The following is a 57,671-nucleotide window of genomic DNA, read 5'->3' on the forward strand; positions in this document are numbered from 1 at the left end:
CAGTCGCCGCATCTAGACCTGATCGCACGAGCTGGACGTAGTGTGTCCGAAGCTTTTCCTCTTCTGCATCCAGCGCAGGTGTTTCCAGCCAAGGAGCGATGCCAACAAGCGTACGGGCAAAAGCCTCCAGATGCGAGTATTGGCGCTGCTCTTCTTTTTTATTCTCAACAGGCATGGTTGCCCGCAGTTTTTTATCCGCCAATGCCGTAAGAACGGGATCCGCAATGCGAAGCATCGTTTGTACCCAGTAAGACCGGGTACTGCTGGCTGCCGATTGATTATTCATACCAGTAACCTTTGATTCCTTTCTCCATGCGCACAAGCGCTTCCAAATAGTAGTAATCTCCCCAGATCATGAAGTCGTCCGGCGCGTTTCCGCCGCGAACGCTATAGGAGCCGCGCTCAATGAAACCTTGTGCATCCGGCTTGCCGATTGTTGCATACGATTTCACGAGTCCAGCCATGGAGCGCCCAATCGCATTTTCCAAATAAGCACGGTCTGCATCATCCCCAGCCAAATGCTCCAACAACTCAAGCGCTCCTGCAGAAGCAATCGCGGAAGCGGAGCTATCACGTTTCGTTTCTGCGTTCACAGGCGCATTGAAATCCCAGTACACAACGTCATCCTGCGGTAAGCGGTCAAAGAAGTAACGAGCCAAACGTTTCGCCGTTTCCAGGTAAAGCGGATTTTTCGTATAGTGGTAAGAAAGCGCGAATCCATAAATCCCCCATGCTTGGCCGCGAGTCCATGTTGAACCATCGCTATATCCTTGTGCCGTTCCACCATGCAGTGGCTCGCCGTTTTCTTGGTCAAAATAGAACGTGTGGAAAGAGGAATCATCACCACGCACCAAATAACGGCGGCTTAAATCGGCATGAATGACAGCAACTTCTTTGTATTTCGCGTCGCCTGTTTGTTCGTAAGCCCAGTACAAAAGCGGCAGATTCATCATGCAGTCAATGATAATGCGGCCACCGTTATGCACATCGCCTTCCGGGCCCCAAGCTTGAATATACTGGCCTTTTGGTCTCCAGCGCTTCATCAATACGTCAGCAGCCTGAAGTGTAAGCTGTTTGGCATTCTCATCTTTTTCAATGATCCACTGCGCTTTGGAGGAAAGGGAATATAAAAAGCCGATATCATGGTGATCTAGAGCGACATTGTCTTCCAATCTTTTCTTAAAGCTTGCCACCGTTTTCTGTGCAGCCTCTTGAAATGCTTTGTCACCGCTGTATTGGTAGCCCAGCCACAAAATACCGGACCAGAAGCCGTCCGTCCAATCCGTATTCGGATTCAAGTGATACACATCATTTTCGCTGACATGAGGAAATAAATCCCCAAAACGTTCAATGTTCACTTTCGTTTTCTGTAAAGCATCTTCAATGGCTTGTTTCCACATACAATGATTCACTCCGTTTACTGTAGTTTGGTTGTTCCTCGTTCTATAAAAGTAAGCGGGACCTCGATTTCGCGGTCTTCGCCTGACTCCGCTTTGTTGCCAATCTTGTGCATCAGCTTGTTTATCGCCATTTGCGCTTGATCGATATAAGGAATGTCCCAGCTTGAAATGCCAGGATAGCTTTCTTTCGCAATATAATCGTTATTAATTCCAATTAATTTTAGGCGGCCCGGAATATCAATGTGCAGCTTATTAGCCGCAGATAACACTCTCAATGCCACATGATCGTCGAAAGCGACAATGCCAACAGGCTTTGCTTGACGCTGCATAAGATCACGCAAATAGGCCTCGATATCCAAGCCCATCGTATCCACGATTTCTTGGGACACACCCCCACCGAATTGCGCCATCCCGGCATTAAAACCGATGAGCCGCTGTTCATCGATGACTTTCGAGCGTTTGCTGCCTAAGTAGCAGATCGCTTCGCAGCCATGATCTGCGAGCACCTTGACGGACTGCAAGCAAGCTCCTGCAAATCCAAGATTCACAGCTCCTGTCGCGATGTCCTCCGGCCAGCCCCACCCATTGATCAGCACCAAAGGTGTTCCGCTGTTGACGATAGAGCGCGTCGTTTCAAAGCCCATGGCTAAACCATGGCAAATTAACCCGTCAACTCTTCGCTGCTGCAAAACTTCCAAGTGCCTGCGTTCAATATCCGGGTCAAAACCTCCCGAAGAGAAAACGGATAAGTGGTATCCCGCATGATGCGCTTCAATCTGTAAATGTTCGGCAAGCTGTCCATAGTAGCCGGCCATCGCTGGAATAATGAGACCGATTTCATAAGTTTTGTTACGGCTTAGACCTGCTGCCATCGTGTTACGCCGATACCCCAGTTGTTCAGCAGCCAATTCGACTTTGCGAATGGTCTCTTTCGATGAGCGAATACCACCTCGATTCAACACATTGGAGACGGTGGCAATCGACACACCTGCTGCTTCGGCCACTTCTACAATGGTGACTTGTTTGGGCTTGGTCATCCCTGTTTCAACTCCGTTTTGTTAAACGTTTAACATACTCTATTAGCTTAATGTGAAACGTTTAACCTGTCAAGAGAAAAAAAGACCGGTTCCCTCACTTCAAGGGAATTCCGGCCTCTCGTTTTGACGAAGAGCTACTTCGCTTTATTTTTTTCCAACACAGCGTTAGCATCTTTGCGGAATTTCGCAGCAGCATCTTCTATGCTCGTTTTCTTGTACAAGATTTGCTCGCTGGCAGCTTTGAGCAATTTCTCGACTTCGATGGAACCAACCGGGTTCGGAGGATCCATTTGGGAGCTGTTTTGTTCAGCCCATGCCACATAATCAAAGATTTTCACTTCGTTCGGGGACAACAGCGGTTTGAGCGCATCTTTCACTTTAGAGGAAACAGGCACACCGCGGTCGCCTTTAATCAATTTGTTGGCTTCAATATCGTTCACGAAGAAAGAGATGAACTTCGCTGCTTCTTCTTTTTGCTTGGAGCTGTTCGCAATGGAGAAGTACATACTTGGTTTCAAGAACAACCCTTTATTGCCGTTGCGTCCAGGAAGCGGGAGCAATTCAAGCGGACGATCTTTCACCAAGTTGGCAACAGCCAAAAATTGATTGGACCAACCATTGCCCGTTACCGCGTTGTTCAGCAAAATTTCGTCTTCCTCAGCTACACCTTTCTTCTGTGACTCTTTATCAAGGGAAAGGATATTGCCGGCTTCGTACCATTTTTGGTAACGTTTGAAGTAGTCAATGAACGGTTTATCGTCAGTGTAACCAAGCGCCGTACCGTCTGCGTTATACATTTTTTGATCGACAGTACGCAGGTAGTACGGGAAGAAGACTTCATGGTGAAGCGCAAAGCCGCCGATTTGTTTGCCGCCAGCTTTCGCTTTTGCCGCAACCGCATCATAATCCTCCCAAGTCCAATCTTTGGTTGGTGTTGGAATGCCTAAGCTCTTGAACGTATTCACATCAACTGTCGTCGCCAGCGCGTTCACGCCTAAGTTCATCGCGACTAACTTACCGCCTACTTCACCGCCGGAAATATTATTCGGGGAGATGGAGGAAACGTCGATCAGGCCATTTTTCGTGTAAGGGGTCAAATCAGCCAACTGATTTTTCCCGCCGTATTGGGTCAAGTACGAGATATCCATCTGGATAACATCCGGCAGCTGATTGGCTGAGGCTTGCGGAGCAAGCTTTTTCCAATAGTCGTCGAATGGCGCGTATTCCGCTTCAATTTTGACGTTCGGGTTCTGTTTCTCATACATCTCGATCACTTTTAACGTGTAATCGTGACGCGCTTGCCCACCCCACCAAGCAACGCGAAGCTTAACTGGATCTTTGCTAGGTGCTGTTGTAGCCGCTGCTGCTTTGGATGGTTCCGCGCTTGCCGCAGGTGCTGCTGGCGTATTCGTACCTGACGAGCATGCTGCCGCAGTAAACATGATGGATAACGACAGAGCTAAAGTGAACACTTTTTTCATCTCTATTCCTCCCCTAAGTGAGCCGATCAAATTTGGATAACGCTTACATGTTTATTATCCAACTTTCTAGGGGAAAGTTTAATCCAGAAAGTAGAGGTATTTGTTTAAAAAACAGTGTTAAAAAAATATTAAAAAAAAATAAAACCAACGCGCTACTTTTTACGTAGTACTGTTCATGCATGACATTCTTTCAGGGTTAGGGAGGTTTCTTGCTTATGACATTGACTCTCAGGTACTACCAAACCGCTTCAATCCGGGACGCCATTTCCATGTTAGTCTGGTATTTACGTAAAAAACGCCGCGCGTAACATGACTTATAGGGTTCGCAAATAAGCAAGGATAAACGATTTCGTCATCCTTTTAGGACGAACGCGTTTGTTAAAGTAGATGCGAAGCAAAAGTATAAAACTTATACTTTCTTATCTACTAATAAAGGCTGCTCTCTCGTAGATGATCTACAAGAGATGCAGCCTTTTTGCTATTAAGAAATGATCGAGCTTATTAACTCATAGGAACGCATTCGCCGTTCATAATCTGCAATCGGAGTGACCAGAAGAAATTCATCGACCTCACAGTCGCGTGCGATCCGCCCCAACTGCTCATGCACGGCAGCAACTGTGCCGATGAGCATTCTGCGCTGGGGCTGCTGGGACTCTGCACCTTGCAGCAAAGGCATACCAGCTGCTAATGTCAGCGCCTCCTCCTCCGAATCGGCGCAGACCACACCTACCGCGATGATGACCCGGGGGGCTTGCCCTTGAGCGGATGGCACAAAGTTCTCCCGGTAGCCACGCACAACTTCAACAGCATCGCTGTCGCTCATAAATTGGCCGAATACGTAGCCAGTTCCATGTTCAGCCGCTAATGCTGCGCTTTTGATATTGGTGCCGAGCATCCACACTTCCGGCGCAACAGGTGGCAACGGCCTTGCCGTTACCGGTTGGCCTTCGCACTCAAACCGGCCTTCCAGCAAGGCCATTAACGACTTCAACGTTTCCGGCAGCTGCCTAACGTTTTCCAGGAAGTTGCCGCTTAGCGCAATGGCGGCATTGGCAGAACCGCCGGGCGCTCGCCCGATGCCAAGATCTATTCTGCCCGGATAGAGGGCAGCAAGCATATGAAAGCTTTCTGCCACTTTCATCGGTTTATAATGCGGCAGCAGCAGCGCGCCTGAACCGATGCGAATGCGTTCCGTCCTCGCGCCGACATGCGCCAAGAAAACCTCCGGCGCTGTACAAGCCAATGCAGGCATGTCGTGGTGTTCAGCGACCCAGTAGCGCGAGTAACCCCATTTTTCAGCTTGCCTTGCGAGCATAACAGCTTGCTCGTAAGCCGCGCCGGCGTCTGCCGGGGCTATGACGGGAACAAGATCTAACACACTAAGCTTCATTCCAATGAGTCCTCCATAACCAGAACCGATACAAGTTTACAAAGCTTCGCCTTTGCCGCCATCAATATTGACCGAAGTCCCCGTTACGTACGAAGCTGCTTGCGAGGACAAGAAGACGATCACGTTCGCCGCTTCCTCTGCTTGTCCGATGCGGCCTAGCGGGATGGCGTGTCTTGCATCACGTGCATACTCATCCCAAGTGAGCTCAGGCGCCTCACGCTTCCAAGCTTTTTCCAGCTGATCACTGCGAATCTTTCCGATACACACGGTGTTCACGCGAATGCCATCCCCGGCAAGATCCTTGCTCATCGCGTTAGTCAAGGCCAGTCCGGCTGCGCGGCTGACACTTGTGGGCAAGGAGGAAGCCGGCGGTGTCTTGGCCGCAGACGTCGTCAGATTCACAATGGAGCCGCCACCAGCTAGCTTCATATAGGGAATCGCATAACGGGAGCAATGAATCGCTCCGAACAACTTCAGTTCCAAATCCTGCCGCCAAACCTCCGTTCCCACCTGTTCAAAAGGTTTCGCCGCAGAAGTCCCGGCATTATTAACCAAAATATCAATGCCTCCAAAAGCTTCAACCGTTAGCTCGACAGCGCGTTTGCAATCTTCTTCTGACATAACATCCGCTTGAATCGTTAGTACTCGGCTTTCCGTCAAGCCGGCAATATGTTTGGCAGCTTCTTGCAGCTGCTCCTCATTTCTAGCACAAATAGCAACCTTCGCCCCTTCGCGGGACATCGTGATGGCAGTCGCCAAACCAATTCCTTTGCTTCCGCCTGTAATTAAGGCAACTTTTCCCTTCAAGCCCAAATCCATCCTTACATCCATCCTTTCCTAGACACCAGAGTAGTTCTAGCATACTCTTTTTGGCAGCATTTTTTCAAATGTTGGCAAAAAAAGAGAGAGGCGCGAGCCCCTCTCTTCTACTTTCTAGTTATTCAAGTATACAGCTTTACCTGTGCGTGCCGATTCATAAATAGCTTCCAAAATTTGCGATACAACATAGGCTTGCTCAGGAGTCACGACAGGTTCAGCATCCGTTTCAATCGCTTTGATCCAAGTGCGCATTTCCAGATCCGCATCACTTTCTTTGGCTCCATCATAAAAAGCAACTCCGCCGGCTTTCAGATCAACTTCCGTTGTATACAAACGGCTGTGTTTTTCGCCATTGATACGAAGTCCGCCTTTCATGTCTGCGCCGCCTTCAGTTCCGCTCAGCGAGCACTTCGCCTCGTCAACTTCCAGCGTGTTCAGCGCCCAGCTGGATTCCAGCATAATAGTCGCTCCGTTTTCCATCACGATCATCCCGAATGCGGAATCTTCCACTGTAAACTTGCTTGGATCCCACGGGCCCCATGCGTTAGCGGCATTTTCTTTTTGAGACAGTTCGTGGTAGGACGTACCGAGAACAACTTTCGGTTTGTAGTTGTCCATCATCCAAAGCGTCAAGTCCAAAGCGTGCGTTCCGATATCGATCAACGGGCCTCCGCCCTGTTTTTCTTCATCGAGGAATACGCCCCATGTCGGAACAGCACGACGACGAATCGCATGCGCTTTAGCGAAGTAAATTTCCCCAAGCTCGCCTTGCTCACAAACGCGTTTCAAATGCTGGCTGTCCGCACGGAAACGGTTGTTGTAGCCAATTGTCAGCTTTTTGCCTGTACGTTTAGCTGTCTCAGCCATACGTTTCGCATCTGCTGCCGTTTTCGCCATCGGTTTCTCACACATGACATGTTTGCCAGCTTCCATTGCTGCAATAGCAATTTCTGCATGCGAATCATTCGGAGTAAGAACATGCACGATATCAATCGTAGCATCTGCTAGTAATTCTTTATAATCTTCATAAACGGTAGCGCCCTCTGCGCCGTATTTGTCAGCCGCCTTCTCTGCGCGCTCGCTAACGATATCACAGAATGCGACAATTTCAATATTTTTCAGCTTGCTCAAGCTTGGCAAATGCTTACCGTTTGCAATTCCACCACAACCAATGATACCAATACGGAAAATACGTGACATAAGATTACCTCCAAAGTAAGTTGAATTTTATTGTGAATTAATTAGGAAGTTCAATGGTGACTTCGCGTTTCAGAAGCGAGGAGCGAATAATACCATCAATTATCGCTTGATTGCGGACGATTTGCTCACCAGGAATTGGTGCAGGCTTGCCGTCGCGAACCGCCTCAACAAAATCGCGAACTTTTTCGTTAAACAAATTTTTATTATGATCGATGATCGGAATTTGACTTTCGGTATGGTGTCCAAGAACATCATGGAAGTACGTGATAGATCCAACAGATCCATCAAACACGCCGCTCCATGGGCCTTTACCGGCAGGCGTCACTTTAAGTCCGCCATCGGTTCCAAGGAACAGAGTCGGCCCTAATGTGTCCATGTGCATCGCCCATGAGATTTTGAAATTCAGCACGAGATCCCCTTCAAATCGGATCATCGCAACACCGAAGTCTTCTACATCGAAGCGCGCTGCTTCTTTATGATACAAAGGGTTTGTACCAAAATAGTTAGAACTGTAAGCGGATACGGTAAGCGGTTTCGGATATCCCATCGCATTAAGCGCCATATCGAGCGAGTAGCAGCCGATATCGGCCATTGCACCGGCACCTGCGATTTCCTTGGAGATAAATGTGCCGCCAGGCATCCCTCTACGACGTCCGCCGCCAGTCTCTACGTAGTACACTTTGCCAAGTTGACCGGACTGAACCACATCTTGAATGGTTTTCATGTTCGGATCATACCTCGGTTGGAAGCCAACATTGAGCATGAAGCCTGTCTTTTTCGCCGTTTGCGCCATTTCTACCGCTTCATCCAACGTAACGGACATCGGCTTTTCCAGCATGACGTTTTTGCCTGCCAGCAAGGCATCTACCGTAGTGCGGTGGTGAGCCACATTTGGCGTGCAAATACTTACTCCATCAAGGTCCAACTCCAACAGCTGTCGGTAATCGTCAAAGGCTTGCGCCGATGTAAGCTGCCAGAAATCAATAAATTGCGCCGCTTTGCCAGGTACAGCATCTGCAACCGCTACAATCTCTACATCAGCCAGCTCCCGGTAGGCCTTTACATGCGCGCCAGCAATACCGCCGCCGCCAATAATGCCGATTTTCAATGTTTTGCTCATCTCATTACCTCATCGCTACATGTAATATTAAGACATCCTACATAAATGTAGCATAGGAATAATAGGATTTTTAGTCTAACATTAGGACAAAAAAGATAAGAAATTGCGACATGGTTGATTTGGAGAGAAAAACGGCTTATCTTCTTGGTCTCGTTGGGTGGCCCCAGACCATCAATAGTCATGCACAAAATTTAATAATAAATGAAACATTTTCCATATAAGGTCGTCTAATTAGTTGGAGGTGGTCAATTTGAAAATAGGAATTATTCTATTAGCTTTAGCAACTCTTTTAGGATGTAGTGAAAGTACTAATCAATTGGAAGATAAAAACCGAAGAAGTCTCCCTTCCGATTCTGTGACAATGCCCAACACATCCATTGAAAATGAATCATTGTTTGCTGTAAATATGAATACACCAGACTCTCTAATTGCAGGTGAAGAATTCATAACAAAAGCATCACTTACAAACATAACTAATGAAAATTATCAACTTGAATATGGAAATAAAATCTTTAACTTCTTTGTGTATGATGAAACAGGAAAACAAATAAACACTATTAAGAAACCAGCTATACTTAACGAAAAAGACTTCAAATCTAAGGAGACCATGGTCGAGCAGTTCAGCTATCGTTTTGATCGACCAGGAATTTACTACTTAGAAGCATTTGCTGAATTTAAAATCAAAGAGGGGGATAAATTTCAACTCAATTTAGGAAAACACAAATTAATTGTTTCGCAACAGTGAAACATAAAAGCCCTCAATTCGTTAGTTATCCATTTATGCGTCACTTCGTAGTGTAATTCATCACCCTTCAGCATAAAAAAGGGTCGCCCTAGTAGATAACTCTACTGAGACAGCCCCCCACTTATTCTGCTGTTCCTGCGATCCTCTTGCTTAAACAGCTATTCCACCATCCGTCCACTCACGCGCCGCCTTCGCCGCCCACCTTCTTCTTCGCATCCTCCAGAAGGCTCCGGTAAGCCGGTTCATCCGGATGATCGCGCACTAAATCCTCATAGTAGCGGCTGACTCGTTGGAAATAATAAGGATGAACGTCCTGCGTCGGAACAAGCCGGTATGGATCCCAGCGGTACGTCTGCACTTGGTACGCTTGATTCTGCTCTTTCACCCAAAGCGCGAGCTCGCATAGGCCGTCTTTCCCGTCTCGGGTCGGCATATCCTCAATCTCCAAATGATCGTACGTCGTCCCCGGCGGAATCATCCGCTGAAAGCCGCTTGACGTCCATTGAATAATGTCAAGCTCAGAGCCTGAACCTGAGCTAGTGCCCTCCTGCCGCCAGCCAATAAGGATATCCCAGCCCTGTCTGCGTGAAACAGGCGCGGCCGCAAAATCCGTCACTTCCCTGACTCCTCCCGTAGCTGCAGATGCAATAGGAAACCAGTTTCCGGAATAGTCTTTGATCGAGAACAGGTACTGGTTGTCTAAGAATCTATACATAGCCGTGATTTCGGGAGTGCCGTCACCATCAACGTCCGCATACAAGATTGCCGCGGGATTCCCCTGCTGCTGCAGCTGCACGATCTCAGCTTCTTGAGGTATGCAGCTCCGGACGACGGCAAGGAAATCAATATTGTTCATGCTCATGGTTATCCCTCTTTTCGCATCATTCTCAGCTAAAGTATATGCGACTGTGGACTTGGCCCATGAATACTAATGGCAAGAATAACAAAAGACCATGTATCTCAACCCAAGTTGACATACATGGTCTTCCTTACGCCTTAGGCACTCCCAAGATACACCTGTGTCTGATGGACGCAATGAATGAAACGCACGGTTTGCGTTTCAGCTCTCATGACGACCGAGTGAGTCTCGGCGCGGCCGCCGAATTGATACTTCACTCCGCTCAAGAAGTCCCCGGTCGTAACGCCTGTCGCTGCAAAATAAATATCGGATTCTCCGACGAGATCACGCATGCTCAACACTTTGGAGGGATCCGTGATCCCCATAGCCAGGCAGCGAGCGATCTCCGCATCATCCTCCGGAAGAAGCCGCCCCTGGAACTCGCCGCCCATACAGCGCAGCGCGGCCGCGGCGAGCACACCTTCCGGCGCGCCTCCCGAACCCACGTGCAGGTCGATGCCCGTTTCGGGAAATGCGGTCGCCATCGCTCCCGCCACATCGCCATCACTGAGCAAATGAATTTTAACGCCTAGCGTGCGAAGAACTAAAATTTTGTCGGCATGCCGTTTGCGATCCAAAATTGAGACGGTTAGCTCCGTTACATCCTTTTGCAGCAGCTCCGCAGCTTTGCATACGGTCACATCGAGCGGATCCTCTAACCGGAGATGACCGGCCAGTCGGGGACCGACGGCGAGCTTTTCCATATACATATCTGGAGCATGCAGCAGATTCCCTTTCTCCGCAATGGCTACAACGGAAAGCGCATTGTTTCTGCCGCTTGCTACGATATCCGTACCTTCCAGCGGATCTACAGCCACATCATATTCAGGACCAACACCGCTGCCCACTGGTTCGCCAATATAGAGCATGGGTGCTTCGTCCATCTCACCTTCTCCGATGACAACAGTTCCCCGAAATGGAATGGAGCTAAAAATAGAACGCATGGCAGATGTTGCCGCTTCGTCAGCGCTATGTTTATTCCCTTTTCCAGTCCACCGAGCGGACGCCAAAGCAGCATATTCTGTAACCCGTACAATTTCCAGTGACAAATCTCTTTGCATACATCCATTCACCCTTTCTACTTTGGAATTGTTTTGTGCGTTTACGTTCTGTCGGCTAAAATAAGTCCTGCTGTCTCTTCGATCGCCTTCTCACTCACATCGATGATGCGGCAGCCGAGGTCTCGATACAATTTCATCGCAAAAGCCAACTCTTCTTTGACCCGCTCCCCGGTCGCATATTTGGCGCCAAAGGGAAGCCCTACTGCTTTCAAGCGTTCTGTTCGAATGCGTACCAGATGATCAGGATTCATCGTTAAACCAATTAATTTCTTAGGATCTAATTCATATATAATGGCGGGTGGCTTTACCTCGGGAACAAGCGGGTAATTGGCCACCTTATTTCCTTTATGCGCCAAATAAATGCTAAGCGGCGTTTTGGAGGTGCGGGAAGGCCCGAGCAGGACAATATGGGCGTGTCTCATTGCGCTGGGATCTTTGCCATCGTCACTATTTACCGTGAACTCAACCGCTTCAACCCGCTGGTAATACTGCTCATCCATCTGATAGAGCAAGCCTACTTTGCGCTTCGGCGAATCTTTGAACGTATCAATGAATGCCTGCATCATAGGTCCCATAATGTCAATCGCATTGACGCTAAGTCGAATCGCTTCCTGCCGCATCATCTCCCTAAGTTCGGGAAGAACAAGGGTGTAGGCGATAAAACCGTTTACTTTCGATGCTTCTTCCACTAAGGAGCGCACTTCATCTTCGGTTCGGATGGATCCGAAGCGTTTGACCTGCACTTGGCTTGCATTAAATTGGCGGATTGTTGCTTGTACGACGGTATTCGCCGTTTCCCCCACAGAATCCGAACAAACGAAAATCGTATGCATCTTTTCTCCCACTTGCACTCCTCCTGATTTAAATCCCCAGCGCTACTTCAAGCAGCAGTTTGGTCATCGTCGTTTTCGTAATTCGGCCAATTACTTCTTCATATTCCTGATCAGGCGCTGCCGGCTTAACGACGGGCAATCCGTCGACTTGATGATGAATCATTTTCCTGGCGGCTTCTAATACGCTATCTTCCGGGTGTACCGTAACAATGTTCGGATGTCTGGTCATGACGAGCGAAACAGGCATTGTGTTAGCGGCGGACTGCCCTAATGTCACCTTCAGCAGATCCTTTCGTGAGACGATACCTACTAAAGCCCCCTGTTGATTTACAATCATTAAACTTCCTACGTTTTCGAGAAAAAGTGTCACGACAGCATCGCTGACCGTAACGGTCTCCCTGAGCACAACGGGAATGCCCATAACTTCTTTGACCTTCATCGCCTCAATATGCTTAAATGGTGAATTCACTTCAAGCGCAGCTTTTCCAAGAAAATAGCCGACTTTCGGTTTGGCATCAATATGCCCAAGCATCACCAAAACAGCCAAGTCCGAACGAATCGTCGGGCGGCTAATTCCCAAAAGCTCAGCGATGCGTTCACCCGTAATCGGGGCATGCTTGCCCACAAGATCAATAATTTCCAACTGGCGGGATGTCAGCTCGATGATGTTTCCCTCCTAAACAATTCAAAACCACCTATATAGTGTGTTCTATTTATTATATATTGTATATTATATAGCATAAAAAAGGAAAATAACATTGTTTTATAGCACATAAAATAATTTCTTATCATTTTTGGACACGCTCCGTTCACTTTTTATCATATAAAAAAGCCCCCTTTCTAATTCCCGGAGGAATAAAAGAGAGCTTTTCAATACAGCTATTGGAAAAAGACGATGCCCATAATGCCCGCGCCTACAATGATAATAAATGGATGCAGCTTATATTTGACAATCCCCATGAAAGCACCGATGGAAATTAAAATCGTAGCGATCTGCTGCCAGGTAACCGGCAGTTTCGCTTCCCCCCAGCCTGCCATGCCGAAGTGTATCGCCGCAAAAATAATTAAACCGGTGACGACAGGTTTCAAGCCATAGAAAGAAGATTTAAACCACTTATTATGATGCCATTTATACAAGAAAGCCGCTAATAAAATAATTAATAAAAGAGATGGAAGCACCATGCCTAGCGTTGCCGCAATAGCCCCCATCACGCCAGCCGTCTGAAAGCCAATTAGTGTGGCACAATTCGTCGCAATCGGTCCTGGGCCTGACCCCGCCAAAGACACCACTTGGTTAAAAGCTTCATCTGAAAGCCAATTGTTCTTGCTCACCTCGTGCTGGATGACCGGCATCATCGCATATCCGCCGCCGAAGGAGATAAATCCAATCTTAAAAAAAGTAAGAAATAAACTGAATAACACGCTTTTTCACCTTCCCTCATATCCCGTCAGCAATGAAATAATCTGCGGCCCGGTTGGTCATTGGCGCTTGCGATTTCGTTTCTTTGCTTGCGAATGGATCTTTCATTCCCCATTTTTGTTTTAAGAAAACGACAGCAATTCCGACCACAAAACCGGAGCCAATCACTAAGATCGGTGATATCGGGATGAAAAGCAGGACGAGCACGGTCGCTATGGCTGTAAAAAGTGTCATTTTATCGATAATCGATGACTTCGCCATTTTGTAGGCAGCTGCTGCGATCAGTCCGACAATTGCAGCATGAATCCCCTCCATGATAGCTTGCATTTTCGGATAACTTTGGAGAATTGCGTAAACCATACTAAGGAGCATTACAATGATAAACGTAGGAAGCGTAATGCCGATGACGGCTGCTACGGCTCCTCGAATTCCTGCCAAATGATAACCGACTAAGGCCGAAACATTCACGCCTACGCCGCCCGGAGCTGCTCCGGAAATGGCAAGAAGTTCTGTCATCTCATCATCTGACATCCACCCGTTCGTCTCAACCACTTCCCGGTGAATAGCAGGCAGCATAGCATAACCGCCGCCAAATGTAAGTGGGCTGATCCGCAGAAATGTCCAGAAGATGCTTATTAATTTACGAAAGTTGTTTGTTGGCATGTTGGTTGACCTCCCCTGCACTTAATTCTATTTTGAACTAAAGAACGAAGAATGTCCAATCATTTTTACTAATCCGCTCTCTAAATCCCCCTTATAATGCAGGACGGACGTTTATTTCAATCCCGATCATCCCGATTAAAAATGTAAGTTTAATTTATTTTGGTATAAAGGTCAGGTTTCAGAATAATTGGGGTAAGCCTAACATAAGAACACCTAATCCAATTGAAAGGAAGGATGAATCATGAGCCGAATCATTCAAGCGTATTTTCACACGGAAAATCAAGCGGAGGATGCAAAAGTATTGCTGATGAAATACAATCCGGAAATGCTCGAGGTTGGATCCCTGGAGGGCGGATATAACGGCAGCGGACGGCTGCTGCTTCCCATCTTGGATGGTGGTGGTTTGGTAAGCGAAGCCAACATGAACAACAGTTATGCGATGGTTGGTACGCTGCCGACTGCAGCTGCCAACTCGTCCGATTATGCGAGCGACCGGGACGCCACTGCACTTCATTATGTGCTCACAGCCAAAGTCGCGTATGCCGATTACTCAGGTGCCGCTGAAATCATTCGCCGGAACCATGGGCATCTGGAGGAATTAGATGAGTAGGTATAGAGTTCCCTCCATCCAGAGAGGGCGCATGCATTAATGAAAAAAGAGCTTGCCGACATCAACATCGGCGAGCTCTTTTTTATGCAGCATTCGTCTGCCGCTTTTTCATGGCATAATTCGTGATATAGACCCCGGCCACGATAAGTATCGCTCCCAATAAATGATACACTCTCAGTGATTCGCCGGTAAAAGCCGTTGCAAATATCGCGCTGAACATCGGGATAAAGTTCAGAAAACCCGCACAGCGCTGAGGCCCCAGGATTTCGATGGCTCGATTCCAGCTAAGGAAAGCTATGATAGATGCGAATAATCCGATATAGATAAGTCCTGAGATAAGCGCTGAATTCCAAGCAATCTGCGGGGATTTCAACGCCACTTCCGTTATTGAAAGCGGAACTAACAAGAGCAAAGCGACGACAACCTGCGCCAGCAGCAAGGGGCTGGAAGGAAATCGTCCCGCTACTTTTTTCATGCCTACAGAATAAAGGGCCCAACATAGAACAGCCGTTAGCATCAGCAAATCGCCTTTATTAAAAGACAGGTGAAGCAGCGCTGACAGACTCCCTCGGCTAATGATCCAACTCACGCCGGCCATTGAAATAAGAATCCCCGGCAACGCCGACCAGGCTAATTTTTCTCGCATAACCAACCATGTCAGGATCACCACAAGTATCGGTGTCGCAGAGTTCATGAGTGAAGCGTTAATGGAACCTGTATATTGAACCGCGACATAAGTCAATGTGTTAAATCCGGCAACGCCCGTTGCTGACAAGAATAAGAGCATTTTCCAATTCCGTAGAAATTCAGTCCTAAGTCGCCAAGTTTGCTTGCCATAGAAAGGTAGAAGCAGCAGAAAAGCAATGCCCCAGCGCAATGCTGCTAACGTTATGGGCGGAATATGCTCGACGAGCGCTTTACCGGCCACAAAGTTGCCTCCCCATATGCAAGTGGCGAGCACTAAAAGTATGTAGGGGGATTGTCGTATCATGCGGGATCAAACTCCTTTGTAAATCCATCATCGGGTCATGCCCTTATACATGATAACATATGACGCGCGCCTAGGGACGATGTCCCCCATAATATCGAATAACTAATTGGCGGAAGATACATACATACTAACGTATGGAAATATTGTGAAATGACTAAAGGAGATCTACACGGATGAGCAGCGAAGAGATAACGGAGATCAACCTGCTAGAGCAAACTCTGCAAATACTCTGCGATTGTTCTGACTTGACGAATCAACATTTCCCGCTTCATCAGGTTGATTTGGTTTATTTCAGTCATCTTGTCAGTTCTGAAGCTCTAAGGAATGATGTCTTGAATATGCTCAATGAACATGACGACAATATGGTAGTGATGTTGAGCAAGTCTTCCTTCAAGCAGAAACTTCAAGCGAATGAAATCGTTCATGATATTCTGAACGGCAGTATCGCAATTTTTTACAATCATAGAGCCTATTTGTACGAAGCGTACGCGCCTGAATCGCGATCGATAGAAAGTTCAGAGACGGAAAGTGTCATTAGTGGTCCAATGGACTCTTTCACCGAATCACTTAGCACAAATCTGTCTTTAATTCGCAGACGCATCAAGGATCCGTCACTCAAAGTGCTTGCCTTCACAATTGGCAGCAAAACAGGCACATCGTTAAATCTCCTTTATTTGGACGGTCTTGCAGATTCGTCTCACGTGCAGCAGTCACTTAATGCGTAGCTTTCAAATCGCTAATCTCCTTACAACCGCTAGCTATATTTTAGTTAGCTTTATTTCCTTTGGCTTTTTCAGCTTGCATCAACTTCAACATATGAAGTTTCCTGTGTTGAATTTGCTATCCTACGTGGAGCTTCCCTTTGTGAAACGAGTGGACGATCTCGTATTCAATCTCTCCCTTTTACGAGTTATTGTTTCGAATGCCATGTTCGCCTGGGCGTCCGCTGAAACGCTCAGACGGCTCTTTCCGGCAGCGAAATTCCGTTCAATCCCCTATGTTGTCTTAGTTATTTTCGCAGCAGCTACCTTCTTTGCCATACCAACAACACTCGAAGAAACAGAGCCGTGGATATTCAGATTTGGAGTTGCAGAAGCAGCGGTTGCCGTCATTCTTCCCATTGTATTACTTACTATCCTTCTTATTAACAAGCGAAGAGGACAAAATTATGCGTAGTTTGTTTATTCTAGTCATACTATTCAGTCTCACAGGTTGTGCCCAGCAGCAACGGATTGAGAAATTAGGCATGTCCGATGCCGTAGCTTTAGATCCTGATTATGATGAAAATGGAAAACCATCCAATACGCAATTATCAATTGCTATATCGGTCCCACGAGCAGGAAAAACGAACTCCGCACAATTAAATATTTTGCAGACAAAAGCTTCTACACCCAAAGAAGGAAGGAGTAACTTCTCCTGCAAAATTGATAAAGTCATAGTTTCAGGTCAATTGAGAAGTATGCTTTTCGGGAAGGATCTAGCTAAACAAGGCATATGGAAAGCCTTAGACTCCTACCGCCGTGATTATACGGTTGGGGAGCGGTTAAAAATCGTCGTTGTGAACGGTAGCGCTGTCGACATGTTAACCCATTCCTATGCTCAAATCAGTTCAGTCGGAAGTCACATTGACCAGCTTCTAACCCAAGAGGCCAAAATTCATGATGTCCCTGAAGTTACACTCTATAGCTTCGCACGCGATTATTTTGACGATGGAATTGATCCCATTGCACCTCTGGTCATGATAAAAAATGATAATGTGGAAATAGATGGAGTCGCCTTGTTCAAAAAAGATCGTTACATGGGAAAGATCAGTCAAGACGACACGGTGATGTTTGCTATTCTGCATCATAACCTTACTAATGCCGAATTCACTATCAGATTTATGGATCAATTGTCTGGTCAAAAAGAAGGAGCGATGATTAGCTCCATTGTTTCCAAACGAAAAATGTCTGTTATGAAACAAGCTGGAGGCGCTCCTCCAAAAATTGTTATACAAATTCGATTAAGCGGTATTATTTTGGAGTATACAGGGCCTTCGACCTTTAAACAGGCAGATGAGCAAAAAACCTTAAATCAAGATTTGTCCAAAGCCATCCGTGAACAAATGCAAGCAGTTCTTAACCAAGTACAGCGCATAGGAGCGGACAACTTGGGAATTGGCACTTATGTCCGAAACAGTATGAGTTACGACGAATGGAAGCAGCTGAATTGGGAAGCCCTCTATCCAAATGCGGATATCCGCGTGGATGTAGACACCAAGATTCGTGACTACGGGATGATACGGTAAACAACTTTTCATGTTACGTTGACACGCTGCTTTCATTTCTATTACGATGGCTAAGTAATTGTCCATAGGTTGGTTCAGACAACTGACTACTTCCACATTTGAACGTTTAGGAGACTTGAGCCATGAAGCATAGTTATGTATCTCATCTTTTTTGCCCGAAATGTGACACGCGTTATACGGCCCAGGACAAACATCAGCTGTGCAGCTGCGGCTCACCGCTTTTAGTCGCATATGACATGGAAGGCATTGCCAAGCACTTGACTCCTGCCATGCTTCGTGACCGCGAACCAAGCCTTTGGCGTTATCGCGAACTGCTGCCAGTCATTCAGCCGGAGCATGTCGTTACACTTGGCGAAGGCTTTACCCCGCTGCTTCCAATGCGCAGTATCGGCGCAGATATGCAGATCCCCGGTCTGCTCATGAAAGACGAAGGCCTGCTGCCTACCGGCTCTTTCAAAGCCAGAGGCGCAGCTGTCGGTATCTCCAAAGCGAAGGAGCTGGGCGTGACGGAACTTGCCATGCCGACCAATGGCAACGCAGGCGCAGCGTGGGCTTTATATGCTGCAAGAGCGAAAATGAAATCAACGATCATCATGCCCGTCGATGCTCCGCTCATTACTCGTAATGAATGTGCGATTTCCGGGTCCAATCTGTATCTGGTCAACGGTCTCATCAGCGATGCCGGGCGGATTGTCGCCGATCTCGTCAAATCCTACAGCCTCTACGATGCTTCTACGCTCAAAGAACCGTACCGCATCGAAGGCAAGAAGACGATGGGACTTGAAATCGCCGAGCAGCTGGGCTGGAAGCTTCCTGATGTTATTTTGTACCCGACTGGCGGAGGCGTTGGATTGATCGGGATATATAAAGCGCTGCAGGAACTGCAAGCCTTGGGTTGGGTGCAAGGGAAATTGCCGCGGCTTGTCTCTGTGCAAGCAGAGGGTTGCGCGCCTATCGTCAAAGCTTGGGAGAATCAAGCCAAAGCCTCGGAATTTTGGCAGGAATCCAAGACAGTCGCCTTCGGCATTAATGTTCCAAAAGCGCTTGGCGATTTCTTAGTTTTGGAAGCCATCTATGCGACCGGCGGATGCGCGATTTCCATTCATGACGAGGAGCTGCTGAAAGAACAACAGCGAATCGCTGAGCTTGAGGGAGCATTCGTGTGCCCAGAGGGAGCGGCTACGTTCGCAGCCGCAAGAAAGCTGAAACAATCCGGCTGGATCGCCGAAGATGAATGCGTTATTGCGCTTAACACGGGGGCTGGCATTAAATATCCGGATACCGTAAACGTCCAGGTTCCTGTCTTGCAGCCAGAGGAACGGATCACGAGATAAGGACGCGCCAGGGGTGAACAACGAATTGAACAAAACACTGATAACGGACATGCAATTATTTGCGGCGGCACTCTCACAAGCGAATGTTGCCGTGATCCAATGCACGGCGGATGATATTCCGGTTTTTCTCGCTGTTGGCAAAATTAGAAAATACACGCCGTTCGAGGTACAAATCGGTGAAATCTCATATCTGCGGGAAGAAAGCGAATTTCGCATTAAAGAAGATTGACAATGAAGCTTTTAATAAAAAGTCACTTCGCAATAAGATCCCAATGGAATAATTTCATTTAAATAGTTGTACATAGCTTCCTTCTCACGATTCTGAAGATGTCGGTCGGCATGAAAATCAAAATAAATCAAGCTCTCAGCGGCATCATAGTGGACAAACGTTAAATGACCGCAGGGAAATAGCCGATTAATGGCCTCAATAATGCCATATTGGTTTAAATTCCTGCGTTTCGCCGTTTGAACAACAGCTTCCGGAATGTCCTGCGGCAGCGGGACTTTATCCGTTTGCACCAAGTTATAAGCTTTCACTTGATAACTAACATAAGGATACAAGTAAGCGCTTGCATAACGTTGCAGGTTCTCAGCATCCTTTTGGGATAAGTTCAAATCTTCGTTCCAGGCATAGATCGTCGCTTTATGCTTTTCCGGCGTATGAATTCGTACATATCTCAAATGCGGAAAACGCTTTTTCACCAACTGCTCCGATAATAAACGAGTTCCCACCTTCATCACCTCTTCGAATTATCTCTTATTATCTTATTCGGATATCTATCATCCTAGACCCGCTCTGATACGCGTAAAAAAGCCTGGCAGGAAGATCATAGATCCCCACCAGGCCTTTCTTATAGCTATTTTAAAATGTAGCTGGCCACTTCACTTAAATCCAGAATATCAATGATACCGTCCACATGGACGTCCGCTTTGCTATTCCAGTTAGGATCGGTGTTTCTTAATCCATAATGAGCGGCAATAAAGGCTAAGTCGCCGATGCTCACTTGACCGGAGTTATTCACATCGTATCCATGACTTGTGTGCACGGAAGCTTGGAACGCTGTCAGCGCGGCATTCAGTTCAGCAATGGCTTGCGTAATTTCAGCCTGTGTAACATTCGGATTCGCTTGAACGGCTTTGGCCTTCGTAATGGCAGCCAGAAGATCAGCTTTCGATCCAGCTGGATACTCCCCTTGGCCAATTCCTTCTACCGCCTGTGCGTATGTCGTCTCAGCCGTGCTAATAAGTGTATTCAACGCGGACAAGTCGGCATAACGGATCGTAATCGGTTTCTCTACGCCTTGGAAAACAGTTTCCACCCCTGCTGCATTCGCCACCTCAGCCGAGCTGTAAACGTTGGTGACAACCGTACTTCCAACCGACTTGGCTCTGAGCTGTAGCGAGATCAGCTCGCTATTGCCCGTCACGCCGTAGTCAGTTCCCAAACTAACTAAGATAACTCGCACCTTGCCAGGTGTACTGTACACATTGCCTACAACACTCACACCATCTTGCAATTCTTTGGTTGATACATATTCGAAGTAATCCGGATTATAGGTAAAGCTCACGTTTTGGGCGATGATGGGCTCCGTAATACCGCTTAGACCGTATGTCAGCGTGAGCGTCTCCCCAGGTTTTAATGTGCTTCCCCCGCCTAACATAATGCCCGGCTCTTGCGGCTCACCTGCTGGCACCGTAATGCTCGGCATCGGCGGTTGGGTCATCCCTCCACCGAGATAGTAACTCACATGAGGAGGCTGGTTGTAGCCGGTATTTTCACGAGCCACACCTAATCGGTATACAGGATCATGCATTAACGTATAGAAGCGGTAATCTGTTACATCCGTTGTCATATAGATGCGCAGCGCACTGCTGTCTTCAAGCCGCCACATCGCTTCTTCACGCCAGTCACCGAATAGATCGGCTTGCAGGCCCGGGTTCCCTTTTGTTCCATTATTGGAGAACGTACCTTCTGCTGAAAGCAGGGTCTTCACTTGTGAATTCTCATAATCCCATTTCAAAATATTACCTACACCGGTCAGCGTCGTATCATTGTAGGTATGGTCGAGCAGCTCACGCTGGAGATCTCCATCCCACCAAATCGCGAAGTTCGCAGGCGGAATATGCGTGGAAATCTCATTGCCCTTCACATCGTACATACCCCCGGAGGTACTGTTCCAGCCTCCCGCATCAATGGCCCAAGATTCAGCCCCTTTGTACCGTGGGTCGATATCGGCGGACACACCACGGCCTACATCATAGGTCGTAGGTTTCCCCCAGATGAGCTCGCCTGTTTTCGCATCGCGGAATTCCAAGCCTGCACGGCTCGGCTTTTCCTCATGCACCTGAAAAACCTCATACCCAGGGCGATCCGGGTCCAAGTCACTTAAATGCATGGCATCTCCATGTCCCAAGCCCGTTGTATAAAGTCCTGTACCATCGTCGTCAACCGCCATTGCGCCATACACAATTTCATCTTTGCCGTCCCCGTCAACGTCCGCAACGCTTAAGTTGTGATTTCCTTGACCTGCATAGCTGCCATTTCCGGGCGTGTTTGAATCAAAGGTCCACACCTTCGTTAACTGTCCGTCTTTCCAGTTGTACGCGACAAGAACTGTTCTCGTGTAGTAGCCACGTGCCATAATCAGACTTGGGTGCTCGCCATCCAGATAAGCAATTGCTGCCAGAAAACGATCGACTCGGTTACCGTACGTATCTCCCCAGTTCCCCACCGTTCCTCTTGGAGGTTCATAAGAAGTCGTATTAAGCGTTTTACCTGTGGTACCTTCAAAAATGCTCAGATATTCAGGACCGGTTAAAATGTAACCTGATGAATTGCGATAATCCGCCGCCCCGTTCCCAAGCACAGTTCCAGCTCCGTCAATGGTTCCGTCCGCCGTTTTCATGGCGACTTCCGCTTTGCCGTTCCCGTCCAGATCATACACCATAAACTGTGTGTAATGAGCTCCAGCCCGAATATTTTTCCCCAAATCAATACGCCATAATTGGGTGCCGTCAAGTTCATAGGCATCCACATAGACATTGCCAGTGTAACCGGACTGCGAATTGTCCTTGGAATTGGAAGGATCCCATTTCACCACATATTCGTATTGTCCATCGCCATCCAAATCACCGACACTAACATCGTTCGCGCTATATGTATAGGCGACCCCATCTGGAGTAGTGCCCCCTGTAGGTTTATTCAAAGGAATATCCAAATGATTCGTTTCCATGACAGAGGCGCTGCCGGAAGCCGTTTGCTCAATTCCGCTCACGATCGCTCGAACCGTATATGTTGACTGCAGCGTACCTTCCGTATCAAGGAAGTTCGTGCTTGAGGTGATCGGGGAGCTGTTGATCTTCTGGCCGTCCCGATACAAATTGAATGAAATGCTGCTTGGCTCTGTGCCCAGCAATCTCCAGCCGACATACACGCCGTTGCTCACTTTAATCGCCGTGGTGCCTCGTTCCAGACGTTCCATTTGACGTTGGAACACTTTTTTGATCGGTGATACGACAGAGGCTGTGAGATCGGATAACCCGGCCGAATTTACGGCTGCAATTTTATAAAAGTAAGGAATATTCGTTGTCACGGATTGATCAACATAGGATGAATCCGATGTTCCGGCAATTTTACTGTAAATTCCCGTCTCGCCTGCCGATCTGTAAACATAGTAGTAAACAGCTTCAGAAACGGTATCCCAGTCTAAACTAACAGAACTTTCTGTGGCATTTGTGATTTGAAAATGGCCGGGGACCGCTGGTTTTTGGCCCGTTCCATCTGCAACGGTTACCGACAGCGGGTCACTTTTCGGTGATTCATAACCACCGACTGTATTTGTTACCGCATACGTATAAGTTAAACCAAGTTCAACTGAGCTGTCTGCATACGCTGCTGCGCTCGTTGTTCCAATCTTGGTATACTCGGCTTGTCCTTCACCTTTCCTGTAAATGCTGTATTCGCTCACACCTTGTGCAGCATTCCAACTAAGCTGTACGCTTGGAGATGGAGATACGTTCACTCTGTCCACTTTGACACCGCTCATGACCACAGCCGGCGTAATTTCGATGACGTTGACACGGCCGTCATTGCCGCCAATGTCCACGTTCATCTGTCCGTCCGCAACAGTGACAACAGCCGTGACATCCTGAAAGCTGCCGCTGGCTGTATTCGTGGAACCCCGATTGATCCCCTCAATCGTTACGGCCGTCTTATTGCTTGCCGTTCCATCGCCTGCGGTAACTTTGACGAAATAATCCCCATTTTCCATGTCCACTTTAAATGAGAAGCTTTTATCAATGACAAAATCTCTTAAAATATCGCTGAAACCAGCTCCACGATCTCTACTCGCTATGGTTTTGCTGAGACCAAATCCGGTAGCGCTGCTATACAACGTAGATTCAGAAACTCGTGTATAACCGGGAGCTACAGGACTTGTCGCTGTTCCGAAATCAAAGAGGTAGGCTTGCTGAGCAGCAGAAGCTGTCTTAGGAAGTACGGCTGAGCCTGAAAATATGGCGAACGCCATCGTTGCGCTTAAAAAGAGCGGAAGTTTTCTCATTTTCATTTTCGCGTTCATCTACCTTTCATTTGCCGATTGGAAGTTATCGTAAGCTGCGAGAATTAATACAGCCGCTTCAGCTCGTGTTGCTTGATCATCTGGAACAAAATAGTTGTTGTCTCTGCCTTGAATCAATCCAGCTTTACGTGAAGCTTTGATTTCCTGCAGCGCCCAAGCCGGAATCCGATCCTCATCGGCAAAGGAAACCGCCTCATCGGAGTTTGACTCCAGACCGATTGCCCGTGCGACCATAACCGCCATCTCCGCGCGCGAAATGAGCCGATCCGCACCAAAGGAATGATCTTCGTAACCTGTTACCACGCCAGCGGATGCCGCTTCAAAAATATAAGCTTTGGCCCATTGCGGGATATCGGCGATATCGGAGAATTGCATATTTTGTGCATCCTTGCTAGTAAGCGAGATCGCACGTACCAGCATAGCTGTGAACTCCGCTCGCGTTACTTTGCCGTCCGGTTGGAATGTTCCATCGTCGTAGCCGTTTACAATACCAAGCGACGCTGCTCGCTCGACGGCTTTTTGTGCCCAATGATTGGCCATATCACTAAAAGTAATAGCCACTCCCTGCTTAGGCGTAATATCCATCGCGAGCTTGGAATCGGAAGGTACCGTAGCTGCTTGCATCGCGCTCGTCACTTCTTTGACCTGTATAAGTTTGATCTCCGCTGGTCCTTCTGACAAATTCTCAAACGTAAAGGAGGCAAGTTCCACATCCCCTGAATCCCCCGGTAATTTTCCAACTTTGGTATGGGCAAAAATAACTTGCCCTTCTTTTACGATAGCCGGAACGGAAAATCCGTTCATCGGGCTCGTTCCTTTTATAAAACGTAAATGGGTCGTGTCATAGGATAATCGAATTTCGTAGCCAAAAAGGTCTGTCACATGGATGCCTTTGACAACGACTCGCACCTGACTCCCGACTTGGGTTTGATTGCTGGTTAGGGATAAGGAGTAGCTTGGCGACTCAGCCGCCATAGCTTGTGCGGAATTGAATGAAATGCACAGAAATAAACATAATGCGAATAAAAGCCCTTTCTTTTTCAACGTAGCCTCCGTCCTCTCCGTGATGTGAATGGGTGCGGGGAGAAAAGCAGCAGCTTTCCCTGCCTTCCCACCCGCTAATTAAGGAAAATCCCGCTTAAAAGTCTTCGTTAATGATCAACTGCGCAAGTGCTGAAAGATCTTCGATATCAATCATTTTATCGTTGTTGAGGTCAAATTGTTTCCAATCGTTCCAATCTGGACTGTCGACCGATTTACCATACGCTTTAACCATAAGCGCCAAATCGCCGATACTTGCTTTGCCATCATTCGTATAGTCACCAACCACTTTTGTAACCACAGATTGACGGAAAGTTTGAAGTTTAGCGGAAAGCTCAGCAATCGCTTGATTAATAAGCTCTTGAGAGATCGTCGGATCATTCGCAGCCAGAATCGCTTTATCAATAGCTGCTTGCAAAATGGCTTTGGAGCCAGAAGGATACTCACCAACATGGCTGCCTTCAACTGCGCTGCTAATTACACCTTGTGCTTCAGCAATGAGAGCATTCAACTGCGTTTTGTCTCCAGAGCCAATTTGCACGGCGTACGAACTGCCCTGCAGCTGCCGCTCGATGCCCGCACCGTTCGCAACAGTTAACGCTGAGACGGCTGCCGTTCCTACTCCGGATTGCACGGAAGCTTTGGCCGTCAAGCCGATGGTGAATAGCGGACCGTTAGGAAGCGCTTGTTTATCGCCGAAGTGAACGCCAAGAATGCGAAGCTTGCCTGGTGTTTGCTTGTAATCCACAATCTTGAATGTGTTTTCGTCGAGCGAAACAGGAGGCGTATTATTCAGATCCAACTTATTCGTATCCACGTCAATGGTGATATCCTCAGCTACTACCTCCGAGGAAACGTGATTCAATCCGTATGTAACATTGAAAGATTGCCCGGGAGCGACGGCGTCAGGACCGCTTAAGGATGCCCCTGTTGCAAAAGGCTTCAAGTTTGGAATCGGCACCTTGGACCAATCCGTGTCAGAGGCAAAATAAAAGCTCGTATATGCCGGTTGATTGTACGCTGTGTTCTGTCTAGCGATCTCAGCCCGATATTGCGGATCATGCATTAATGTGTAAATCTTGTGATTCGTTACATCCGTACTCATATAAATCCGAATAGCGGAACTATCCGTCTTACGAACGAGCAATTCTTCTCTCCAGTCGCCAAAAATATCGGCAACAAGCGAAGGATTCCCTTTCGTGGAGTTATTGGTCGTCGTGCCTGTAGCCGTCAGCGCTCTAGCCCCGCCCCAAACATCAATCGTTGGCGTTGAACCTTCCGCGCCATTCACAATTTGCGTCGTCATGTTGCCCGCCCATTTGATGCTCATGTTTGTGCCTGGCATGGATGTTCCTAATGTGGTGCCATCGGCCATACGCAGGGCCGTAGCCCACGTTTCGATACCTCTTTTGGATGCATCGACATCACCGATCATGCCACGTCCTGTGTCTTTCCCGGTGTAGGCGCCATAAATCGTCTCACCTGTCTTCGCGTCACGGAAGGAGTAGCCGTAAGGTACGCTTGTCGCGCCTTCGTGAACCATGAAGATCTCCAAACCAGGACGATCCGGGTTAATGTCTGTAACGTGCAGAGCATCTCCATGGCCCAGCAACGCATAGTTTCCAGCATTCGGACCTGAAGCAATCGTATCGCCGGAGCTGTACAACAATTTGCCATCATGGTCAATCGTTGAGGAGCCGTATACAATTTCTTGCTTGCCGTCGCCGTCCACATCAGCGCTAGTCAAGGAGTGAGCACCTTGCGTCGTCAGTGTTGCATAAGCAGGATTAGATCCCTCTCTTCCGTGAGGGGTGTCATTGAACGGATTCGTCATTTTCACCCATCCGCTATCTACGAACCAATACTCTTGCAAATGTTTACCATTCCATCGGTACGACACGATCGTACTTCTCGTATAGTACCCTCTGGCAATGATTGCATAAGGATTCTGGCCATCCAGATACGATACCCCTGCTAAGAATCGGTCCACACGATTGGCCGGTTCAATTCTTGCAAGCGCATAATCCCCCCACATGAGTCCGTCATCTTCACGACCCGGCTTGTAGTGGATGGTTTCCAGTTCCTTGCCTGTCGCGCCTTCAAACACCGATAAATACTCAGGATCGTCTACAACAAAGCCTTCAAATTCCCGCAATTTGTTATTTGTGCTTCGACTTGGCGCATACACGTCTATAAAATAATCCGCTAAAAGCTTGGCATCCCCTTCAGACAGTGGATAGGAATATTTTTTGGCGATGCCGAAGCATTCTTCCAACGTTTTAGGCCAAGAACCGTTCAGCACCTCTGGGTGCTTATCCCAATTCATGAACATGTTCACCACATGATCGTAGTAACCTTCGGCGCTCAACCGATAATCGTCCGTATTGGCATAGCCTTTGGCAAGATCTTCGCCCGGCATCGTGATATACTTCGTGGATGTCACATTACCTTGAGCATCATATTTACTGACCTTTGTACCCGGTGCTGTTTTGAACATCATCTCTGATTTTCCGTCGCCATCGAAATCATAAACCATGAATTGCGTATAGTGCGCACCCGCTCGAATATTGACCCCAAGATCAATTCGGTACAATAACGTCCCGTCAAACTTATAGCAATCTACATATACGTTGCCTGTATAACCTTTTTGAGAGACGTCTTTGGAGTTGGACGGGTCCCATTTGACGAAATATTCATATTGACCGTCACCGTCGACATCGCCAACGCTCATGTCATTCGCTTTGTAGGTGTATGCTTCACCTTTTGGTGTAACGCCATCCGCCGGCTTTTTCAAAGGCAAATCATAGAAACCGCTGCCCCATGGCGTAACGGATGCGCTTTTATCCACTTCATCTCCGTTAGCGACCGCAGCTACGTAGTATTTCGATGAAACCGTTCCTGTGCTGTCAAAATAGTTCGTACTGTCGTCGATCGTAGCAATTTTCACGCCGTCTTTATACAAATTAAAGTTTGTCCCCGTTAATCCCGTGCTGGAGTAGCCCGTAACCTCATTGCCAAGCAGCCTCCAACTGAGAAACACGCCATTGCCTTTGACAACCGCTGTCAAGCCACGATCCAAATATTCCAATTGAATGCCCGACGTCGTTCCCTGATTGCCTGATTGTTCATCGGCTGCTGCTGTTCCGACCATACTGCTGAACATCACCATGCAGCCGGCTGTTATAGTAAGCGCTTTCTTTGCTAGGCTGAGTTTCTTGTACACCATGCTTTTCGTCACCTTCCTAATCGGAGATATGTCGCGTATTTTGTCAGAAAATGATATGTATGCGATACAAATTGTTTCTTTCTATCGACATTTGTCGAATGATGAAAGAGAGTTGAGGCTTAAGAATCAGTTCCTTGACTGGCCGAAGAGGGAAAGTCGATACACGCAATAATTAAAGATTATATTGGAAAAATATTCATAAACGTGCACATTTCCGCCAACTACCTTGAAAGCGGCTCCAATTTTTCCCCTAGATATACTGCTCAAAGTGGCTATTATTGGTTATTCGCTGCCTCCTTTCGTCTTAACTAAGTAACTTCATGTTGCTTCGTCCATGTTTCTCACTACCTCTCAAATGATACATTGTGTATATTTTATTTACCAAATAAAAAACCGTTATTTTTGTTCAAGAAACAGTTATATTCCTGAAATGGACGGAATGGTCCTTTGTGAGAGCTTGAATGAGCGGGGTTTTGCTCGTGCGATGGGTGCTCGAAAAGCGAGTCAACGAGCGCTTGCTCGAGCGATGGGTGCTCGAGATGTGAGTGATAGTCGGTCGAAGAGGGAGCGATCACCCGAGAAACGGGAGATTGTTCTTCGGCGTTGCTTTAGGGGAACTGCAGGACACTATTCCAATGAAAAGAGGCATGTTCCACTTGTTTGGGGAACTACAGGACACTATATTGCCACTTTCCCGCGATAAACATGCCATAGCGGCAAAATAAGACCCCACAGTTCCGCTCAACGTGGAAAAGGCTCGTTTTCCTCAGAATAGGGGACGCTAGTTCCCTCTAGCTGTGAACCCATAGCGGAATTCCCGCTATGCTCTTTTAAATTTGTTTTTGGCGAGTAAGGTGGAAGTTGGCTGTACGGTGAGTAGGTTGATGGGATAGTGCGGGGTTGGGAAAGTAGCTAACTGTGACCTGACGGCATTCTCAGGGAACTACAGGACTCTATTCCCCTGAAAAGAGGCATGTTCCACTTGTTGGGGGAACTACGGGACACTATATTGCCACTTTCCCACGATAAACTTGCCATAGCTGCAATATAAGACCCAACAGTTCCGCTCAACGAGGAAAAGGCACGTTTTTCTCGGAATAGAGGACGCTAGTTCCCTCTAGTGAAGCCATAGCGGAATTCCCGCTATGCTCTTTTAAATTTGTTGTTGGCGGGTAAGGTTGAAGTTGGCTGTACGGTGAGTAGGTTGATGGGATAGTGCGGGGTTGGGAAAGCAGCTAACTGAGACCTGACGGCATACCATGTTGACATTAGGCTACAATGTTTGCTCAAAAAAAAGCCTGCCTATCCTCCGGCGCAATCGCGGGAAGAAAGACAGACTTTTTCAAAAAGTACAAGCTTACATATTCCGAGCAGCCAGATAAGTCCGCATGACCTGCTCCGCTTTTTGCGTCAGCAGCTCCTCGGTCCTTTCCATCGCTTCATGCAAGGACATCGGTCCATTGACGATACTATGGATGCTCGTGATGCCATGGTTATAGAGGGACTCTACGCCGGGTCCGATGGAACCGCTCAATACAAAAACAGGAACGCCAAGTTTCTGCGCCGCTTGAGCAATCCCCATGGGAGCTTTGCCGGAAGCCGTCTGTGCGTCAGTTCGGCCTTCTCCCGTAAACACGAGAGATGCCTCCTGCAAGTGCTGGCTCAGGTCGCTTTTGTCCATGACAATCTCAACGCCGCGCTTAACGGTTGATGGGAAAAAAGCTTGGAACGCGCCGCCAAGCCCGCCCGCAGCCCCTGCACTAGGCAGATGGTGTACGGCTATGCCTGTGTGCGCCTCGATGATATCCGCCCAATGGCGGAGCGCCTCATCGAGCTCTGGCAACATCTCAGGGGTCGCCCCCTTCTGAGGGCCAAACACATAGGACGCTCCTTGCGGGCCGATGAACGGATTAACCACATCAGAGGCAATCGTAAAACTCGACTCCGCTATTCTGGCGTCCCAATCCGCAGCATCTATGCTGCGAATTTTCGCAAGACCTAGCGCACCATGAGGGACAGCTTGTCCTTCCGCATCCAGGAGCGCCAACCCAAGCGCTTGAAGCATGCCGCTTCCTCCGTCATTGGTCGCGCTGCCGCCAAGCGCCAAAATAAACTTACGATACCCATGATCCAAAGCATGTTTGATAAGCTGCCCTGTTCCGTAGGTCGTCGTCAGCCAAGGATTTCGCTGTTCCTCTGAGATCAAATAGAGCCCTGAAGCCGTAGCCATCTCGATGACACAGGTTTCATTGTCTCCAAGAACGCCGTATTCGGCTATCACATTGTCCAACAAAGGCCCGCTTACTGAAACGTTGATTTTGGTCCCCTGTGTCGAGCTAATGAGACTGTCTACGGTTCCCTCGCCGCCGTCAGCCATCGGAACAAGCACCGTATCCGATGACGGTGCAGCCTTCTGAATGCCTTTCTCTATAGCTAGAGCAGCCTCTTTCGCGCTTAAACTGCCCTTAAAAGAATCAGGTGCAATGACAATTTTCACGGTCGTCCCTCTCCCCCGAGCTTTTTCGATCAAAGCTTGCTTATTAGCTTATACAATGCATGTGTCCCGCTGTCTTCTTCCCCACTGGCCGCAAGCTGCTCATACAGCGATTTGGCCAGAGCAAGCCCTGGCAGCTTCGCATTCATTTCTTCAGCCGATTGAAGGGCAATTTTCATATCTTTAATAAAATGTTTGACATAAAAGCCAGGTGCAAAATTGCCGGCGATCATCCGCGGCGCCAAATTGCTTAAAGACCAGCTGCCTGCTGCGCCGGATTCAATGCTTTTTAGCACCGTAGCAGGATCTAATCCTGATTTCTCTGCATATACAAGCGCCTCAACCACGCCCATCATATTGCTGGCAATGGCGATTTGGTTGCACATCTTGGTATGCTGGCCCGCTCCCGCTTCCCCTTGATAGACGATATTCGTGCCAATCTTCTCAAATAACGGTAAAACCGCATCAAACGCATCGCGCGATCCGCCAACCATGATCGACAATCTCGCTTCTTTCGCTCCAACATCTCCGCCTGAAACAGGCGCATCGAGTGAGAATAACCCGCGGGAACGCGCTTCATTTTCAATTTGTTTGGCAAGTTTGGGCGAGGACGTTGTCATATCGATGACATAGCTTCCTGGCTTAGCGTTCTGCAGGATACCATTTTCGCCTAAATAAATTTCTTCCACATCACTAGGGAAACCTACCATCGTGATAATGACATCACACTGCTGAGCCAATTGTCCAGGGGAATCCTGCCAATGTGCACCCTGATCAACGAGGTCCTGTGCTTTGGATCTTGTCCGATTGTACAGATGAACTTGATACCCTGCCTTCATAAAATGACCTGCCATGCTTTTACCCATAACACCCGTGCCTACAAGTCCTACTACGGTTTGTGCTGGATTCAATGCCACGCAAAAAACCACCTTTCTAAATAAACACACAATTCCAACGGGATACTGCGCAATTTTTCCCAATACTTCTTCTAACTTATCATCCCCGTTCTGTGCGGTCAATGAAAGATGTGTATCCTCCGCAGTACTACATTGACAGATATAGTACTCTTGAATATAATGTAAAACAGGAGGTGAGGATCATCTTTGACTTAAAAATAACGTCTGAGCTTATTCGCGGGCATACCGATAGCATCATTCTTAAGCTTTTAATGTCAGGTGATAAGTATGGCTATGAAATTTCCAAGCTTGTGCAAGTAACCACAGGCGGAGAATACGAGCTCAAGGAAGCTACCATGTACGCCAGCCTCAAACGCCTTGAACAGGAAGAGAACATTACTTCTTATTGGGGAGACGAAACGCAAGGCGGCAGAAGAAAGTATTACCGGATCACCGACAAAGGGCAAGAGACATTTGATACGAACAAGCGGAATTGGGAACATGCAAAAAGCATCCTCGATTTATTCATATAAGAAAGGTGGAATCACCCATGAATACCAAGCTTTCTGCTTATTTGGACGAAGTTTTCTCTAATTACGAAGATTTAAAGCCAATTCGGGAGTTAAAAGAAGAGCTTTTTCATGACTTGCAGGAAAGATTCAGCGACTTGCAAAAGGATGGCCTTGATGAAAAAGCCGCTTTTGAGCGAACAATCGCCTCTATTGGCGAAATTTCCGAGCTCATCGGAAGCATCCATGCCAGTACGACGAAGCTGCAGCAAATCGTTGGCATTGATTTTTCGAAACAAAATTTGCAAAAGTCGGATTTAAGAGCTGTTCAGGTTCACGACGGGAAGTTTAATTACAGCAACCTGCAGGGCTCTGATTTTAGCCATTCGGATTTAACGAATGCTTCTTTTAAATGCAGCAACTTGGACAATTGCAATTTTGACGGCTCCAATTTGACCCATGCCAAGATTCAAAAGTCCAACCTCAAGGGAGCTACTTTCCGGAATTGCCAATTTAACCACACCGACTTCAGCTCTTCGGAGTTGGCGGGCGTATGTTTGGATAACCTAACTTTTACCGGAACTATTTTTCATTATACAGGGTTAAAAGAAACCTCTTTCCGCAACGCCGTTTTTCAAAACTGTTCGTTTAAAACCGATGTCAAAAAAACAATTTTTGACGGGGCTAAGATGGATAAAGGCACATATGCCGTTTTAAAAGGCTTTAAAGCAAATCTCACGCAGGTTACCATCATTTAATTAAGAAAGCGGGGAATACCACCTTCATGTCAACACAAACCAAAAATAAAGGAATAGGCATTGTAATCGCCGGGCTTCTGCTTGGCATTCTGATGGCATCCATGGATAACACCATTGTAGCAACAGCGATGGGTACCATCGTAGGGGAATTAGGAGGCTTGGACAAATTCGTGTGGGTCACTTCCGCCTATATGGTCGCCGAGATGGCCGGCATGCCGATATTTGGGAAATTGTCCGATATGTATGGACGAAAGAAGTTTTTCATCTTCGGGATTATCGTATTTATGCTAGGTTCCATCTTATGTGGAACGGCTAATTCCATTATTGAACTCAGCATTTATCGTGCGATTCAAGGGATTGGCGGCGGTGCGCTGGTACCTATTGCTTTTACCATCATGTTCGACGCCGTTCCGATAGAAAGCCGCGGTAAACTAGGCGGATTGTTCGGCGCCGTATTCGGTATGTCCAGTATTTTCGGTCCCTTGCTAGGCGCCTATATTACGGATTATGTGAATTGGAAATGGGTCTTCTACATTAACCTGCCGCTCGGTTTAATCGCGTTTATTTTTATCGCTTTCTTTTACCGCGAATCCGTTGAGCATTCGAAGCAAAGAATCGATTGGTGGGGCGCTTTGACACTTGTCGGGGCCATCGTCTCCCTTATGTTCGCGCTTGAATTAGGCGGCAAAACATATGCTTGGGATTCATCGTTTATCCTCGGATTATTGGCACTGTTCGCCGTGTTAGCGATCATCTTCATTTTCGTAGAACGCCGCGCTGCCGAGCCGATTATCTCATTTGCCATGTTCAAAAGCCGGTTGTATGCTTCCAGCAATGCCGTAGCCATTTTTAGCGGCGCCGCTTTTATTACGGCTTCTGTTTATATCCCCATCTTCGTTCAAGGTGTGCTTGGCGGAACAGCGACGAACTCCGGCCTAGTTTTACTGCCCATGATGTTAGGTTCTGTCGTCACTGCAACAGGCGGCGGTTTCTTAATGACAAAAGTGAGCTACCGCAGCATTATGATTCCTACCACTCTTATTTTGGCAGTTGGTGTTGCTCTGCTGACGACGTTATCTCCTGAGTCGCCACGCTGGCTCGTAACGATCTATATGATTATCGTTGGTTTAGGTATCGGGGCTTCCTTCTCGGTATTGAGCAATGCCGCCATTCATCTCTTTGATGCCAGACAGCGCGGATCGGCCTCTTCCACACTAAATTTCCTTCGTTCCTTAGGAATGACGCTGGGAATCACCGTGTTTGGAATTATCCAAAGCCACGCATTCACTAGAAAGCTGACGGATGCCTTTGCGGGGCAAGGCGCAATGCCTGCAGGTATGGCTACCAGCGACCCGCATACCTTGCTCGATCCAACTAAACGTTTGGACATTCCTGGTCCTATTTTAGAAAAAATCACCAGTGCTCTATCGTCTTCTATCGTTCTCACATTCGCATGGACAATTGTTCCGGCAGTGATCGCCTTCCTTTGCGCGATTGCCATGAGCAAAGAGAAACTTGATCCGACTCAAGAACAAGGCGCAGTATCACATTAACTACAAAAAGAGGGTGCCCTCATAGCCATCGAAATGGCGAGGTACACCCTCTTTTTAATTGTGTTTTACATCCTTGCTCAATGGCAGCACAGTTAGACTCCTTTAAAGCTGAACGAGTACGCATACGTGCGATTGGCGAACAACGTAAACTCCGGATGCGTTCTTGCCCCCCAGCTATCATCTCCGCCAACGCCCATCTGCTTGTAATTCACGCGCAGCACTACCTTTTCGCTGACCGGCAGCTTATAAGGATGGTCATGAGCTTCCAATTCCGAAGGCGAATACGGCAGAGCATTCAATTCCACAGTCGGCAGTCCCGTAATACGGAGTCCGCGGCCTGTGTTATCCGTTAATGTCGCCCAACGCACATCCGTTTTGTTTCCGCATTCTTGCGGACGTAAGTACGGAACGAATTGCTCCTGGACGGTTCCGCTGTGCAGGGCAAGCTTCGCTCCTGTCGCGCGATCCCAGTGATTTTCGTGTGGCCCGCGGCCGTACCAGCTTAATTGCTGGAAGGCATGGTCCAACTCGAACATCATGCCGATCTCCGGAATCTCTGGCAGGTTGGCGCCGGGAACTAGCCCCATGCGCACCTCGACCTCCCCATCCGGCGATGCCGTGTACACCAAGTTCACTGTTGAAGCCGGCGTTGTAGCAAGCTCATAATAAACATGAACTTCGGCGCGGCCATCCCTGCCAGATTTCGCTTGCAAGGATTGCAGCGTTCTTCCGCTGCCTGCTTCTTGCCATGGCGCGCAACGAATGTGATGCTTGTTGCCACGGTCGTTATCCGTGTAGGCGCGCCAGAAATTAGGCGCTGGGCCTGTCAGGAACAACTCAGTTCCTTCGTAGAGATAGGAAGTGATATTACCGGTTGCCGCTTGGAATTGAAGCGAGAAATTGCTTCCTTTCAGCGTAATCGAATCGTTCGTTGCGGCAATTTGCACAGCATCAAGCTCAGATACGGCTGCAGCAGATTCTGCGTGCGCAACGAAATCAACATGCGCCCACGCTTGACGGACAGGCATCAGGAATTGCTCCCACGCGACCTCATGCCCTTTTGGTGCCCATAAGGCATCAACTTCCAATTGAAGGCTGATCGTAAGCACGTACTCGTCACTTGGACTGGCTGCTTCGTACGCATCCAATTCGAGTTCAATTGTGGACGTTTCTCCAGGCTTCACAGTAAATTGACCGCGCTTCGCTTCACCAACAGCAACGCCATTACGCTCGATCGTCCACGTCCAATTGAACTCATTAAGATCCGTGAACAAGAATTGATTCGTCACAGCGACTTGGCCTTTTGCCAGATCAACCGGTGTAATCTTCACATTTTGATAGCACTTTTTAACTTCATAGATTTTCGGCGAAGGTGTGCGATCAGCGAAAATTAGACCGTTGCCGCAGAAATTGCCGTCATTCGGCGTATCCCCGAAATCGCCGCCATAAGCTTGATAAGTCACACCGTCAGGCGTTGTTGTACGGATGGATTGATCGATCCAATCCCATATGAAGCCGCCTTGGAGAACCGGATACTTCTCAAACAGCTCCCAATATTTAAATAAATTACCGCAGGAATTCCCCATCGCATGGCTGTATTCACATAAAATAAACGGTTTCTTCGGCTTGTTATTCGCGTACTCTTCAATTTTGTCAATCTTGGAGTACATTTGACTTTCGATATCTGAGGCCGCCTCAGAGTCCCGGCAGTGGAAAATCCCTTCGTAGTGAACGATTCTGGAAGGATCGGCCTCACGCAGGAAGTCATGCATGTTAATAAAATTATCCCCGCCCCATGACTCATTCCCGAGCGACCAAATCACAATCGAAGGATGATTTTTGTCACGTTGCATCATGGAATTCGCGCGATCCAGGACAGCCCCCGTCCATTCAGGCTTGCTGCCTGGAACCGTGTCTCCCTCTTCCTCCTGGGCGTAACTCCATGATCCGTGCGTTTCAAGATTCGTTTCATCAATGACATATAGTCCATACTGATCACATAGCTCATACCAACGTGTATTGTTCGGATAATGGGACGTTCGGACCGCGTTAATATTAAATTGTTTCATCAGCAAAATATCAGCGATCATGCTATCGTTATCGACACTGCGGCCGCGGTCTGTATCAAATTCATGGCGGTTGACGCCTTTGAATACGATGCGCTCACCGTTGATTTTCATCAAGCCATCGTGTATTTCGAACTTACGAAAACCTACTTTGCAGCTCTCCGTTTCCAGAAGGGTTCCATTCTCGTCCTTCAAGCTCAAAACCAGCGTGTAGAGGTTAGGTTTCTCCGCGCTCCATTGTGCCGGATTTTCCACCTGAACGGACAAATCCACATCCTGCTTCTGGCTGCCGCTGAGTTCAACGGCCGCGGATAAAGGAGATGACCATAACGGCTTTTGTTCACTGTCATATAAAACAGCTTCTACGCGGTGCGTTCCTGTGCCAAGAGCATCATAGTTCGTAACTTTCGCCTGAATGCGCAGTTCGGCATGTTCTAAAGCTTCGTCCAAATCCGTCAGTACCTTGAAGTCCGCAATATGTGCGACAGGTGTGGCGTAAAGGTAAACATCGCGGAAAATCCCGCTCAACCGCCAGAAATCCTGATCCTCCAACCAGCTTGCATCGCTCCACCGATAGACTTCAACAGCGAGCTTATTCTCGCCCTCAACCAGGTATGGCGTAATATCAAATTCCGCGGGTGTGAATGAGTCTTGGCTAAAACCTACGAAATCCCCGTTCACCCAAACATAAAAAGCGGATTCAACCCCCTGAAAACTCAAGTACACAGGCCGCTCTGCCCAAGATGCCGGAATCGTAAAGCTCCGGGAGTACGAGCCGACAGGATTATACTTCACAGGCGCATAAGGTGGTTTCACTTCTTCGTGACCTACCCATGGATAGATAATATTCGTATATTGCGGAAAATCAAAACCTTGCAGCTGCCAATGGGACGGCACCGCAATGTCGGACCAGCCGCTGCAATCGTAGCCGTTCTTATAGAACTCCTGAGGCCGCCCCTCAGCATTCTCTGCAAAATGAAACTTCCACGTTCCATTCAAAGATTGATAGAACTCAGAAGCTTCCCGAACTCCTGCAAGCGCTTCTGCTTCCGACCGGTAAGGCATCAACGTTGCATGCGCTTCCAAACGGTTCAGTTGAAAAATCTGCGGATTGTTATTCCATTCCGGATAACCGTTCAAAGGCGCTGTATAGACATACTTATTAGCCATGGATTAATACCTCACTTTATTGGTGTTGTATAATTTTCATCAACGATGTATTTATTGTAACTGACAATAATCTCTTTTAAAATATAAGATACTACGCATGACATATTAAAAAATGAAAGAGGTGACTATCAGATATGGCTATAGACTACAGGAAGTTTTTCGTCATCACCGAAACGGACCGCAAGCTGCCACTGATCCTGGAAACCGTCGGCTATGAGAGTCAGCAACACTATTATAAACGCGAGGAAGGTTATCCCTGCTTTCATTGGCTGCAAACAATTGAAGGTGCCGGAGAAATCATCCTCGACAATCAATCCATCAAGCTTGGCGAGAATCAAGGCATGCTGCTCGCCGCGGGCATTCCGCATGAGTACAAAGTTCTCTCCTCCAAATGGTCGACTTGGTATTTGACCTTTGACGGCGCACTCGCCGCCTCCATCGTTTATGCCTTGGAGTTCCCGTTATCCACCCAAATCAGCTGGGGGACAGAAACTCCGCTGGCTAACATACACGAATACTTTTACGAAAAATATCGTTATAGCTATGATTTCACGGGAATGAACGGCTCGCTGGAAGTTTATCAATTTCTCACTTTGCTCAAAAAACACGGAAACGTCAACAAAAGCGCCTCTTTCTCGCAGAGTCATGAGCGCTTATTGCCGCTGTTATTTCAATTGGAGCAAAACTTTGGTTCCGCAGATGTCGGACTTACCTGGATGTCTAATGAGCTCGGCGTCAGTCCGCAGCACGTCAATACGCTTTTCCGCAAAGCATTTGGCTTATCCCCTTATCAATACCTGCTGCAGCTGCGGCTTCAGAAGTCCAAAGAACTGCTCATTACCGGGCATAACTTGACGATTAAGCAGATCGCGGAAACTACGGGTTTTCTGGATGCTTCGCATTTTATTTCAACTTTTCGTAAGTCCGTAGGTTTAACCCCTGAGGTTTTCAGAAATCAATATCATAAAAATCAAATAGAAAAAGGATAGACCGAGTCGCCTCGGCTATCCTGATCGTATCCATCGCGTATTATAGATTTAATGATTTGGCACAAACTCACTATGAATTTCAATCAATGTTTGGACGAAAATCTCAAAATCATTTTTACTAGAAGAAAATTTGAAATCGGTTACACCAGTGTTGAAATCAATAACCGTGAGCGCCACGCGGTTCAAGGGATACTCTGGAATCGGCTCAGAGGCAAGAGTAATATTTTTGAAAGGGTAAATAGACGTTTCACCGTGTAAACGCAGCACAGTTAGATGATCATCTCTTAACTCCAACGAAATATGTTGATCAGAATCAGTGAAACTTTTCAGTGTACTCATCCTTTATCAATCCTCCTCTTGTCCTCTATTTTACTCTCAAATGGAAAGATAAAGAAGCCCAAAATAAAAAAAATCTTCCTATTTATTTCCTGTTTCACTCCTCACGCTAGCGGGTAAATGAATATAGGGCTGAACGCCGCTCTAACTACGCTACGGAGGTGCCGAACATGAGCACAACGATTTTACTATCTGAACGAACAGGTCCCGTGAAGAAACTGAGAGAACAAGGTCAAGTTCCCGCTGTAGTTTACAGCTCTCGTATGGATTCCGAACATGTCACCGTCCCGGAAAAAGAAATCCGAGCATCCCTGAAACGCAATCCGCATGCTATTTTGAATGTAGCTTTGCCCTCGAAATCAAAGGAATCCGTCATTATCCATCACGTCCAGAAGGATTCTCTGACTGGCCAATTGCTGCATGTCGACTTTTTGCAAATTGATATGAAAGAAAAACTGGATACCGCGATTGCCATCCAGTTTATTGGAGAAGCCAAAGGTACGAAGGAAGGCGGCATTCTCCAAGTAGAGTCGCATGAAGTCATGATACGATGTATGCCTAATAAGCTGCCAGAATCACTTGCACTTGACATTAGTACACTAAGCATTGGTGAACATCTCACCGTAGCTGATCTTAAAGTACCCAAGAACGTTGAAGTTCTCTCAGATCCTGAGACTGTTCTTGTCACCATACTTGGCACACAAAAATTGGACACGACCCCTGAGGCCGATGCACAATCTGAAGCTGCCACCGAATAAAGGTGTCTATGAAAACAGACTCTGCGCAATAGAAGCGCTAGAGTCTGTTTTTCGTTTCAATGGAGTTAGGCGTTGCCATATGCGTGCATCTGGCTGCTCATCACCTTCGAAACGATTGATTTATGTTTTTCGGCCCTAGCTACAATCACTTGCAAACTATTGCGAATTTCTACAGCTTCGTCTAAATATTCCTTATCTCCAAATATCTCATAGAGCCTAAGATAATCATTATACTCATCCAACCATTGATCGAAGTAAGAAGATGTCATAATCTATCACTCCCTTAGATCCATGATAGAGTATAAACATTAATTTTTTATTATAAATATATTAATTTTCTTCTTTTTGTTGCAAACCTGTTCCGCAAATGATGAGGATAGCTACAAATAAAAGCACCCCGAACGCATCCCACCATAGGCTTCCCGCAACGTCTGGAAGACTTCCGATAGCGATAATAAGTACAGGGCAGAACCACAGCATTTTTTCTAATATACCACGAATTGCTTTTCGTCTTTGCAAGATGTACGACCCCTATATGCTGCAGTATGTTGTTTAGACCTGACAACGTATACTCTTCGAAGTTTATACCACCTTTCTGTCCGTCCGAGATACTCAAAAGACCATCCAATTCATGGAAACTCCCCCCGATTCTTTGCTATTTACAAACCGATGGTCGGTATTTATAATAAGGTTATTGCAACGATATGAAGAAGGAGTGATTTTATTGAAACAAGAGGAGCGCAGGCAGCAAACAACGGGAGTCCTGCTGACATCAGCCAAAGAGCTCATCCGGGAAAAAGGGTGTGAGGCGATCACCATGAAAGACATTATGGACCGCTCCGGTTTGTCCAAAGGCGCTATTTTCCATTATGTGAAAAGTAAAGATGAAATCTTCGCCTGGGTGCTGCAGGAACGATTGGATGCAACCAATGAACGCTTTCAGGCTGTCGTGCAGCAAGGCGGCGCAACGTTCGAAGGACCGATGCAGAAAATCCTTGAAAATCTCCGGGCACTGGACGATGCACAGGAAGTGACCAACAAAGTGTTGATCTATTTGCTCGGTAAAGAAGATCAGCCGGCAGTTGCCGAAACGCTTAAGCTGTACTATGAACGCTCCGTGCAGGTATCTAAGGAATGGATCGTTACTGGCCAATCACACGGAGTTATTCCGGAATCGGTGGATGCCGAAAAAACAGCCGATTTGTTTGTTCTTCTTTCTCTCGGATTACGCGTCCGTTCCACAATTCCGATGGTGACTGCGGGGTTTCAACTCGAAGATTTTGCCAGTATGATGACACAATTACTGAAAAAATAGAAGGAGGACTTGCAATGATTCCTTTTTATGCCTTGATTGTCTCCTATCCGATATTTTGGGTACTCGGATTGCTTGGTGTCTCCCATTTTGAAGGCTGGCATACGCCTATGCAGAGCGCTGTCGCCGTCATGCTGCTGCTAACGGCCTCCGCTCATTGGGGAAAAAGACGGCCGGACCTCATCCGCATGGTTCCCCCGGCTTTCCCAAGACCTGGCTTGATCGTCACCGTCACGGGTTGGTTGGAAATTGCCGCTGCGATCGGCATCCTGTTTCCAGCCACATCCCGTATCGCATCCATCTGCCTGATGGTGCTGCTCGTCGCCATGTTCCCCGCCAATGTGCGGGCGGCTCGCCATAAACTAACGATTGGCGGTGAGCCCACGCCTTCGCTGCTTGTCCGCACGGTTTTGCAGCTTGTTTTTCTTGCTGCGATTTATTTGGCGGGTTGAGTGGGCAGCTCCCACGCCTCTTGTTGGCCGCGGGTCATTAGTAAGACAATCATCCAACCCTTTGTATGCAACCCACAGTGACTCAATCTTCTAACCCACCCAAGTAGCCACTGCTCTGTAACGGACCTCACAGCCGTTATTCGCACTAATTTGACCATTTCTCAACTCTAACGGACTACAATGTCGTTATTCGGCAAATCATAACCAATTTTCACGATATTAGCGTGAATAGCGGCTCTGGCGTCCGTTAGAATTTTGCGGAAGCATATTTCCTCGCAATAACGGCTGCCCGGTCCGTTAGCCGAAATTCAGGAGCTACTAAAAAAAACTTGTCGACTCGCAAACCAATCTCGTATAGTAGATGCAGTTACTGAGAACAAGGAGGCGATCTTCGTGAGCACAACGATTCCTACAACAGTCCGTAATTACGCCATTGACGACTTTACGAATCATTTTCTGGCGAATTATCCTGTGCACTGCGAGCTCCGCAAGTCGCCGCTTCATCAACAGCTGCTGCATGCCCATAATGGGTATGAGTTTTATTTTGTACTGCAGGGGACAGGCTCTTACATTGCCGGTGATCAATTATATCCCCTGCACGCCGGCACACTGACAGTCATCCAACCAGGCGTCATTCATCGTCCCTATCATGTGCTGGATCAGGATTTCCACAGATATGTCCTTTCCATCGATGAATCTTATATGGAGGGCATTCACGCGCTTTGTCAAACGACAGACTTGTCGATCTCCGGATTCTTAAAAGCGATGCATCCCGAGTCAAGCCATCACTTTTTGTCCGTTCAACAGCTGGACCAACTGCATATGCTGCTAGCCGAGCTGGAACAAACGCTAAAAGACAAGAAGCCGCACTTCGAGCTAAATGTGCTAAAATGCCTGGCAGAATTTTTTCTCCTGCTGCTTGGTTTACATCATGATGTTGCAAGCTCCAATAGGTCGGAAGATCAACAGTTGATCGGTAATGTGCTCTCTTACTTGATTGCGCATTATCAAGAGGATTTGCATGTTGAAGACCTGCTGGTGCTTTTTCCCGTTTCGCGCTCCAGGTTGTTTAACTTGTTCAAAGAAACCACAGGCAGCACAATGAAACAGTTCCTCTCCGACTATCGATTGAATAAGGCAAAACGACTGCTTGCTGAAACGGATTTACCTGTCACCGAGGTCGCGGCGGCCACGGGGTTCGGCGATATTTCGCATTTTTTTAGCGTGTTCAAAAAAAGTACTTCCCTGACTCCCAAACAGTATCGCAAGGAAACAGTAAGTGGTACCCGAACTTGAAATTGAATATACAACTTCAAATAAAACAAGCCAGAAAGTCTGAATAGACCTTCTGGCTTGTTTACTTACTTTACTCTCCCGAATCCCGGCAAGTATCGGCTAGCAACATGAGCGCAAGTCCTTGCCCATACAAAGTCGGATACTGCGGAATCTCTTGATAAGCTGCGATGCTTTTCATGACCGGAGTACCTCCAGAGACGCCAGACACGACGCCATCCTCCGAAATGGAGGAAAGCACTGCGGCCAAAGCCCGATCAGCAGCTGACTGATGCCGGTCATTACGTTCGATGAGGCAGATCTCCATCGCTTTTCGAATGCCATAGCCGATCCCCGCACTACCGGATACCTCCCGGTAAAAGTCAGGATGATCCATCACTGTGCTCCACAAACCGTCCTCTTGTTGATAAGAAATAAGACCGGAGATTAAGCGCTCATATCGTTCTTTAAGTTCAGCAGGAACAGGAATGAGCTGTCCGATCTCCTTCACGATCAATGGAACACCTGCCGCAACCCACGCATTGGCCCGTGTCCACCGTGCAGCGGACATATGATCCGCGGAGTCGCAGTTCCATCCGTGAAACAAAACACCGCTGCTCTCATCTTGCAGCACGCTGAGATGAATGAGCACCTGCTGCAGCGCCTCCTCGGCATATTTCGTGCTGCCAACAAGAGACGCGGTCCGAGCCAGGAACAATACGGCCATAAATAGGGTATCTGCCCACACCTGCTCGGAGAATACCGCATTTTCCGTTACCGTATGTTCAAAAGCCATCTCCCTCGTACGAGGCGCCTCCGCGATCATCCACTCCGCGATCCGAACGGCCTCATCCCGGAACCATTCGTCTTCCTCAAGCCGGTACAGGGCAGGAAAAATCGCAAATGGGGCAACCGAATTAATCACCTTCGTCCCTTTCGCCTTCTCCTTATTCCGCTCGATCCACTGCTTCAGATAAGACAGAACTTCAGGCTTACCTATAGCTTCATAATAGTCAAGCATCGCGATCAACCCAACGCCCGGCACCCAATCCCAATGCTCAATGTCCATGCCCCAATTTCCGGTGTGATCTTGCATCATTTCCTGCCAAACCTTTTGCGCAGCGTTTGATAATGTCAAGAAAATTCAGCTCCTTTTTATATACACAAGCCCATAAGATTTAATTGTTTATAGAACCACTTTACCATCTATTCACTTCTAAACGCTTGGGCTTCCGTCTAAAAAAAGTGGGGAAAAGTCCAGATCTGAACATAAAAAAAGACCGAGGATAACATCATATCCTCAGTCCCGCTTTTATCATTGGTATTTCCGTATAAATGCAATAGCGCTGGCAATATCCTTCTCCGGCTGCTCGCCAACTTCACGTTCAATCGTCAAGTAGCCTTTGTAGCCAATGTCACGCAGCGTTTGGAAGTATCGCGCGAAATCAACATGCCCTTCGCCCAGCGCAAGCTCTCGGTAATACAGCCCGGACGTTGCATCCTCGGCGATTTGCTCATGGCTCATCGGCTTGTATCCCAGAGAGCCGTACACTTCTCGCGGGTCAACCTGGCGCAAGCGAACGCCGTCTTTTACATGCGTATGGACGATATAATCTTTCAGCGTGATAATGCCTTGAACAGGATCATCGCCTGTTACCATAACCATATTCGCAGGGTCGAAGTTAACCGAAACTCCGTTGGTAGACAGGGAATCCAGGAAGCTTTTCAAATGCGCTGCAGGTTCCGGACCGGTTTCGATGGCAAAATAAGCGTCCAAGCTTTTGGCATATACCCCTAATTCCTCACAAGCCCGGTGCATCGTCTCATAGATCGGATCGTTGGTTTGGTCAGGTACGACTCCGATATGCGTTGTGACCACTTTGGTGCCAAGCTCAACGGCAAGATCCAGAATACGCTTGGATTTCTCGATTTTCTCCGCATTCACAGAAGCATCCTGGAAACCATGACCGCCCAAATCTCCACACAGTGCTGAGATTTCAAGCCCAAGTGAGGCAATGTACTCTTTCAGCTCTTTACGTGCTCCGGAAGATAAATTCGCCGGGTCCATCTCGCCGGAAACAGCATAAATCTGTACCCCGTCAGCGCCAAGCTCTTTCGCTTTTTTCAAACCGTCCCGTACGCCAAGCCGGAGACTGTCCACCATGATACCAATTGGATTCATTCGAATTGTCAACACCTTTCAGAAAGCTATGAATGACTGCCTATTCCATATCTTCCCATAGTCTTTTAATATTTTGCAACCCGATCAACGTACCCGTTCTGCACTCTTCCATCCCTTCAAACTCCAAGGAAATGTAACCGTCGTAACCAGAGTCCTTGATCACGCGCAGCACTGCTCTCATATCGATATCTCCGTGTCCTACAATAGCGCCGCGGAGGTAATTCCCCTGCAAGGTCTGGAACCAGCCTTGACCTGGATTTTGATGAGACGGACGCAGATAAAAATCTTTGATATGGACCATTGAGGCATAGGAAATGTTATTTTTCACAGCTGCCACTGAGTTCTCGTCCGCACACATGAAATTGCCCACATCCAGCGTCGTCCGGAAATTCGGACGGTCAACCGCTTGGATTAATGCTTGAACCCGGTCACTGTGCTGCACAAAATAACCATGATTTTCAACACTTGTCGTAATGCCGTAAGTCAGCGCATAGTCAGCAATTTGACGGCAAGCTTCGGCCATACGATCCAGCTGTTTATTGAAATTGGCAATCGAACGGTCTGCGCTTTGCGCGACATCGTGCCGCATCTTTTTGACGCCGAGTCTCGCCGCGAGATCCACTTCACCTTTTACCCGCTCAATTTCCTGCTGATAAGCTTCTTCAGAATCCGTTAGAAAATTAGCGCCAATCGCGTAATTGGAAATTTCGACGCCGCGTGATGCCGCCTTTTCGCGAATGCGATCCGCCAGCTCCAAGTTACCGGGCAAATCATAACCCAGAGGCACGATTTCAACGTGCTCTCCGCCTTGATCCGCAATCCAATCGATAACCGCCATGATGTCCATTTCGCCGGACTTCAGCGCTTGAAATAAACTATACGTACTAACGCCCAATTTCATGTGAGTACCTCCATGCTAGTTTCTACCGGACTATAATTTGATTTCTTGGCCTTTCGCAGCCGATTCATAAATACCGCACAACATTTTCATCATGTTAACGCCGTCTTCAACAGGACTAATCGGGGTGCTGCCCGTTTGGCAGCTCTCGATGAAATGATTAATTTCATTTTGGAAAGCCTGCGGTACATTGATCGATTTCGCATCCGTTTGTGGGGACACATTCAGAATCGTATCGTGCATTTCCGTGATAAAAACAAGCTCAGGCTCAATTTCCACGCCACCCTTGTCCCCATAAAGCTTAACGGCGATCTCATCCTTTTTGGCGTGCAGCGTAAAGCTGACATCAACCAGCAACGATGCTCCATTTTCAAAACGAATCAAGGCATTCGCCATGTCTTCAACTGTATTGTGGGCTACATCATAATCAGCCGCTTTGTAAAAGGAAAGATTGCGAACATTCGCACGGTTCCCAAGCTTATTGTACGTATTCCCGCTGACGGAAACCGGCTTCGGTCTGCCCATCATATACCAGCATAAGTCGATGACATGCACGCCGATATCGATCAAAGGCCCGCCGCCAGAACGTTCCGAATCCGCGAACCAACCGCCTGGGTTGCCTAAACGGCGAATACAAGACGCTTTTGCATAATAAATTTCACCCAAATTATCGTGATCAATGAACGATTTGACCAATTGAGCATTCGCATCATAGCGGCGGACAAAACCTACTTGCAGTGTTTTGCCCGATTCACGTACAGCGTCTTGAATGCGGAGCGCTTCCTCAACGGTTTTACAGAGCGGCTTCTCAACTAAAACGTGTTTGCCTGCGCGTAAAGCCGCAATACTGATCTCAGCATGCGTATTATTCCATGTACAAATACTAACGGCATCAATCTCTGGATTAGCGAGCAATTCATGATAGTCCGTGTAGATATGCTCTATGTTATATTTGGCTGCTTTATCCTCAGCTCTTTGACGATTAAGATCACACACCGCGTATAAATTAGCGTTGGCCTGTTTCACGTAGGACTCGAAATGCATTTCGGAAATCGAACCTGCTCCAATTACACCAATATTCAACTTGTTCATACTCATAGCAATTTCTTGCCTCCTTGGTTGTCTTATAAACTCAGAATACCATGGTTTTCGCCTAGGTAGAATGTATAGGATGAGCAAGAGCATGGACTATTTGTTCAAAATCGACGAAAGACCCGGCATCCTAAGAAAGCTACGCCAGGTCCATTTCTAGACTTACACCGACACCGTTTTCGAGTCTGTCCGGCGCCCTTGCTCTTTTAGCATAAAGAAAATATTCATAAGACCAAACAGCAGGAAACAAATCCAAGGAAGCGCACGCCAACCAAGTACCGTCCCCAAATCGTACAGATAGCCGCCTCCCACATTACCGAGCATAGCGCCGATAGACAGCGCAAAACTATTAAAACCGAAATAGCTGGCTATACTCCCGCTCCCTGCAAACTCAGACACCATCGTATTCATCATCGGCTGCAAAAAAACTTGGCCCATCATAAACGCAATAACACCGGCATAAATCCCGATCATGGTCCCCGTCATCCCAATCGTGAAAAGTCCTGCAGCAAGCAGCAGTGTTGCGAGTGACAGAACGCCGAAAGGCTGCATTTTGGATTGGCCCAGCTTGGCAAATGGAACCTGAAGCAGCACCATAACGACAGCTCCGCAAGAGTAAATCAGGCCGATATTAGCCTCCGGCGCAATTTGATTCACCCGAAACGGAACGGCCATATAGAGCTGCGCGACAAGCGACCACGATATCATGGTGAACACCATAAAGCGGCGGAAAGCACGATTAAGAAGCACTTTTTTCATCTGCGGCAGCATGCGAGCGTCCTGCGGTTTCTGTTCATTTTTAATTCGCGGCAATAAAAGAAGGCTTAAGAAGAAGGAAAAGACAAAAATCAGCGTCGCCGTCAAACTCACATATTTAAAATGAAACCCCATTAAAAGCGCACCCAAAACGGGTCCCACGACAAACCCCTGATTGCTCAGCATTTCACGAATCGCATAAACGGTGATCCGATTTTGAGGAGTCGAAAGCGCTGCATAATACGCATAACTGGCCGGTTGAAACAACGCCGCGCCCAACCCGGAGAAAAAACAGGCAATAATCAAGCCAGGCACATGGTCAACGAAGCCGAACATCCCGAAACCAAAGGTCCGAATCAACAATCCGATCAAAATCGTCCGCTTATAGCCAATCCGATCAGCCAATGTGCCGCAAAAGGCAGAAAGCCCCTGTTGACTAAGACTGCGTATAGCCGATATTACGCCCACAATCGTCACACTCAGCAGCAAATCGTGCAGCAAGTAGGAAGCTAGCAGCGGAATCATCATATAAAAGCCAACCGCCATGCTGAATGTATTCATAAACATGACCCAGAAGGGCAGTTTAATGTCTGTTAGCTTTTTCCAAAGATGGCTTATCATAAAGCACCTCGTTTTCGTCTGCGATGTGTCAATCTCAACAAGATACCTGATTCGAAGAGGATTGCCTATGGGCTTTCTTTGTATAAGCTTGGGTATATTATTGCTGCCAATTTTGATATACTCAAATGACCAATCAAACAAACAAGAACAAACACAAATGCACGTAAGAATTTTTCAGGGAATACAATAGAAGGCGGGGGAACAATGTTATCCGAGGTTAGACATTCCAAAATCATCGAGCTGCTGAATCAGGCAGGTTCAATCAAGGTTTCTGAGCTGAGCAAAGCTTATCAGGTAACCGAGAAAACGATTCGCGAGGATTTAGAGAAATTAGAGGCTTCCGGTATTTTGAAAAGAGTACACGGCGGGGCCGTTCTCGTCGAAAGCTCGAATTCGATGCTGCCGATTCATAAACGAAGAGTCCGCCAGCAAGCGGAGAAAGAACAGATTGCCGCAGAAGCTTATCAATGGATTGAGGACGGCCAAATCATCCTGCTCGATGGTGGCTCTACGACGCTGGAGCTTGCGAAGCTCATCCAACACCGCGCGCTAACTGTGATTACGAACGATACGAAGATTGCCGCTACTTTGGCGGAAAGCGCTCATATCGAGTTGTGTATGTTAGGCGGTTACCGACGCAAAGGCACTTATACGATTATTGGGCCAAGCGCCATCCAAATGGTCGACGAGCTTAATGTCGATATTGCTTTCCTGGGATGCACGGGCATTGACTTGGAACGCGGCATCTCCGTGTTTCACCGGGATGAGGCGGAGCTGAAGAAGCGAATGATCAAAGCTTCGAAGAAAAAGATTCTGCTTACAGATCATACAAAATTTGATCAGACTGCACTGATTTCATTTGCTTCGCTGAAAGAGATTGATCTATTGATTACTGATGCCGAGGCCGACGATCAGTTAATTGCGAGGTATTCCGAGCAAGGGCTTGAGGTTCGCAGAGGGTTCATGCAAGAATAGGCGGAACTGCATCCCTCTATTAAAATAAGGCCATCTCATCCCGAAGAAGTACATTCACTTCGTGATGAAATGGCCTATTGGTTATGGGACGAGCACAATTTTCCCGGTGCTCTGCCTGCTTTCAATGAGGCGATGCGCTTCAGCGCCATCCTTCAAAGGAAAGCTCGTCAGGCCGCCCATCTGAATGATGCCTTCGCGCAGCGCTTGAAACAGCGCCTCTGCACGCTCGATCCGATTGGCCAAAGTGGTCACATGGTTCCACAAATCGCCGCCGGTTAACGTCTTCGAAGAATCCATGAGCATTCTTGGATCTACATGCGGCGGATCTCCTCCCGCCATGCCATAGAACACGACTGTCCCCTTCGTTCTTACAGCCGCAAAGCTCTCCATTAACGTTGAGCCAACGGAATCATAAACAACGTTAGCGCCTTGTTTCTCCCCCGTAAAGCGGATCACTTCCTGCACCCACTCCGTGTCGTAACCGAATACAACATCTGCGCCAGCTTGCAGTGCGGCCGCCTGTTTGGCTTCCGATGAAGTCAAGCCGATGACCCTTGCCCCTTTGCTCTTGGCGAGTTGAATCAATAATTGCCCCACACCTCCTGCCGCGGCATGAACGACGACATCGTCGCCTGCCTGAACGGCATAGCTGTCATTGACTAAGTAATGCGCCGTCATCCCTTGAAGAAGGAGGCCGGCGGCTTGTTCGAAGGTAATATCGGATGGCACCGGTATAGCCCGGTCAACAGGCACAGCGACCAATTCACTGTTCGCAAAAGGAACATCACAAAAGGCGATACGATCGCCAACCTGAATATGCGCCACATCCGGTGAAACTTGTTCAACGACCCCAGCACCCTCATATCCTAGTATAAAAGGGGGTTTCCCCGCCAAATGATAGTTTCCCCGTCTACGATAAACATCAGCGAAATTGAGTCCAACTGCCTTGGTCTTGACTATGATATGTCCTAACGCCAGGCCAGGGTCAGGAATCTCTGCATACCGAAGCACTTCCGGACCGCCAAATTGTTCAAATATTAATGCTTTCATCGTTTCCCTCCAAATGACTCGTCTATCGTCAAAATTGTATCACACCCCCTCATTATTACAAAAAAGCCCTCCAATCCAGTTGAACTGAAGAGGAGAGCGCATTATGTTACAACGGGTTTTCTCCCGTGCTTTGGAAAAACTCAAGGATTTCACCGTTCAAGCCTTTGACAAAGGCGATTCTAACCGGTGTCGAAGGATTGCTGCCTAAGACAACATCTTTCGGTTCCACCGTCACAACCGCGCCAGCGGCAACTGCTGCGGCAACCGCCTTGTCTACGTCATTGCTGCGGAAAGCAACGTGGAAGTAGGAACCTTCAGGTTTCACTTCACCTGTTCCTCCAGCAAAAACCTCCATATAGTTGCCGTCTCCGGAGTCCAGCAACGTAATTCTTTTATCCCCTTCGCCCCAGCTTGTCTTTTCCGTAAAACCTAAGCCCTCGGTATAAAACTTCACCGTCGCTTCAAAATCATTCGCTCTTAACGCAAGGTGGTGAAAGCCACCGCCGCCGATTTTCTCATTCGTACCCACTTGATAAGCCTCCTTTGTCATCAGTACATGCCCTACCTTCAAGAGTATAACTGATAGCCAGATGTTAGAAAATGACTTACCTCGAGGTAACTAAGTTTCCTGTACGTAATGAGACTTGCTATGGTGCTAGGTGTCCTGCATTCGAAGTATGGAAGGTCTATTTGAGCACCACTATCCCGCCCCCAACTCCACATGCTTCGGGAGCAAATGAAGATCAGTCGGCTTATTGATATAATAGCCTTGGATACCCCAGCAGGCCATTTCCTTCAGCATCACGTACTGCTCATACGTTTCAATGCCTTCGGCGATCACTTGCAGCTTAAGCGCTTTCGCCATAGCCAACATTGCTGCAATTAACGGCGCATTCCCATCCGCAATAAAAGATCTGTCAATTTTCAATTTATCAATCGGCAGCAAGGTTAACATGCTCAGCGACGAATAACCGGTTCCAAAGTCGTCCAAAGCAATGGTAAAACCATGCGCGCGTAGCTGATGGAGGGTTTGTTGAACCTCCTGCATGGAATGCACTGTCGTGCTTTCCGTAATTTCAAGCTCGATGGAATGAGGAGTTACTTCTTCTTCCCCGATGATGTTCAAAAGCTGCGCAACGAAATCCTCTTCGTTCAACTGAACTCTGGATATGTTAACCGATAGTTTAAACTCAGCACCATATATCTCTTTTAAAAGATGCCAATCCTTGCAGGCCTGCCGAATAACCCAGTATCCGATATCCACTATTAACCCTGTTTCCTCAGCAACCGGGATGAAGCTATTGGGCTGAACGATCCCCCTGCTGCCACAATGCCACCGCAAAAGCGCCTCCGCTCCAATCACCGCTTCCTTCGCCGGATGATAGATTAGCTGATATTGCAGATACAGCTCCTCTTTTTCAATCGCCTGAGAGAGCGCAAGCTCATGGATAAAATTTTCGACATGATCGTATTTGTAAGCGGCTTCGTAAATATGAAAACTTTTTCTGCCGGCGCCTTTTGCTTTATATAAAGCAATATCCGCTTGTTTAAGCAGGGTCTGTATGGTCTCCTCTTCGACTCTCAGCGAAACGCCGATGCTTACGCTTAACTTCATTTGCCGATCATTTACGGTAAACGGCTTCTGGAAGAGCTGAATGATGGTATTTGCCGTCTGTTCCGCAGGCTCGGATTCTTGATTGGCAACAACAATAAACTCATCTCCGCCCAAACGCACCAGCGTATAATCCGTGCCGAACTGTTGAATGAGCCGATTCGCAACCTCTACGAGAACGGTATCCCCTACATCGTGTCCGAACATATCATTGATATTTTTGAAGTCGTCCAAGTCAAGTAAATACAAGGTAGCTGGATATATCACGTGTTCCAACAAATATCTCCGGTTGTACAACCTGCTGAGTTCATCATGATAAGCGTAATCATAGAGCAAATTCTCATGGATTTTGCGTTCCGTGATGTCACGCGTTACGGTGAAGATATAGGTCAAATTATCATTTTCATCAAAAATAGGAGTGAGAATGCTTTCCCCGCTTAACATACCGTTGGGCAGCACAAAACCATCTTCATATTTAACCGTACGCCGCTCTTTGACCACCCGCATATATTTCTTATGTAAATAGTTGGCCATATGAGTTGCATTCGTATCAAAAAATGTCAGCCCTACGTCTTCCATTGATCTCCCGCTAAAGTGTGTAGCTGCCCGATTCACGTAGTAGTACCTCAAATCAGCGCCATCCACCTTCATGATGTAAATCGAGTCTTCAATATCATCCAACATGTGTAGGAGTAAGCTTACATCTAGTAATTTATTCATTCGTTGACCCCTTTACCCATCACAATGTCCTCATTAGAAGCTTGAAATTGCAACTTATACGATTCGGCAAGCACACCCATATTTCCTGCCATTTTGGTGATTGGCGACATTCACAAGGGATCCTTGCAACTAATCGTTTTGTGCTATTCATAATCGTTTTCATCACTTATTTTTCCGAAGGCGTCGCCTTACAATAAGATTATAAGTAATTCCAAACTAATCCAACTGGAGGTTTTGCGAATGATTACTAAAGGAAATCCGTTTTCTATCGAGCAATTTCGCGAGGAAGGCTACAGTGGTCCCACACAAGGATTATCGCTGCAAGAAGCCGATATGTACTATAATCGTTTTTTTGATGTCATCCAACAGTCGAAATACGAGCCCGGTCCCACCAAAATGAACCTGTCCGCCTGGCATCAAAACCATTATTGGGCTTACGAATTAGCCACCCATCCCAGCATTATTGCAGCAATGAAGCAAATACTTGGCGAAGACCTCGTTCTGTGGGCGATGCATTTCTGGTATAAAGAACCTAATAACGATAAGTTTATTCCGTGGCATCAGGATATCAATTATTGGCCCATGGATCCTGCGATTAATGCAACCGCTTGGGTAAGCCTCGGCTGGTCCATCCGTGAGAACGGCTGTTTAAGAGTCATACCAGGAACGCACCAAGCGCATGTTGCGCATGTCTCAACAGGCACCGATCAGAGTGCCTTCTCGGAAGGCTTGCCAGCGGAAGCGATCGATGAGTCGAAAGCCGTTGACCTCGAAATGTCGCCTGGTCAAATCGCTTTTTTCAATGAAGCAACGTTCCATGGCTCTGAAAAAAACAGCTCCAACATCCCACGCGTAGCTTTCTCTGTGCGCTATACAACGCCTGAAGTGAAGTTCCTGATGGAGGAGTGGGGCGGCGATACAACGCGTATCCGCACCTATCTGGTACACGGCGAAGACAGACCTAACCGGAATGAAGCCATTCGAGGCGGCGTACCGCAGAAATAGGGGGATAAGAAGTTCTTTTTTCACGCAAACCCTCATGCTACAATGGGCTACAAAGACAAACGGAACACGAAGCGAGGTGGCTGGTACATTGAACTCCTATCAATTAATCATTGACTCTCTGGACATCCGTTTTTTGCATATTAAACAGTATGAGCTGGACTACAAATGGCAGGCCAGCCACCGCACGCTGCATCATTCCGTTCTATGGATTGTACAGCAAGGCAGCTTCTTGCTGGAAGTCGATCATATCCGGTACACCTGTAAGGAAGGCCATATCTGCATCCTGCCCGCTCATACAAATATCAGCTACCATGCGATTACCGGCGAGCTTGCGCTAACGAGCATTAATTTTGACGCCGAAATCTCTCTCCTTAGCCATCGGAGCTGGGGGCATGTACTTAATTTACCTGTCGTATTCGATCAGGCACTGCACAATGTGCAATCCCCGATTCGTGATATGCTGACCCATATCGGGGACAACTCCCCGGTGATTTCCCTGCTCATGCAGTCTTCTCTCCTGCGTATTCTCTATGAATTGATGAATCGCGAGATGCCGGAGCAGCCGATTTCACCTTATACCCACATGGATAACCGCATTCATACGATTATTCATTATCTGCTCTCGCATCCGAGCCGCATGCCTGAGATCAGGGAACTTGCCGAGCTGGTGCAGCTTAGCGATTCCCACTTGCGCAAATTGTTTATTAAACAAACCGGCCAAGCCCCGCTCCATTTTGTACATAGCCTAAAAATAGAGCAAGCAAAAAGGCTCCTCGCTACAAGCGTGAAGCCGATCTCTCAAATCTCTTATGAACTTGGCGTGGAGAATGCCAACTATTTTACACGAATGTTTAAAGCCAAATCCGGTCTAACTCCGATGCAATACCGCCAGCAGTACGGTTTATGGCTGAATGATTAGAGGCTTCTGTTTACTCGATAGCGCCAACAGCCTGCAGCCAAGCTTTGGCAATCAAAGCATGTCCAGCCGGAGATGGATGTACGCCGTCCGGCGCCCAGAATGCGCTTTCAGCTCTCGTAGAAGCTTGAGCAAATAAGCCATCCAAACACACTAGACGTGCATCGAACTCTCTGGCCAATTCACGGACGACCGTGATTTTGGGATCGAGGTCTTCTCTCCATTGCTTGCGATCTTCGGGTACGGGCAGCACGAAAGGTTCAATGAGCACAATTTTTGCGCCTGTTTCGGCTGTTTGCGTCAGCAAATCACGGTATCCCGTTTCAAAACTCTCCGTCGAGGTCGGATCATTACGATCATAACGTCTCCACGTATCATTGATCCCAATATAAATGGATACTAAATCAGGCTTCAAATTCAAGCAATCTTGATCCCAGCGTTTCTGCAAATCCACAACACGATTGCCTGATATTCCGCGATTAAGGAACTGCACTTGTTTTTCCGGGTATTTAGCCGAGAATTGAGCCGCTGCCATCAAGGCATAACCTCTACCCAAATCGTTCCCGTTGTCGCGAACACGTCCTGCATCCGTAATACTGTCCCCTTGAAATAAAACGACATCCCCTTGACCAATCCATGCTGACATGTGAGTGTTTCCTCCCCTTTATCCCTTGACCCTATTGGAATTTACCAAAAGTTGCCTAGAGTATAGCACAGGCTATAAGGGCTATCAATTGTAACATCTGACTAAATAATCTAGTCAACATTCGGATGAGCGCAATTTCTGGACCATTCTCGGCGGTCAAAGCCGAAACGAAGATGAAGGAAGATGCATAAAAAACAGCAAATAACAAAAAATACCAACAAAAAGGAAGAATGGATGACATGCGCGATGCTGAATACGAAGGCTGAAGACATAGAACAATTGCTCCTGCTTGCTCAAAGGTCCAGCGACTTTATCAGCAGCACGATTGCATTCACGGAGCCTCCGCTAATCATTCATTATTATAAAACTCTGATTGATGAGCATCTTCTGCAAGAGCAGCTGCTTCGTGCAATTGAGAATAACGCGGCTGGAGCGGAAATTCAACAACTGAATGATTTAAAACAGCTCATAACCATTGAAGGCATCCAGATTACCGACCAAATTGCGGATATCCAATCGAAACTTTACCAGGGATATGCCATTATCCAAAAGAATGAGCATGATGATTTGTGCGCGTTAGTTCCATTAATCAGTAAGGCAGGGCTGCGTAAAAGCAATGATACGGATAATGAATTCAGTGTGGTTGGGCCTAAGGTTGGCTTTGTCGAGGACCTTGACATCAACCTGCACCTGATTCGCAGCCAGTTCGCACTGCCTAACCTGATCATAAAAACGATATCGATCGGCAGTTTATCCAATTCCAGAGTGGCTATTATCTATATCGACGGGATCACGAGCAAGGAAAACGTGGCTATTATTGAACAGAGGCTCAGCAGCATTGATTTTGAAGTGGTCTTCGATACTGCACAGCTGGATCAGATTATTTCTGACAACTCGTTGTCCCCTTTCCCCTTATTTGTATCAACGGAGCGCAGGGACCGAGTCATCTATTCCTTAATTTCCGGCCAGGTTGCCGTCATTAGCGACGGGTCCCCCTATTTTATTACAGGACCTTCGACGTTGTACGATTTCTTCATTTCGCCCGAAGACTATTACTTGCCTTGGATATTGGGCTCGTTTTTCAGGATCATTCGCATATTGGGTGTTGCTTTCTCACTCTTTGCCTCTGCATTGTATACCGCGATTACAACGTTCCATTATGAAGTCATCCCACAGGATTTGCTTCAGCCTCTTATTTTCTCCAGGCAAAATGTGCCGTTTTCTCCGGTTCTAGAAGTGCTATTTCTGGAGATCACGATTGAATTTCTTCGCGAAGCCGGAGCCAGGCTGCCCACCAAGATCGGTCAAACGCTCGGTATCGTCGGCGGTATCATTGTCGGACAAGCTGCCGTTGAAGCGGCATTAACCAGTAACATTTTAATCATCATCGTATCTTTGTCCGCGCTGGCTTCATTTGCAACACCTATTTACAAAATGTCAAATACGATCCGCTTCCTTCGATTTCCCGTCATTATTATGGCTTCGTACTGGGGAGCGATCGGTATGATATTCGGCATCTGCTTTATCCTGATTCATATTACAAGACTGACATCGTTGGGAAGTCCTTACACCGTACCCCTATATCCGCTGCGGCCCAAGGATCTAAGAGACAGCTTTATCCGTTCCTCCTACCAATATACAAATAAAAGACAATCCTATCTGAAGCCGGAAACGATACTCCGATATATTCCTAAACCAAGGAAAAAGAAAAGCGATTGGGAGCAGGAGTGAACGAGCTGGAAAGGAGAGTGTGCGTGAATGGTCTATAAAGCTGCTATGGCGCTGATTTCCTGTGTAATTGCCGTTGGATGCAACAGCAACCAGCAGATCATCAATAAAATACAGCTTGTTCAAACAGCCGGTTATGATAAAGTGGGTGATCGTTCACTCTGCTCGGTCATATTGACCAGCTATACAGAAAAAGGTAAAGCCAGCTCGCAGCTATTGCTGACCGAATCTGACTCCAGCTTCGACATGATCCCCCGGTTAAACACCAAAACCAGCAAAACGATTCAATACGGACAGATGGGCATGGTGCTTTTCTCAAAAACCTATGCGAAGATGGGTATCGGCCCTGTGATCAGCGGTTTCTGCCGAGATCCGAAGATTGCCAGCAAAGTTCAGATGGGCGTAACGGATAAAGAGGCTTCTAAAATGATGGAAGTCGCCAATAAAGCACAGGAATCGCTTTATCTGATGCGAATGGTTGAGCAAAATGTTCAAACGGGCAATCTGCCCAAAATGAATTTTAAGCATATCTTATTTAATTATTACGGTGAGGGGCGCGATATTTTCCTGCCCTACTTCAACGTTGAACGAGGCTCAGTAAAAATTGACGGTTTAGCGCTATTTAAACAAGATAAATTCGTGACAAAAGTCAGCATTCGGGAAGCCTTCCTGCTGAAGTTGTTGACGGAATCTTCTCGAAATGGAAACTTACTGATGCCAATGAAAGCGGATAACGACAATTCGACGATTCACGATTATGTGTTAATGA

The 57,671-nt window shown here is 47.4% G+C and carries 54 protein-coding genes and 1 pseudogene (2 of these 55 cut by a window edge); 20 read left to right on the forward strand and 35 right to left on the reverse strand.

The features are described from left to right. The 8 genes from AC3WTJ_RS09710 to AC3WTJ_RS09745 all read right to left on the reverse strand — a co-directional run. On the reverse strand, positions 1-286 hold the start of the coding sequence (locus AC3WTJ_RS09710; RefSeq protein ID WP_492521581.1) for a DUF2264 domain-containing protein. 866 nt of this gene lie to the left of the window's left edge; the window shows 286 of its 1,152 coding nt (coding positions 1-286); the start codon lies at positions 284-286; the stop codon falls past the left edge of the window. Beyond that, positions 279-1,400: a glycoside hydrolase family 88 protein gene (locus tag AC3WTJ_RS09715; protein WP_492521582.1), complete on the reverse strand. Its 1,122-nt coding sequence runs from the start codon at positions 1,398-1,400 to the stop codon at positions 279-281. The genes AC3WTJ_RS09710 and AC3WTJ_RS09715 overlap by 8 nt, the downstream gene beginning before the upstream one ends. Before the next feature lie 17 nt (positions 1,401-1,417). Further along, positions 1,418-2,437, reverse strand: a complete 1,020-nt coding sequence (locus AC3WTJ_RS09720) for a LacI family DNA-binding transcriptional regulator (RefSeq protein WP_492521583.1) — start codon at positions 2,435-2,437, stop codon at positions 1,418-1,420. Positions 2,438-2,571: 134 nt separating this feature from the next. After that, a complete protein-coding gene (locus AC3WTJ_RS09725) occupies positions 2,572-3,918 on the reverse strand; it encodes an ABC transporter substrate-binding protein (protein ID WP_492521584.1) in 1,347 nt (448 codons plus the stop codon). Positions 3,919-4,399: 481 nt separating this feature from the next. After that, the gene (locus AC3WTJ_RS09730; RefSeq protein WP_492521585.1) at positions 4,400-5,308 is read right to left on the reverse strand and encodes an LLM class flavin-dependent oxidoreductase; all 909 of its coding nucleotides are present in this window, start codon (positions 5,306-5,308) and stop codon (positions 4,400-4,402) included. Between the two features lie 36 nt (positions 5,309-5,344). After that, positions 5,345-6,127 (reverse strand): SDR family NAD(P)-dependent oxidoreductase, encoded by a 783-nt coding sequence (locus AC3WTJ_RS09735; protein WP_492521586.1) that lies wholly within the window; start codon positions 6,125-6,127, stop codon positions 5,345-5,347. Between the two features lie 114 nt (positions 6,128-6,241). Further along, positions 6,242-7,327, reverse strand: coding sequence for a Gfo/Idh/MocA family protein (locus AC3WTJ_RS09740; RefSeq protein WP_492521587.1), 1,086 nt, complete (start codon positions 7,325-7,327; stop codon positions 6,242-6,244). A 37-nt stretch (positions 7,328-7,364) separates the two neighbouring features. Continuing rightward, on the reverse strand, positions 7,365-8,447 hold the full coding sequence (locus AC3WTJ_RS09745) for a Gfo/Idh/MocA family protein (RefSeq protein ID WP_492521588.1): 1,083 nt from the start codon (positions 8,445-8,447) through the stop codon (positions 7,365-7,367). Between the two features lie 250 nt (positions 8,448-8,697). On the opposite strand from AC3WTJ_RS09745, the gene AC3WTJ_RS09750 reads away from it, so the two are divergent. Further along, the gene (locus tag AC3WTJ_RS09750; RefSeq protein WP_492521589.1) at positions 8,698-9,192 is read left to right on the forward strand and encodes a hypothetical protein; all 495 of its coding nucleotides are present in this window, start codon (positions 8,698-8,700) and stop codon (positions 9,190-9,192) included. A gap of 178 nt (positions 9,193-9,370) precedes the next feature. On the opposite strand, the gene AC3WTJ_RS09755 is transcribed toward AC3WTJ_RS09750, so the two are convergent. From AC3WTJ_RS09755 to AC3WTJ_RS09780, 6 genes are all read right to left on the reverse strand, one after another. After that, on the reverse strand, positions 9,371-10,054 hold the full coding sequence (locus tag AC3WTJ_RS09755; RefSeq protein ID WP_492521590.1) for a hypothetical protein: 684 nt from the start codon (positions 10,052-10,054) through the stop codon (positions 9,371-9,373). A 134-nt stretch (positions 10,055-10,188) separates the two neighbouring features. Beyond that, positions 10,189-11,151, reverse strand: coding sequence for a class II fructose-bisphosphatase (gene glpX / locus AC3WTJ_RS09760; protein ID WP_492521591.1), 963 nt, complete (start codon positions 11,149-11,151; stop codon positions 10,189-10,191). 41 nt (positions 11,152-11,192) lie between these two features. Then, positions 11,193-11,984, reverse strand: coding sequence for a pyruvate, water dikinase regulatory protein (locus AC3WTJ_RS09765; RefSeq protein WP_157320040.1), 792 nt, complete (start codon positions 11,982-11,984; stop codon positions 11,193-11,195). A gap of 28 nt (positions 11,985-12,012) precedes the next feature. Beyond that, complete coding sequence (locus tag AC3WTJ_RS09770; RefSeq protein ID WP_127449488.1) at positions 12,013-12,627, reverse strand: helix-turn-helix transcriptional regulator; 615 nt, start codon at positions 12,625-12,627, stop codon at positions 12,013-12,015. A gap of 236 nt (positions 12,628-12,863) precedes the next feature. Next, positions 12,864-13,406: a chromate transporter gene (locus AC3WTJ_RS09775; RefSeq protein ID WP_127449486.1), complete on the reverse strand. Its 543-nt coding sequence runs from the start codon at positions 13,404-13,406 to the stop codon at positions 12,864-12,866. Between the two features lie 16 nt (positions 13,407-13,422). Further along, positions 13,423-14,067: a chromate transporter gene (locus AC3WTJ_RS09780; RefSeq protein ID WP_127449484.1), complete on the reverse strand. Its 645-nt coding sequence runs from the start codon at positions 14,065-14,067 to the stop codon at positions 13,423-13,425. Between the two features lie 241 nt (positions 14,068-14,308). On the opposite strand from AC3WTJ_RS09780, the gene AC3WTJ_RS09785 reads away from it, so the two are divergent. Beyond that, positions 14,309-14,677, forward strand: a complete 369-nt coding sequence (locus tag AC3WTJ_RS09785) for a hypothetical protein (RefSeq protein ID WP_492521592.1) — start codon at positions 14,309-14,311, stop codon at positions 14,675-14,677. Between the two features lie 82 nt (positions 14,678-14,759). Here the strand turns inward: AC3WTJ_RS09785 and AC3WTJ_RS09790 are convergent, their stop codons facing one another. Further along, positions 14,760-15,668 (reverse strand): DMT family transporter, encoded by a 909-nt coding sequence (locus tag AC3WTJ_RS09790; RefSeq protein ID WP_492521593.1) that lies wholly within the window; start codon positions 15,666-15,668, stop codon positions 14,760-14,762. 173 nt (positions 15,669-15,841) lie between these two features. Here AC3WTJ_RS09790 and AC3WTJ_RS09795 point away from each other — a divergent pair, with 173 nt between their 5' ends. From AC3WTJ_RS09795 to AC3WTJ_RS09815, 5 genes are all read left to right on the forward strand, one after another. Then, entirely contained in the window at positions 15,842-16,393 is a 552-nt protein-coding gene (locus AC3WTJ_RS09795) for a spore germination protein (RefSeq protein ID WP_492521594.1), read from the forward strand. Next, positions 16,386-16,844 (forward strand): GerAB/ArcD/ProY family transporter, encoded by a 459-nt coding sequence (locus tag AC3WTJ_RS09800; protein WP_492521595.1) that lies wholly within the window; start codon positions 16,386-16,388, stop codon positions 16,842-16,844. Before AC3WTJ_RS09795 ends, AC3WTJ_RS09800 begins: the two co-directional genes overlap by 8 nt. After that, a complete protein-coding gene (locus AC3WTJ_RS09805) occupies positions 16,837-17,955 on the forward strand; it encodes a Ger(x)C family spore germination protein (protein WP_492521596.1) in 1,119 nt (372 codons plus the stop codon). The genes AC3WTJ_RS09800 and AC3WTJ_RS09805 overlap by 8 nt, the downstream gene beginning before the upstream one ends. A gap of 122 nt (positions 17,956-18,077) precedes the next feature. Continuing rightward, a complete protein-coding gene (locus tag AC3WTJ_RS09810; protein ID WP_492521597.1) occupies positions 18,078-19,289 on the forward strand; it encodes a threonine synthase in 1,212 nt (403 codons plus the stop codon). Between the two features lie 13 nt (positions 19,290-19,302). Continuing rightward, the gene (locus AC3WTJ_RS09815) at positions 19,303-19,518 is read left to right on the forward strand and encodes a hypothetical protein (protein ID WP_157319815.1); all 216 of its coding nucleotides are present in this window, start codon (positions 19,303-19,305) and stop codon (positions 19,516-19,518) included. Between the two features lie 11 nt (positions 19,519-19,529). Here AC3WTJ_RS09815 and AC3WTJ_RS09820 read toward each other — a convergent pair whose 3' ends face one another. The 7 genes and pseudogenes from AC3WTJ_RS09820 to AC3WTJ_RS09850 all read right to left on the reverse strand — a co-directional run bounded on the left by AC3WTJ_RS09820 (position 19,530) and on the right by AC3WTJ_RS09850 (position 31,547). Beyond that, positions 19,530-20,021, reverse strand: a complete 492-nt coding sequence (locus AC3WTJ_RS09820) for a hypothetical protein (protein WP_492521598.1) — start codon at positions 20,019-20,021, stop codon at positions 19,530-19,532. A 125-nt stretch (positions 20,022-20,146) separates the two neighbouring features. Continuing rightward, positions 20,147-23,857 (reverse strand): rhamnogalacturonan lyase family protein, encoded by a 3,711-nt coding sequence (locus AC3WTJ_RS09825; RefSeq protein ID WP_492521599.1) that lies wholly within the window; start codon positions 23,855-23,857, stop codon positions 20,147-20,149. A gap of 12 nt (positions 23,858-23,869) precedes the next feature. Further along, positions 23,870-24,913, reverse strand: coding sequence for an S-layer homology domain-containing protein (locus AC3WTJ_RS09830; RefSeq protein ID WP_492521600.1), 1,044 nt, complete (start codon positions 24,911-24,913; stop codon positions 23,870-23,872). Between the two features lie 94 nt (positions 24,914-25,007). Then, entirely contained in the window at positions 25,008-25,871 is an 864-nt protein-coding gene (locus tag AC3WTJ_RS09835) for a cohesin domain-containing protein (protein WP_492521672.1), read from the reverse strand. Further along, positions 25,854-28,136, reverse strand: a pseudogene (locus AC3WTJ_RS09840) (rhamnogalacturonan lyase); the annotation flags it as partial. The pseudogene AC3WTJ_RS09840 and the gene AC3WTJ_RS09835, both read right to left, overlap by 18 nt. Positions 28,137-29,493: 1,357 nt before the next feature. Continuing rightward, positions 29,494-30,633: a glycerate kinase gene (locus AC3WTJ_RS09845; RefSeq protein ID WP_492521601.1), complete on the reverse strand. Its 1,140-nt coding sequence runs from the start codon at positions 30,631-30,633 to the stop codon at positions 29,494-29,496. A 29-nt stretch (positions 30,634-30,662) separates the two neighbouring features. After that, a complete protein-coding gene (locus AC3WTJ_RS09850; protein WP_181646437.1) occupies positions 30,663-31,547 on the reverse strand; it encodes an NAD(P)-dependent oxidoreductase in 885 nt (294 codons plus the stop codon). A gap of 182 nt (positions 31,548-31,729) precedes the next feature. On the opposite strand from AC3WTJ_RS09850, the gene AC3WTJ_RS09855 reads away from it, so the two are divergent. From AC3WTJ_RS09855 to AC3WTJ_RS09865, 3 genes are read left to right on the forward strand one after another with little or no spacing between them, the layout of a single operon-like run. Then, on the forward strand, positions 31,730-32,059 hold the full coding sequence (locus tag AC3WTJ_RS09855) for a PadR family transcriptional regulator (protein WP_181646443.1): 330 nt from the start codon (positions 31,730-31,732) through the stop codon (positions 32,057-32,059). Between the two features lie 17 nt (positions 32,060-32,076). Beyond that, positions 32,077-32,793 (forward strand): pentapeptide repeat-containing protein, encoded by a 717-nt coding sequence (locus tag AC3WTJ_RS09860; protein ID WP_492521602.1) that lies wholly within the window; start codon positions 32,077-32,079, stop codon positions 32,791-32,793. 26 nt (positions 32,794-32,819) lie between these two features. Beyond that, the gene (locus tag AC3WTJ_RS09865; RefSeq protein WP_492521603.1) at positions 32,820-34,346 is read left to right on the forward strand and encodes an MDR family MFS transporter; all 1,527 of its coding nucleotides are present in this window, start codon (positions 32,820-32,822) and stop codon (positions 34,344-34,346) included. A gap of 92 nt (positions 34,347-34,438) precedes the next feature. Here AC3WTJ_RS09865 and lacZ read toward each other — a convergent pair whose 3' ends face one another. Next, positions 34,439-37,582 (reverse strand): beta-galactosidase, LacZ type, encoded by a 3,144-nt coding sequence (gene lacZ / locus AC3WTJ_RS09870; RefSeq protein ID WP_492521604.1) that lies wholly within the window; start codon positions 37,580-37,582, stop codon positions 34,439-34,441. Between the two features lie 134 nt (positions 37,583-37,716). On the opposite strand from lacZ, the gene AC3WTJ_RS09875 reads away from it, so the two are divergent. Beyond that, positions 37,717-38,571, forward strand: coding sequence for an AraC family transcriptional regulator (locus AC3WTJ_RS09875; protein WP_492521605.1), 855 nt, complete (start codon positions 37,717-37,719; stop codon positions 38,569-38,571). 48 nt (positions 38,572-38,619) lie between these two features. Here the strand turns inward: AC3WTJ_RS09875 and AC3WTJ_RS09880 are convergent, their stop codons facing one another. Continuing rightward, complete coding sequence (locus AC3WTJ_RS09880; RefSeq protein ID WP_407872009.1) at positions 38,620-38,910, reverse strand: hypothetical protein; 291 nt, start codon at positions 38,908-38,910, stop codon at positions 38,620-38,622. A 167-nt stretch (positions 38,911-39,077) separates the two neighbouring features. On the opposite strand from AC3WTJ_RS09880, the gene AC3WTJ_RS09885 reads away from it, so the two are divergent. Further along, entirely contained in the window at positions 39,078-39,665 is a 588-nt protein-coding gene (locus AC3WTJ_RS09885; protein WP_407872008.1) for a 50S ribosomal protein L25, read from the forward strand. A 65-nt stretch (positions 39,666-39,730) separates the two neighbouring features. Here AC3WTJ_RS09885 and AC3WTJ_RS09890 read toward each other — a convergent pair whose 3' ends face one another. Next, on the reverse strand, positions 39,731-39,934 hold the full coding sequence (locus AC3WTJ_RS09890; RefSeq protein WP_407872007.1) for a YodN-related protein: 204 nt from the start codon (positions 39,932-39,934) through the stop codon (positions 39,731-39,733). 61 nt (positions 39,935-39,995) lie between these two features. Next, complete coding sequence (locus AC3WTJ_RS09895; protein WP_492521606.1) at positions 39,996-40,184, reverse strand: hypothetical protein; 189 nt, start codon at positions 40,182-40,184, stop codon at positions 39,996-39,998. A 205-nt stretch (positions 40,185-40,389) separates the two neighbouring features. Between AC3WTJ_RS09895 and AC3WTJ_RS09900 the strand changes: the two genes are divergently transcribed. The 3 genes from AC3WTJ_RS09900 to AC3WTJ_RS09910 all read left to right on the forward strand — a co-directional run bounded on the left by AC3WTJ_RS09900 (position 40,390) and on the right by AC3WTJ_RS09910 (position 42,725). Beyond that, a complete protein-coding gene (locus AC3WTJ_RS09900) occupies positions 40,390-40,980 on the forward strand; it encodes a TetR/AcrR family transcriptional regulator (RefSeq protein WP_492521607.1) in 591 nt (196 codons plus the stop codon). Between the two features lie 14 nt (positions 40,981-40,994). Beyond that, the gene (locus tag AC3WTJ_RS09905) at positions 40,995-41,429 is read left to right on the forward strand and encodes a DoxX family protein (protein ID WP_492521608.1); all 435 of its coding nucleotides are present in this window, start codon (positions 40,995-40,997) and stop codon (positions 41,427-41,429) included. A 393-nt stretch (positions 41,430-41,822) separates the two neighbouring features. Next, positions 41,823-42,725 carry an AraC family transcriptional regulator gene (locus AC3WTJ_RS09910; protein ID WP_492521609.1) on the forward strand — a complete coding sequence of 301 codons (903 nt, stop codon included), beginning with the start codon at positions 41,823-41,825 and terminating at the stop codon, positions 42,723-42,725. Between the two features lie 70 nt (positions 42,726-42,795). Here AC3WTJ_RS09910 and AC3WTJ_RS09915 read toward each other — a convergent pair whose 3' ends face one another. The 5 genes from AC3WTJ_RS09915 to AC3WTJ_RS09935 all read right to left on the reverse strand — a co-directional run bounded on the left by AC3WTJ_RS09915 (position 42,796) and on the right by AC3WTJ_RS09935 (position 48,250). Continuing rightward, complete coding sequence (locus AC3WTJ_RS09915; RefSeq protein WP_492521610.1) at positions 42,796-43,839, reverse strand: glycoside hydrolase family 88/105 protein; 1,044 nt, start codon at positions 43,837-43,839, stop codon at positions 42,796-42,798. A 177-nt stretch (positions 43,840-44,016) separates the two neighbouring features. Continuing rightward, a complete protein-coding gene (locus AC3WTJ_RS09920) occupies positions 44,017-44,883 on the reverse strand; it encodes a sugar phosphate isomerase/epimerase family protein (RefSeq protein ID WP_492521611.1) in 867 nt (288 codons plus the stop codon). Positions 44,884-44,923: 40 nt separating this feature from the next. Beyond that, on the reverse strand, positions 44,924-45,784 hold the full coding sequence (locus tag AC3WTJ_RS09925; RefSeq protein WP_492521612.1) for a sugar phosphate isomerase/epimerase family protein: 861 nt from the start codon (positions 45,782-45,784) through the stop codon (positions 44,924-44,926). Between the two features lie 30 nt (positions 45,785-45,814). Then, positions 45,815-46,873 (reverse strand): Gfo/Idh/MocA family protein, encoded by a 1,059-nt coding sequence (locus AC3WTJ_RS09930; protein WP_157318251.1) that lies wholly within the window; start codon positions 46,871-46,873, stop codon positions 45,815-45,817. 162 nt (positions 46,874-47,035) lie between these two features. Further along, positions 47,036-48,250 (reverse strand): MFS transporter, encoded by a 1,215-nt coding sequence (locus AC3WTJ_RS09935; RefSeq protein ID WP_492521613.1) that lies wholly within the window; start codon positions 48,248-48,250, stop codon positions 47,036-47,038. Between the two features lie 204 nt (positions 48,251-48,454). Here AC3WTJ_RS09935 and AC3WTJ_RS09940 point away from each other — a divergent pair, with 204 nt between their 5' ends. Beyond that, positions 48,455-49,225, forward strand: coding sequence for a DeoR/GlpR family DNA-binding transcription regulator (locus AC3WTJ_RS09940; protein WP_492521614.1), 771 nt, complete (start codon positions 48,455-48,457; stop codon positions 49,223-49,225). A gap of 81 nt (positions 49,226-49,306) precedes the next feature. Here AC3WTJ_RS09940 and AC3WTJ_RS09945 read toward each other — a convergent pair whose 3' ends face one another. The 3 genes from AC3WTJ_RS09945 to AC3WTJ_RS09955 form a co-directional block, all read right to left on the reverse strand. Continuing rightward, positions 49,307-50,275, reverse strand: a complete 969-nt coding sequence (locus AC3WTJ_RS09945; RefSeq protein WP_492521615.1) for a quinone oxidoreductase family protein — start codon at positions 50,273-50,275, stop codon at positions 49,307-49,309. 106 nt (positions 50,276-50,381) lie between these two features. After that, positions 50,382-50,804: a VOC family protein gene (locus tag AC3WTJ_RS09950; protein WP_315949006.1), complete on the reverse strand. Its 423-nt coding sequence runs from the start codon at positions 50,802-50,804 to the stop codon at positions 50,382-50,384. Between the two features lie 171 nt (positions 50,805-50,975). Beyond that, complete coding sequence (locus AC3WTJ_RS09955) at positions 50,976-52,607, reverse strand: putative bifunctional diguanylate cyclase/phosphodiesterase (protein WP_492521616.1); 1,632 nt, start codon at positions 52,605-52,607, stop codon at positions 50,976-50,978. 240 nt (positions 52,608-52,847) lie between these two features. Here AC3WTJ_RS09955 and AC3WTJ_RS09960 point away from each other — a divergent pair, with 240 nt between their 5' ends. Beyond that, positions 52,848-53,612 carry a phytanoyl-CoA dioxygenase family protein gene (locus tag AC3WTJ_RS09960; protein ID WP_492521617.1) on the forward strand — a complete coding sequence of 255 codons (765 nt, stop codon included), beginning with the start codon at positions 52,848-52,850 and terminating at the stop codon, positions 53,610-53,612. A gap of 88 nt (positions 53,613-53,700) precedes the next feature. Further along, complete coding sequence (locus AC3WTJ_RS09965) at positions 53,701-54,531, forward strand: AraC family transcriptional regulator (protein WP_492521618.1); 831 nt, start codon at positions 53,701-53,703, stop codon at positions 54,529-54,531. 10 nt (positions 54,532-54,541) lie between these two features. On the opposite strand, the gene AC3WTJ_RS09970 is transcribed toward AC3WTJ_RS09965, so the two are convergent. After that, a complete protein-coding gene (locus AC3WTJ_RS09970) occupies positions 54,542-55,174 on the reverse strand; it encodes an SGNH/GDSL hydrolase family protein (RefSeq protein WP_492521619.1) in 633 nt (210 codons plus the stop codon). A gap of 234 nt (positions 55,175-55,408) precedes the next feature. Between AC3WTJ_RS09970 and AC3WTJ_RS09975 the strand changes: the two genes are divergently transcribed. Both AC3WTJ_RS09975 and AC3WTJ_RS09980 read left to right on the forward strand, forming a co-directional pair. Further along, positions 55,409-56,905, forward strand: coding sequence for a spore germination protein (locus AC3WTJ_RS09975; protein ID WP_492521673.1), 1,497 nt, complete (start codon positions 55,409-55,411; stop codon positions 56,903-56,905). Positions 56,906-56,932: 27 nt separating this feature from the next. Further along, on the forward strand, positions 56,933-57,671 hold the 5' portion of the coding sequence (locus tag AC3WTJ_RS09980) for a Ger(x)C family spore germination protein (RefSeq protein ID WP_492521620.1). Its footprint extends 356 nt past the window's final position; the window shows 739 of its 1,095 coding nt (coding positions 1-739); it begins with the start codon at positions 56,933-56,935; the stop codon falls past the right edge of the window.

The organism is Paenibacillus sp. FW101-FHT12H11 (assembly GCF_058790355.1).

Coding starts and splice junctions, on each gene's coding strand:
- AC3WTJ_RS09905 (WP_492521608.1), top strand. CDS start 40,995: ATGATTCCTTTTTATGCCTTGATTGTCTCCTATCCGATATTTTGGGTA.
- AC3WTJ_RS09795 (WP_492521594.1), top strand. CDS start 15,842: ATGAGCAGCGAAGAGATAACGGAGATCAACCTGCTAGAGCAAACTCTG.
- AC3WTJ_RS09755 (WP_492521590.1), bottom strand. CDS start 10,054: ATGAGCATGAACAATATTGATTTCCTTGCCGTCGTCCGGAGCTGCATA.
- AC3WTJ_RS09765 (WP_157320040.1), bottom strand. CDS start 11,984: ATGCATACGATTTTCGTTTGTTCGGATTCTGTGGGGGAAACGGCGAAT.
- AC3WTJ_RS09890 (WP_407872007.1), bottom strand. CDS start 39,934: ATGACATCTTCTTACTTCGATCAATGGTTGGATGAGTATAATGATTAT.
- AC3WTJ_RS09880 (WP_407872009.1), bottom strand. CDS start 38,910: ATGAGTACACTGAAAAGTTTCACTGATTCTGATCAACATATTTCGTTG.
- AC3WTJ_RS09725 (WP_492521584.1), bottom strand. CDS start 3,918: ATGAAAAAAGTGTTCACTTTAGCTCTGTCGTTATCCATCATGTTTACT.
- AC3WTJ_RS09935 (WP_492521613.1), bottom strand. CDS start 48,250: ATGATAAGCCATCTTTGGAAAAAGCTAACAGACATTAAACTGCCCTTC.
- AC3WTJ_RS09785 (WP_492521592.1), top strand. CDS start 14,309: ATGAGCCGAATCATTCAAGCGTATTTTCACACGGAAAATCAAGCGGAG.
- AC3WTJ_RS09875 (WP_492521605.1), top strand. CDS start 37,717: ATGGCTATAGACTACAGGAAGTTTTTCGTCATCACCGAAACGGACCGC.
- glpX (WP_492521591.1), bottom strand. CDS start 11,151: ATGCAAAGAGATTTGTCACTGGAAATTGTACGGGTTACAGAATATGCT.
- AC3WTJ_RS09975 (WP_492521673.1), top strand. CDS start 55,409: ATGACATGCGCGATGCTGAATACGAAGGCTGAAGACATAGAACAATTG.
- AC3WTJ_RS09745 (WP_492521588.1), bottom strand. CDS start 8,447: ATGAGCAAAACATTGAAAATCGGCATTATTGGCGGCGGCGGTATTGCT.
- AC3WTJ_RS09970 (WP_492521619.1), bottom strand. CDS start 55,174: ATGTCAGCATGGATTGGTCAAGGGGATGTCGTTTTATTTCAAGGGGAC.
- lacZ (WP_492521604.1), bottom strand. CDS start 37,582: ATGGCTAATAAGTATGTCTATACAGCGCCTTTGAACGGTTATCCGGAA.
- AC3WTJ_RS09945 (WP_492521615.1), bottom strand. CDS start 50,275: ATGAAAGCATTAATATTTGAACAATTTGGCGGTCCGGAAGTGCTTCGG.
- AC3WTJ_RS09925 (WP_492521612.1), bottom strand. CDS start 45,784: ATGAAATTGGGCGTTAGTACGTATAGTTTATTTCAAGCGCTGAAGTCC.
- AC3WTJ_RS09885 (WP_407872008.1), top strand. CDS start 39,078: ATGAGCACAACGATTTTACTATCTGAACGAACAGGTCCCGTGAAGAAA.
- AC3WTJ_RS09720 (WP_492521583.1), bottom strand. CDS start 2,437: ATGACCAAGCCCAAACAAGTCACCATTGTAGAAGTGGCCGAAGCAGCA.
- AC3WTJ_RS09955 (WP_492521616.1), bottom strand. CDS start 52,607: ATGAATAAATTACTAGATGTAAGCTTACTCCTACACATGTTGGATGAT.
- AC3WTJ_RS09810 (WP_492521597.1), top strand. CDS start 18,078: ATGAAGCATAGTTATGTATCTCATCTTTTTTGCCCGAAATGTGACACG.
- AC3WTJ_RS09715 (WP_492521582.1), bottom strand. CDS start 1,400: ATGTGGAAACAAGCCATTGAAGATGCTTTACAGAAAACGAAAGTGAAC.
- AC3WTJ_RS09860 (WP_492521602.1), top strand. CDS start 32,077: ATGAATACCAAGCTTTCTGCTTATTTGGACGAAGTTTTCTCTAATTAC.
- AC3WTJ_RS09825 (WP_492521599.1), bottom strand. CDS start 23,857: ATGAAAATGAGAAAACTTCCGCTCTTTTTAAGCGCAACGATGGCGTTC.
- AC3WTJ_RS09960 (WP_492521617.1), top strand. CDS start 52,848: ATGATTACTAAAGGAAATCCGTTTTCTATCGAGCAATTTCGCGAGGAA.
- AC3WTJ_RS09865 (WP_492521603.1), top strand. CDS start 32,820: ATGTCAACACAAACCAAAAATAAAGGAATAGGCATTGTAATCGCCGGG.
- AC3WTJ_RS09735 (WP_492521586.1), bottom strand. CDS start 6,127: ATGGATTTGGGCTTGAAGGGAAAAGTTGCCTTAATTACAGGCGGAAGC.
- AC3WTJ_RS09930 (WP_157318251.1), bottom strand. CDS start 46,873: ATGAACAAGTTGAATATTGGTGTAATTGGAGCAGGTTCGATTTCCGAA.
- AC3WTJ_RS09740 (WP_492521587.1), bottom strand. CDS start 7,327: ATGTCACGTATTTTCCGTATTGGTATCATTGGTTGTGGTGGAATTGCA.
- AC3WTJ_RS09790 (WP_492521593.1), bottom strand. CDS start 15,668: ATGATACGACAATCCCCCTACATACTTTTAGTGCTCGCCACTTGCATA.
- AC3WTJ_RS09780 (WP_127449484.1), bottom strand. CDS start 14,067: ATGCCAACAAACAACTTTCGTAAATTAATAAGCATCTTCTGGACATTT.
- AC3WTJ_RS09920 (WP_492521611.1), bottom strand. CDS start 44,883: ATGAATCCAATTGGTATCATGGTGGACAGTCTCCGGCTTGGCGTACGG.
- AC3WTJ_RS09805 (WP_492521596.1), top strand. CDS start 16,837: ATGCGTAGTTTGTTTATTCTAGTCATACTATTCAGTCTCACAGGTTGT.
- AC3WTJ_RS09730 (WP_492521585.1), bottom strand. CDS start 5,308: ATGAAGCTTAGTGTGTTAGATCTTGTTCCCGTCATAGCCCCGGCAGAC.
- AC3WTJ_RS09800 (WP_492521595.1), top strand. CDS start 16,386: ATGCGTAGCTTTCAAATCGCTAATCTCCTTACAACCGCTAGCTATATT.
- AC3WTJ_RS09940 (WP_492521614.1), top strand. CDS start 48,455: ATGTTATCCGAGGTTAGACATTCCAAAATCATCGAGCTGCTGAATCAG.